Genomic DNA, 56,214 nt, shown 5'->3' on the forward strand with positions numbered 1-56,214 from the left:
CGCAGCGGCACAATCTCAATTGCAGTCGTGCCTGTGGTGCGGCGCATAGCGCGAATCAGCTCATTAATGGCAGGCAGCACTGATTGCCAAGCGTTCAGCGCCAAAAAAACAACCACGCGCTCTTGGCGATTGCCCAGCCCGCCAACCCCACACACGGCGATGCGTTTTGGATTCAGCCCTTTGATGCTGCTTGCAAGTGCTTCAAGGTCGGGCGCATGGTGCTTGTGGCCATTAACAATCACAATTTCCTTGGCTCGCCCAGTAATAACCAAGCGTCCGTTATGCAGAAAACCAAGGTCGCCGGTACGTAGCCAACCATCACAAAACGCTGCCGCCGGATCGTTGCTGCGATAATAACCGCGCATCAACTGCGGCCCTGCAACCTGAATATGGCCAACGCGATTAGCTGCAAGTGACTGATCAGCATCATCGACGATCCGCACATGGCAATCGGGAATCGGCACGCCAACATCAACCAGCTCTAAATAGTTTGTTTGATCGTTTGGATTGATTGGTTCAGCAACGATACTTGCTCGCGCTTCGTGAATCAGCAGCTGGCGATCAACCAGGTGGGTCTGCATGCCAGTGCCAAGCGGCGATAGCGTAACCCCAACGCTCGCTTCAGCCAAGCCATACACTGGTAGCAGGGCCTGCGCCGCAAAGCCTGTCGCAGCCACATGGCTAATAAACGCCCGACAACGATCGGGCACAATTGGCTCTGCGCCAACAATCAACAACCGCACACAGCTCAAATCAAGCCCAGCCAATTGTTCTTGCTTAACTCGTCGCGTCACCAAATCTAAGGCAAAGGGGGCTGCTGTCAACAACGTGGCTCGATGGCGATGGGTTTGTTCTAACCAGCTGGCTGGGCGGCGGGCAAAATAAAATTCATCAATTTTGACCTGTTTAATCCCAGCTGCTAGCGGCAACAAGTGGGCGGCAATCAGGCCCATATCGTGATAATATGGCATCCAACTGACGACGCAATCGTCGGCATCAATCGCACAGGCACTGCCCATTTGACGCAAATTGGCCAGCAGCCCAGCGTGGGTCAGTTCGATGCCCCGTGGCGCGCCAGTGCTCCCCGAGGAAAATTGGAGATACGCGAGATCGCCTGTTGCTGGTGGCTTTGCGCTAGCTGTGACGCTTGATCGCAATAGTTGAACCGTTGCGCTTGCCCATGGCCCAGCCAGCGCCTGTTGTTCGTGCTGCAATGACGAGACTTGAGCAACCAATGCCTCGCCAACAGCGGCGCTAGCAAGCAGCGCTGGTTGATCGAGTGTCTGCCAGATTGCCAGAATGCGTTCTGGTTCGGCGGCAAGCGGGGCGGGAATTAAGCCAGCGAGGATTGCGCCCCAAAAGCCAGCCAGAAAATCGGCACTTGCTTCGAGCGCAATTAACAACACTTGGCCTGCAACCAGCCCATTGCGACCAAGCTCCGCCGCGACTTGTTGCGCCGTTATATACAGTTCGCGATAGCTGATCGCCTGTTCGTGGTCAGCTGCGGTACGATGAATAATCACTTGGTCGGGCGTGGTTTCTGCGCTAGCTCGCAGCAGATCAGGCAGCGTCCGAATAGTGCGCGACAACAAATCAGCGACCATGCGTCATTCTCCAGTAGAGCCTTCCTCGAAAAGACGTTGATAACAGGATTGCCGTTCTCATGGAAATGACCAAGGTTCTGGACATGTATCAGCGTACAATGGGCGGCGCAGCGATTTTTATTTTAAGAGGATACCACAAGCTTGCTGATGAGTGGTGTCTCTGCCTTTGGAGCTGTTGCTTATTTTATTAAGGTAGCGTAATTTTGCGAATTGGCCCAGGTGCTGATTGGCGTGGCCCCACGGTCTCCCAATCGAGGAAATAATAGCTGCGACTATCCGCACTCCATGCATTGTAACAGCCTTCGGTATACGATTCATTCGGCAGATCAATCACGATTGTACCTGGCCCGCCAGTCACCGGATCGCGTTCCCAAATCTTTGCGCCACTGGCAACATAGCGCCCGTCGGGTGATGGATTCCATTGCGGAACATCAAACTGATAGGGTGTTGGTGGCAGCGGCTTGGGCAGGGTCGTGGTGTCAGTGATAATGTTATGATGAATATCATACAACCAGCGGTCTTCGACCAAGAGTACATCATCGGGATACCACGTGAGTGATAGCCGCTCATCGGGATACGCCTCAGGAGCCAGCGGAATCGTGATGGCGAGCGTGGTCGTAAGATCAAATAGCTGAATCTGTGGGTGATCGTCATTCGGCAACAGATCGGGGTTATAGGTGTGGGCAATCACATAGCGATGCGATGGCGACAGCACACATAAGTCCGCAACCACATTCGGTATGACAATTGGCGCAACCCGATCGCGCTCCGAAGTACAGCCACTAACTAACCCAAACAGCAGTATTCCAACGTAATACCAGCGCATTCTTGCTCCCTTCTTCATTCGCCTCATAGAAAATTAACGTTTCGATCAGCATCAGTATAGCGCTTCTTGGCGTAAAAAGTGCCTTATTCAAGTATGTTGTTGAACATTATGTGAAAAATCGTACAAATTACCTATTGTTATTTACTTCACAAAGGTGTAGAATCGACAACGTGCGGTAACAACAGGAGGCCGAAAATGCAAAAAGTTATTATTATTGGGGCTGGGTTTGCTGGCCTGCGGGCTGCCAAAACCTTAGCTGGCAAAAACCTCGATGTATTATTAATCGATCAACAAAATTATCATTGTTTTCAACCGTTGCTGTATCAAGTGGCGACTGCTGGCTTGGAACCAGAGCAAATTGCCTACCCCGTGCGCGGCATTATGCACAATTGGCAGGGTGTGCGCTTTTTGATGGCTCGCGTCGAGCAAATTGACCGGAGCGCCAAACAAGTACATACCACGATGGGCAGCTTTAGCTATGATTATTTAATTGTCGCTGCTGGTGGTCAAACCAACTATTTTGGCAATCGCGAGCTTGAGCAATATAGCTTTGGCCTGAAAAATTTAAACGATGCTGAACAGTTGCGCAACCATTTATTAAGTACCTTCGAACGCGCTGCCTACGAATCCGACCCCAAGGTGCGCCAAGCTTTACACACCTTCGTGGTGGTTGGCGGCGGCCCAACCGGAGTCGAATTGGCAGGGGCGATTCGCGAACTGGTTAAGCATGTGTTGGTACGCGATTTTCCGCAGCTCGAAAATCGTCAGGTACAGGTGATTTTGCTCGAAGCCACCGATAAAGTGCTGGGCATGTTTCCAAAACGCTTGCAGCAAAAAACCTTGCACCGCCTAGAGCAAATGGGTGTTGATGTGCGCTTAAATACGGCGGTTGAGGGCGCTAGTGCCGATCAGGTACAACTTAAAGGCGGTGAAGTGATTCCTACCCACACCCTGATTTGGGCGGCTGGGGTGCAAGGGGTTACGTTGGCCCAAAGCCTTGAGTTGGCCTTGGTGCGCGGCAATCGCGTTCAAGTGCAGCCCGACCTGAGCCTAGCCGATGATCCGGCGGTTTATATCGTTGGCGATTTGGCCTATATCGAACAGGCGGGCAAGCCCTTGCCGCAAGTTGCGCCTGTTGCGATTCAACAAGCGGTGACGGCAGCAAAAAACATTCTGCAACACAGCGAAGGTCGCTCAACCAGCAACTTTGTCTATCGTGATCGCGGCTCGATGGCTACGATTGGGCGTAATGCTGCGGTCGCCTATATTTTTGGTCTCCAGTTTTGGGGCTTTCCGGCTTGGGTTGTCTGGCTCTTCATTCACTTGATGAGCCTAGTTGGCTTCCGTAATCGAGTGGTCGTCTTAATAAACTGGGCCTACAATTACTTCTTCTATGATCAAGCGATTCGTTTGATTACTGCTAATCGCAAACCAGGCGCTGTTGATCTGGCCCCAGCGCTTGAGCATCGTCAAGCCACAACCAAATAATCAATCCAGTGTATCAGCGCCAACATCAATCTGTTGGCGCTGGTTTTTTAAGCTTTTCGATATATAGTCAATAATCGAACGCTGTTCAGTGAAATAAATCAGCCAAATAGCACAATTAAATGAGCTAAATCTTGGATTTGTCTGCCATTCCACGCCAAATGCTGGCTTTTGTCGATGCTCTATCAAAAATCGAACAATGATCAGCAAGTGTGCAAGCATGATTTTTTGCTCCAAGCCGAGGCATTACTAGCGCATTTGAATCCAATAAACCCAAAGTAGCCCAACCGGCAGCAGCCAGTAGATCCGTTCGCGTAGCCGCAAACTACGCCGTTTGGCGAATGAATATACGGCTAAGCAAAGCGCTACACCTAATTCAACATATTTTAGATAATGCCATTGCTGATAGAACGCCAGCTCTGAGCCAATAAGTGCTTTTGAATCGATCCCATACCAGCGTTGATCTTCGATTAATATCCAGATGATGATGCTCACAACGAATACTACGAGCGTTAACCCATCAGTTAAAAGAACCAGCCAGTTTGAGGGTTTATCAGCGTGCGGTACGTTGTACATTGCCCTTAGCTCCAATCAATTAATGACTCATGCGCTGCATAGCCAGCAGAGTATAGCAAATTTGCGGATTGAGCATGGTATTTTTATTGACAGTAACCTGTCACAATGGTAAAATATTGTCATTATGCAAGATATGAATTCACAGGCTGACGTTTTTACCAAACTCATTCTTGAGATATTTCGCTTGAACGGGGTGTTGTTGGCGGTTGGCGATCGTTTGACTGGGCCGGTTGGCTTGAGTAGCGCACGCTGGCAAGTGCTTGGGGTGGTCGAACATGGCCCGATCTCGGTGGCCCATGTGGCCCGCACAATGGGCCTGACGCGCCAAACTGTGCGCCAAACTGCCGAGGGCTTGTTCAAGGACGGCTTTATTGTCTATGCCGATAACCCACATCATCGTCGTTCGCGGCTGATGGAGCTTACGCCCAAAGGTCGGGCAGCGCTGGATGATGTGGCTCAACGCCAAGCCCAATGGGCCAGCCATGTGGTCGCAAACCAGGATCTCGCCGCACTAAACGAGACCTTTGGCAGGTTGCACCAGTTGCGCCAACTACTTGAAACGTCTGAGGAGACAAACGCTGATGAAACTCAATCATCTGAATCTGACGGTTGATGACGTGACGGCGGCTCACCAGTTTCTCCAAACCTATTTTGGCCTCCAAGACCTTGGTACCAACAAAAATATGGGCTTTCTCAGCGACGAGTCGGGCATGGTGCTTTCGTTGACGCATATGAAATTGGCGAAGGAAAGCGAAGTCCGCTATCCTGGCTCGTTCCACATTGGCTTTATTCAGCCAAGCGAAGAGCGAGTTAACGAGATTAACCAACGCCTGCGCGCTGATGGGTTCGATGTCGAAGCGCCACATAAGGCCCATGGCTCGTGGACGTTTTATTTCACGGCTCCTGGCGGCTTTGTGATTGAGGTGCTTTGCTAAATAGCCAGTTGAATTAATTGGCATACAGCATATTAGTTGCTGGCTGGAATATGGGTGGCAAACCAATACGGCGGCGAACATGGATGATCATGGGGTTGCTTCAAACGGGCCAGATAATCAGCACCCACCATGCCGCCGCCGAGGGTTACCGCCGTACCAAGCTTGGTTTGGGCATTCGTTTGCAGATCGCGGACGCTGATGCCATCAAACGTTAGCGTCGCCTTCCAAATCACGGCATAGCCTTGGGGATTGTGCGGCGATACTAAGCGCAGACAGCCATCCTGAATATTGAGCACGCCACTCGTAACTGCTGCTGGCTCTGGCCATGGCACATTTGGTTGAAGTTGCAGAAATAGCGCTGCTGGAATTGCGGTTACCAGCAATGGCGTAGCAGGAATGACGCGATCGCGCGTTTGGCAAGCACTCAGGCTCACGAGCAAGCAGCTAAAGCTCAGCCAACGCAGGTATTTATTTGACATAATTATTCTCTCGATAAATTTAAACAAACATTCAACTCAGGCGGAGCAAATGCTTGAATCGCCTTGATATAAGCTGTGCGCTCAAAGTGCCAAGTTGTATCGGTCTCTAACCAATCAATGGCATTAAGCCGCGACGCAGGCATTTCATCGAGTGTTTCATATGCTGTTTCACCAACAGCATAGCCGACTCGTTGCCAGCTCACTGTGGTGGCACTTGCGATAACTTCGACCACGATGATCGTACACGAAAAATCACAATCATCGGGGCACATCAGGAAGGGAACGATGGTTGGAGTTTCCTCTAGCGCTAGAACACGCTCCCAGACATTAACATCAAATGTGGCTCGCTGGTGTAGCGGGTTTGTGTAATGGTTCGTAGCATTAACAATACTCTTTCCAGAGCATCCAAGGGTTCGTTGTTCATCGATGGATTGCTCACCACCCTTCCGTCCCGCCTCAAGGCGGGAGACGCAGGGGGCTTTAATCCCCCTGCACCCCCTCAAGGACAATCCGCGACCAAACCGCATGCGTTGATGAACCTGCGGATGCGTGGTGCGCAGTGAAAACCGATCCATAGAAGTGGCTGGGGCGAAGGAATGCCACGATTGATAACCTAATCAACCATTACAGGTTTGATACAGTTCAGTGGTGATGTGCTGCATACTATCCTCAATCTCTGCTACCATTAATGATGGAAAGTGACTCGTGGAGCTAATTGATGCACTATACCATACCCTTGCTCAATCAAGCGAAGACTAATTAAGTATTGAGGCTTGGAGCGCTTGTGGCTGCTTGGTGGATATGCTATGCTCTGGCCTGATTGGTTGATTGAGGAGTATGGCCATGAATCTGCAACCCACTGAGCATAGCATTTTACAGGCAGCTGCCAAGCATGATGAGAGCGAACGCTTATTGCAGCTACGCCTCAATGGCTTTGTTGGCCGCACAACCGAACAAGCAGCTATTCAAGCCTTAGTTGCGCAAACCAGAATCCATGGCGGCTATGTGTTGGTGACGGGCGGCGCTGGCGTAGGCAAAAGCAGCCTCATTGCCCAATTAATTGTAAGCGCTGGGCTTGAGCAAACACCCCATCATTTTATTGCCCTAACCCCCGGGCGCAACTATCAGTTGGAATTGTTGCGGAGCGTGGTTGCCCAGCTCATGCTCAAATACCACTTAGAACAGCGCTATTTCCCTGCTGATAATTATGCGGCCTTGCGCTTGGAATTTGGCCAAATAGTTCACGAACTCTCCACGCGTGGCATCAGCGAAACCATCTATCTTGATGGCTTGGATCAGCTTCAGCCTGAAGTTGATGGAACGCGAGATATTAGCTTTCTGCCGTTGCAGCTACCGCCTGGAATTGTAATTGTGCTTGGTTCACGCCCTGATGAGCGAATCGATCGCTTGGGGCTTGAGCATGGAGTGGGCTATGCTGTGCCAGCGCTTAGTGCTGACGATGTGATTAGTCGCTTGCAGCAAGTACAGCCCACATTTGAAAGAGCAGCCTTGCAGCAGCTTGCCAATGCACTGGCGGGTAATGCTTTAATGGTCGAACTTGCTGCAAGTTTAATCATTCAATGCGACCAAACCGAATTGCGCTCGTTGATTACACAGGTTCGTCGTGAGCCAAGCAACCTTTTTCGCTTGAGCTTGGCCCGGATTGAGCGTCAAGCCCCGCCCGAATGGTCGCGCGTGATTCGCCCGCTGCTCGCTGTGTTGGTGGTGACGCAAGAACCGTTGCTACCGTCACATATTGCCATCCTCATCGAACAACCAGCCGATTTGGTTATCGAAGCGCTTGATCTCATGAACGATTGGGTGACTGCTGCCATAGATCAACGCTTGGCGCTGCGCCATTTGTTATTTCACGAGTATCTTGTGCAAGCTGAATTTACTAGCGCAGAACTGCGTGCCTGGCATCAGCGGTTTGCAACATGGTGTGGCGCTGAGCTTGATGCAATTTGGCAAGATAGCCCTGCGCCTGTGGAGCAAGCCCGCCGCTGGTACGCGCGCCATCATCTGATGACCCACTTAGCGCTCGCCGAGCAATGGTCGGCACTTTGGCAGCTGGTTGATACTGGTGATTATGGCGCGCAGAAAGTGCGTTTCGACCCAAGTACCCGACTCTATGGCCTCGATTTGGATCGCGCACGCGAAAGCGTGATTGTTGCTCACCAGCATCAATCTGTTGACGATCAGCTGGCATCCTTGCCGCGGCTCTGGCGCTATAGCCTGCTGCGTACCAGCCTTACTGCCCATGCCGATCAATGGCACGATGATATGTTTGTGATTGTCGCGGCTGGTGGGCATATCGCCGAAGCCCTCGCTCAGATTGATATTTGCTCTGACCCCGCGCGTCAAGTACGCTTATGGCAAAGTATCTTAACCTATGCTGAGCCTGCGCGCCGCTTGTCGATTATTCAGCGCATGGAGCAGGTGGCGCGTAGCCTGCGTGATGCAGATGAGCGCGATGCGGCACTTGGCAGTGTCGCGCTGGCCTATATCGAACATGGACTGTTTCCAATTGGCTACTCGATTATGCTTACGCTTGAGCAATTTCGTGGTTCGCGGCTGTATAGCATAGTGCAGAATCGACTTGAGCAGGCAGATATTCCCCAAGCCAAGCTAATTATGGCGCAGATTGAAGCGCCAAAATATCAGGTTAAAAGTGCGATCCTGATCGCCAAATGCTTAATTGCGGCAGCAGACTTTGACCAAGCCTATAGTTTGCTGATGCAGGTACGCCCACTTGCCGATGAAGCTGGCTTGGTCGAAGTTCAATGCCTGCTCGCAGATATTCATTGGCATGCGGGGCACGATACACAAGCACAGGCGCTGCTTGTTGATGCCCAAGCTGGCCTTCAACACCTATCCGAATGGGCGTATGGTGATGGGCTTGCTTCGATCATGGATACCTACTTAACTCATGGAGATCGAGCCAGTGCTCAGCGTTTAGCCCAGGCCACAAACGGTTATCGATATGTGTTTATCACCGTATATCTCAAGCATGGTGATAGCATAACAGCCAGCCAGTTTGCAGCAATGATTACCAAGGAGCACCAACGTCATTCAGCCTATACAAATACAAAATTCATCGAATGGTATTGCCAACAGGATGATCTAGAGAGCGCTCAAACCCTCCTTTCGTTAATGCTGTCCGAAGGCAGCCAGCTTGAAGCTGCCTGTATTGTGGCGCGAGCATATGCAGAGCGCCAGCAATTTGCGGCGTTTGAAGCGACCTTAACCATGGCCATCGATGCTGCACTGCACCATAATATTTATTGGCTATTAGCTGTTGCTGAACTCTATGCGAGCTATGGATTTGATGAGCAAGCCTGCGCGTTGTTGACCCGGGTCTTCCCTTTGATTGCGGAACTCTCGTTGAATCGGCAAGAAGGGCTGCCCGAATGGGTTAAATTTGCGCAAATAATTGGGCGTTATGGCTATGCTGCCTTCTATGATCAGCTTCTGAAGGTAGTTTTTATCCGCGAAGAAGAGTTTCACTATGCTACTGCGTTGACCAAAATGGCCCAATGCTATGCGACATATGGCGAGTTTGCCAAAGCTGAGCAGGTAATCGAAGCTATTCGTACCGCTAAAATAGCGGTCAAGGCATTGCATGAGTTGGCGCTGATTGCTAATGCTACCCAATTAGCAACCAACGCTACGCAGTATTTGCATGCAGCCCATTCACGCCTACGTGGCATCGAAGATAAGGTTGAACAGATTGAATTGTTGGGGATGTTGGCCACAACTGCTTGGACACTGGGATTAACCGAGCTGAACCAGTTGTTGATGGCTGAGGGCAGGCAGTTGCTAGCCCAGCTACCCCAAGAGCGTCAGGTATATGGCGCAAACGATCTGATTGAAAGTTATCAAGCTCAGCAGAATGCTCCTGAGGCGCTTGCAATCATCCAATCTATCCACGACCCAGAGCACCATCAGCGCTTGATTGAGCGCCTGATTGACCGTTTTATTGAGACCCAAGATCTCAACCAAGCCTATCATATTCTGACGCACTATCAAACCGCAGGTGATCAATATATACTCTCGCTTTCAGAGATTGCAGCTGCTGCCCGCGAACATGGCCAGATCGAGTTCGCAACCCGACCTGTGCTGAACTCATGCTTGATGATAAAATGCTTGGTCGCATCTATATCTTGAGAAAGTTAGCAATTAATCAGTTAACCTATGGCATTGATGCTAGTTTGCCTCTGTTGCTAGATAGCTTGCGTTCGGTTGATCCCCAAACAGTTGATCTGCATTCGTATGTTGCTGCACTCTGCGAGATTGCGGCGGTTTATGCGCAACAATCTAACCACGCTGCGTGTGCCGATTGGCTTGATTTTGCGCATAGCGTTGCCAAACAGGCTGTGCTCTCGACACGGGTTCGGTTGGTGAGCCTTGCCTATGAAAGGCTGGCCAAAACCTATCTTGCCTATGCTGATGATGCGGCAATTCAGGCCTTGCTTGAAGAGCAGGTTGGGGTGGCCCAAATTTGTGCCGAACGTGGTGATCAAAGCTTTGCCTTGATGGTATTAAGTAAGAGCTACGCGCGTTATGCACGCCATAAACAGCCACGCTTTCGTGCAGAGGCGTATCGGATTGCGCTCACGATTCCTGACCAGTGGGACGCTGCAAATGCTCTAACAACGGTTGCCAAGGCCTATGTGGTGGCTGGCGATCATGCAGTTGTCCAAACGATCATTACTCAGATTTTGCAACGCGAACACAATCTGAATAATGATTCCATGATTGATCAAAAAGACGTGCCGTGTAAACTTGCCTTGGTCTACATAGAACAAGCTGATTTTGTGCGTGCCTATGGACTGATCGCAGGGCTGGCACCTTCGTATGCGAAAGATGAGGTATTAAACCAGCTAATCGCTCGATGTCTCCAGACCGATCAGCTTGATCAAGCCTATGCGCTTTCGCATGAATTTTATTACATAGAAGAACGATCAGCGGTTGTCGAACAGATCATTCGCGCCTATAGCGACCAGCAGCAATGGGCGGCGCGAGTGCAGGTGCTTCAAGCGGCATGGCGCAGGTGTCGCCATACCTATGATCTCTGGACGATGGTTGCAGCGATATTGCCGTTGCTGCCCAGCGAGCGCTGGCTTGGCACGGCCTTACTCGATCCGCTACCATGGGTTGCGGCGCAACTCCAGCGTTATTCCTAAACGACAGCCTAGCCAGCTATCGCATGTTTAGGTTTGCTATGAATTGGTATGCAAGAGGAATGTCTGATGAGCAATAACGCACTTTTTGGACAGTTTCAGCAACAGCTTGCACAACAATGGTTAATTCCACGCGCGATCGATGCAGCTGCTGATGCCCTTCGTCATTGGTATGCTACCAACACTCAGACTCTGCCGCTCAACATGCTCGCGCTGTATCCGCATTCTTTGGCGCTCGATCTTGCTGATGCCAAGCAATCGTACGTTGTAACTCGTATCGATGTGGGCATACCAATGACGAAGGGTGGCCGCGCTGCTGATTCTATCGATGTAGGCACATTTTGGTTCGTAACCAATCTCGATGGTTCAGTGAACAATGAAACTCTCATGATTAATCCGACCCAAACCGTCGTTAATTATAAGTTAACTGGACATAATGATGTTGATTATCGAGCAACGGCCACAATTCCAACTTATCTCGTCAACGATCATGGATCGAGCTTGGCACGTGCAAGCTGGCATGAACCAACCATTACATCACAGATCGATCAATCGCTGGTTACGAATATTCGAGCGGTCATTATTCCGAAGCAACGAATTGATCGAGCGCTTGCTGAGGGCTATGCCCTTTTAACCAGCCTTTGCCATAAGCAACCAGCATCAAATCAACTATGGAATCCTGCCTCGATCACGCTCCAGTTTCGGCAGATCCAACTAATCTATGCTTTGGAGCAGCAGCCACTTATGGTCGAGGTAATGCTTGAGCTACGTGGGATGGGCCAAACGACGACCGAGCGGCTTGGTTCATATCACTGCTGGACGCTGCTTGATGGAACGATTGATGATAGTTATCTGAACTGGAATCATCCCTCAAAAACCCCCGCTATGAATAGCCAATTAGCAGCTGTACCAATGGATATTCTTCGTGATCTTGGGGTATTAAATTCAAAACGTCAAGCAACCTTGGGGCGTTTAATCGACGTGGTAGGGATTGATGGCTTGCAGCGGCTTATGGCTGAAGCCCGAACTCGGGTAGCTGAATTGGCATTAAGTAAGCCCGACCCTTCGACCCCCAAAAGCGTGCGCAGCATGCTTTGGCAGATGCTCGAACACGATGCGCTTGATCCGCATACGCGTACGCTGGTACTTGGCTTGACCCAGCCAAAAATCCCCGCTGATTCTCATTACTTCTTCCCCTATATCGATGTAGATTGCTAGTTGATCTGCATTTTGCTGCACCATGTAAGATTTTTAGGCTTGCTACGTTTCCTTTTATATATGCTAATCGATACATCTCGAGAAGGAGCGCCGATGGATCTTATAACGCGGGTTCGTGATGTGTTTGGTGTGGCTCATCCGCTGGCAGACCCAGCAAGTTTTGCGCTGTTCTATCAGCAAACCCATGCCGTGGTTTTTCGCTATGTGTATATGTTGCATGGCTCACCAAAAAGCGATGTCGAAGATTACACCGCCGAGGCCTTTGCGCGGGCATGGAAGCAACGCCATCGCTTCAGTGGTAACGATGAAGCAGCGCTTGGCTGGATTATTACGATTGCACGGCGGATTGTGATCGATCAACAACGACGGATTGCGAGTGCAGCAACGCGCCAACTAGATCAGGCAGATCTGCCGCCTACGCCTGAGCAACAAGCCCTGCTGCGCGAGCGGCAGCATTTGGCGCTCGAACTGCTCAACCATGTTTCCTTGACCCAACGTGATCATCTGATTATGCGCTACTTTCTTGGCTGGCGCGTGCAGACAATCGCCCAACACCTTGGCTCTTCCGAGAGTTCAGTGTCGGTAAGTATCCATCGAGCGTTGAAAATTCTTCAAACGCGCTATCCAACTTTAGCTGAGGAGCTTTTCCATGACGCATAATCCAACAAACGACCACATTCAACCAGCAGATGAACAAGCGATTAGCGCCCTGTTGCGCGACTTTGGCGTGCATCCAAGCAAGGAATTTCATGCCCGTCATGCGGATGCGCCATGGATGCACGCCAGCGCGCCGAAACACCGCCGACCCTTTGGCTGGCGTGGCATGCTGATGGCCAGCCTGACGCTCTTACTGGTATCGCTCTGGTTTGCTGCCCCAAGCGGCTTTGTCGCAGCGCTGAGCGAGTTCTTTGGCGTATATCGCGCCCCATCAGATACGGTCGAATCAGCAACAGGCCCGTTCGTTACGGCACCGACGGTTGCAACCATCACAGAGGCTGAGACAGTTGTTGGCTTTGATATTCTGACCCCAGCCCAACTTCCGCCAGAGATCCATGCCACCCGCATTAATGTTGATGGCGAGCAACCAGATATGTTTGCCCGCATCCATTATCTCGATGCAGGTGGCAATTCTCGCGTCTCCTTGACTACCAAACATGGCCCGATGTATGTTCAGATTGGTGCGACCGCCGAGGTTGAGGTCGTTCACGTGGGCAATGCCAGTGCTGAATATTTCCAAGGCGGCTTTATTGATAATGGGATGGTTGCCGAGTGGGATTCGACGTTTTCAAATAAAACGCTGCGCTGGCAGGTTGGCGACATCTCGTATATGCTTTCTTCGGTGAACCTCTCCAAACAAGAATTGCTTGATTTTGCGGCTAGTCTGCAATAACAAGCACGCTCCAACGCCCGCTGCCTTATTGCTTAGGCAGCGGGCGTTTATATAATTATTTGAAATTACAAAATAGTATGCTATACAGAATTTATTTAAACTGCTGCCAATGGCCTTCAGAAACAACCTCAATTGTCGAGCCAATTACTTTGATTGCTGTTTGATCGTCGATTGCATAGCTTGGCCCATTTATGCTGGCGGCCCATGTTGCTGCGTTTGCCAAGGTATTGCTTGGCAAGTCTGGGTGATCAAGGTGCGGAAAGATACTGAAATCTACCAAGCCCAAAGTTTTGTCATCGCCCCCATGCGGCGGAGTCCAATTGACAAAGGCTTGACCAATCGCCGGAGTCAAGACCATGCTGCCAGCGCTCAGACCCACATACAAGGTTTCATTCAATGTTGGCAATAACTCAGCCAAGCCCGATTGCTGCATCCAATAGTGTAAATACAGCGGAGCGCCACCGCCGACCAAAAGCACATCGCAGGCCTGAACCTGCGGCAGCCAATGTGCCCGATCAAGGCTGGGCAAGGCAGTCAGTTCTAAAATTCCTAGCGATTTCCAGCCCAATTCGCACATCGGCGTGCGTGGCTCGTTGCCACTGCTGAAATCCCATGCTTGGCCAAAACCACCACGATTGGCATAGCTTGCGGTTGGAATACATAATGCGTTTGAATCAGCGATTGGTTTGTTTAGCAAACTGACAAGGGCCGCATGAATACTGGGGTTGGTCATTCCCGCCGAGGTAAGCAGATACTTCATCATCAATACTCCAAATAAGCTCATCCGTTCTATTGTAAGCCTTGTTGTCAAGCCTGAATGGTCGTATTTGGAGCAAATGATGATGCTGCAAAACTGCTGGGGCATTGCTGGAATAGCTGTGGGAACATGCTAAGCTGAATCCAAATGATAATTATAAATTGACATAATTATTTAATTGAAGTGCCGCTTCCCTAATTTAAAGGAAGCGGCGCTTTCGCGGGCAATCGAAGCTGCGAACTTATTGCACGACCAAGGTCAATTGCGAGCCGCCAACGGTTGAAACGTCGTAGCTACCCGGGTTGGTCGTGGTTGGCACAACGAACGTCGTTTGGCAGCGATTGGCATAGCAGCCAAGTTGGGCGACAACCGCGCCATCGAGCATTAAGTCGAACGAGCGTGCCGATTCGTTATACAGCCCACCACTGCACCGAATATAGCCACCACTGCCAACAACTTGCACCGAGCCACCAGGCGCAACGCTGGTTGGATTCAAGCTGGCTAAGCTGGGCGGAATCAGGGTTGCGGTTTCGTTGGCAGGGCAACCACCGAGGCCGCCGACAGGTGGAATGAAGGCCTCACTAGTTGCTAAACCGTTGATCACTGCTGGTAAGAAGGTTGGGCGTTCGTCTTGCACATCGATCCGCAGCTGCGAGCCACCAACAGTCGAGACTTGGTAGTTGCCGGGATTGATCGTGGTTGGTACGACGAACGTCGTTTGGCAGCGATTGGCATAGCAACCAAGTTGGGCCACAACCGCGCCATCGAGGGTTAAGTCAAACGAGCGCGCCGATTCGTTATACAGCCCACCACTACAGTGAATATAGCCGCCAGAGCCTGTGACTTGCACCGTTTCGCCTGGCAGTGGATTGGTTGGGGTGAGCGTTAGCAAGGTTGGCTCAATTAGCTCTTCGGTCTCGCCTGGTGGGCAATTAAGCGGCGCAAATGGGCTAGCTTGGTTGGTAGCTTGGGCTATTGGCATCCGCATAAACGCTCCACCAAGGGCAACAATGGCCATCATCAGCCAGACACGAAGCCATGGACGCTTGATGAAATGAGTGCTGTGCATTGTTCTTCCTCCTAATAACAATAACATTATGGCGTTGCTGTTGGTAACGACGGCGTGCTGGTTGGCGGCGGCGTTGGCGGCAAGCTGTCGGTTGGCGTTGGCGCAACACTGGTCGGGGTTGGAGTTGAAGTCGCTGGCGGCCCTAAGGTGCCAATCGCCGTCAGTGGTGGCAGCGAAGGCTCCGTCGGCGTTGGCGAGCCTGGAATCACGGTTTCGGTTGGGCCTTGGCTTGGAACTGTGGTTGCAATCGGCGGCATGGTTGGCAAGCCTTGGGTTGCGCTTGCTGTCGGCTGCGAGCCAGTTGTAGGTACAGAGCTGCTTGGTGGCACGCGGGTTGGGCCAGTTTCCTTGGTCGGAGCAGGTGCTTCGGTTGGCACGGCGCTCAATTCGGGCATAGCGGTGGCCGATGGCAGCTGATTGGTCGCTTCCGGCGAAGGCACTGGCGCATCGGTTGGGACTGGGATGGTGGTGGCCAATGGCGGTGAGGCCACTGGAACCGTCGGCGGATTGGTTGGCATGGTTGTTGGTTGAACCTGAACGCTGGTTGGCACAACTGGGATTGGGCTTGGCAGCGGCTTGGCGACCATGGTTGGTTGGCTCGCTTGGCTTGGAGTAACCGCTGGTTGCGTGGTTGTTGCTGCAATGGGCAGCGTTGTAGCGCTTGGCGCAACGTCGCTCAAGGTTGGCGTAGCTTGCACGACTGCAACAGCGGGCGATGCACTCGCTGGGGTTGTTGGCAGCTGCGCAATCAAAGGTTGCGTAGTTTGAAGCCGATTGCGTGCTTCAATGCCGACCCATGCCACAAGCAAGGCAATTGCCGCTAGTTGGAGCAACCGCGCTGCCCGCGTTTGCCAGAAACGGGTTTGCTTGGTTTGGCCCATAATTTGGGCGTGAATTGCGGCGACCGTTGCAATTGGTGGGCGAGCGTCGCTCTGAGCAAGCAGCGCAAAGGATTGCTCGGTTTGGGCCTCTAGCTCGGTCAAGAGCGCATTGCACTGCTGGCAGGTTGCGAGATGCTGCTCAAACGCGGCGGCATCCGCTGGGGCCACATCCGTAGCCTGAGCCAACATCGTTTTAATCTCAGCACAATTCACAATTCACTCTCCCCGGTATACAAGTCGCGGAAGCGATGGCGAGCACGATGCAGGCGAACCCGCACGGTTGAGACGTTTTCACTCAGCAACTCGGCGATTTCGCTGGGGCTAAGGCCAACGCAATGCGCCATCACTAAAAGTTCTGCTTCACGCTGGTTGAGCCGAACCAAGCAATCGCGCACATCTTGAGCGGTTGCAATGGCGTGTTCATGCGAAGGTGTGCTGGTCTGAAATGGCAGCCAGCTCCAGCGGCGTTTGCGTCGCAGCATATCAATCACCAGATTGCCCGCAATGCGGCAGAGCCATGCATAGGGGTTATTTGGCAAGGCTTGGGTGCGGAGGGCAACAAGCGCCTTGGTAAAGGTTTCTTGCAGCAAATCAGCCGCCTGTTCCTCATCGCCGATCAAGCGCACGAGGTAGCGAAAGATCGCGAGGTTATATTGGTCAAACCACGCGGCCAAGCGTTCTCGCACGGCAGCCTCGGCCAGAGGCACTGAGTCAACCACCATACACAATCCTTACATCCAGATCAAAAGAATTGCCTTTAAAGACGAATAAGCATGCCTCAGCATTTCACCAATGCAAACGAATTTCAAAAATTGCTCAAAATCTGTGATTTTGCTTCGTTAAATGGGGCGTTGATGGCCGATAGTGGTGCCTCGTTAATTCAGGGGGTGAGGATGGCTTGATTGAATGCAGGTGAATCAATCAAGCCGCAGAATTGATTATTGCGATCAATTTTGAGGTTTCTGCAGGCGAGGAGCCGCTAAACCAGTCTCATTATGTTTTTGAAACCAGCTGCTCCCTGCGTACAACGTTGGATAGCGAATTCCAAGGATTAATACATCCAAGGCATCATCGACTATCCGCCCATAGTAGAGCATATTCAGGGGAGTGATGCTATAGATGCCACCATCTGCGTCCATGAGGATGCCCGACTGATAGTCATCGCCACCAATTGGGCAGAGGCTAATCTGGAAGTGCTGTTCATAAAATGCCATATTTTTTCGATCATATTCCTCAGCTTCAGGCTGAAATATGCTTGCAATCGGCGTATACCTGCGCGCTTCAATCAACTGCGGATAAACGGTTAATCCGCCAAAAGCCCGCATGAATGTATCAACGATCGGTGACCATTGATAGTTATACTGTTCACAATTAGCCCGCCAGTGATCAACATCAATATGACGTTTAGGAAACCAGCCTGCATCGATACATGCTTGGCGCGTTTGTGGATGCTTAAGCCATTGTTCAATCATAATGCGACCCAAATCCTAAAATTCATCGATCTTTCGTTGCTGCATAACCTACCTATGCTTATGATACACTTAAGTTTGTATATCCGAAGAGTAGCGAGGAAGCAGCAATGGGAATGAGACAGATTAAGGTTAATCGGAATATTGTATTTTATACCTTGATGATTCGGACATGGACGCTTTCAGACCCGCAACTCAATCGCTCACTCTATCTTGATGATCGCGAGAATCAAGAGCTGTTTATCCGTCATTTTATCCAAGCCGAATTTGCGCCCGCCACGAATCCTGCGGAGGTTCGCGCCCAATATCACATGAAAGAATCGCTGCGTTATTGTCTCAATGTCTATGATGATCGCATGGATTATGATTTCAGTAAGGTCTGGAGTCAACTCATTGAATTTACGCTTTCGCCGACTGATCGCTATGGCTTTTTATGCCATGCGTGGGAGCTGCTTTTTCCTGACGAGCCGTGGCAGATGGATGCATTAACCATGAGCTGGTATGTTGAGGTTACCCAATAAACAAAACCTGCCATGTGCTAAACAATGGCAGGTCAAATTGATCTGTTTTACAGAGCTGATAGTTTAGGCTTGCGGTGGCTGTTCAACGATAATCGCATCGTTGCCAAACGAGCGCACCTGCTCAACTGGTAGCAGGCTGCGACCGCGCAAATCTTGAAAGAAGCCTTGTTTAATTTGGTAGCCAAGGATTGTGCCGCGCTCATCAATTGATAAATCGGCAACGGTGCCAATCTGGGTTCCATCAACCGTGATGATGGTTGTGCCAGTAATTTGATGCGCTTGTTTAATCAGCGCAGCCAATTCAGGATCTTCTTTGATTGTTGTATAGAGCGGATCGCCACTCACCAACGCAACATCACCAAGGCTAATCACCTGTTCCCAGCGAATGACCCGGGCGCTCGATAACAAGCCACCAATATCGATCAGTAGGGCGACAACCCGTGTTGGTGGTTGATCGAGCACAACATCTTGCACGCTGGCGATGCGCTCGCCGGTTGCTTGAGCGATGACTGGTTTGCCAAACAAGCTATTGACCGTGTACATACACAAAACTCCTTGTAGCTAGGTTGATTGTTCTGAAGCAACTGCAAAGCACATCCCATTCCAAGGACAAGCGTTGGGATGCGACTCCATTGACAGCGCTGCTGTACCTGCCTATCATTCTTGTGCGCATCATGTTCGATCGAGCTAGATTGAATGCTGCTCAGCGTTGCGGCTGCTTAATCCGCTGCATTTTTCTGGCCTATTCGCATCGCCATATGCCTATGGCGATCAGCGAGAAAGTATTGGCATGACCTTCGTCTTCTTCGCGCTCGTCTTCGTGCTGTATGGCAGTATCAACCTGTATATTGGTCGGCGGACATGGCAATGGCTGCATGCCATAGCTCCCCAGCAGATTCCGCGCTGGCTTTTTTGGACAAGCTTTTGGCTCTTGGCCAGCACCCCATTTCTGAGCCGCTTCATCGCTGGCCGCGTACCTACTAGCCTCATGGCGCTGCTTACGCCCATCGGTGGCTATTGGATGAGTATTTTTGTCTATGCAGGTATGGTGCTGGGCATCGTTGATCTGATGCGCTTGATTTTGCGCTTAACTGGGAGCGCTTCCAATAACGTAGGCTATTCGCGGCGCACCATGCTTGCGACTGGTGCGACCGTCATTGTGCTGCTGCTGGGCATCATTGGCTATGGCACATGGCGCGCCCGCACGCCTGTGGTGGCCGAATATACGCTCACTGTGCCCAAACAGGCAGGGCCGAACCGTGAATTAAGCATCGTTTTGGTGTCGGATACCCACCTTGGCTATAGCAATGGCGCAAGTCGGGTGCAAGCAATGGTAACCATGGTCAATCAGCTCAAGCCCGATCTTGTGCTGATTGCTGGCGATATTATTGATGACGATTTGCAACCATTTAATGATCAAGCGATGGCTAGCGAGCTAAGCAAGCTTGAGGCGCGGCTGGGCATTTACGCAATTATGGGCAATCACGATGTGCGCGCCGATGAACTGGCCTTCTTTCGTGCAGAGCTAGCTGAGGCTGGCATTCAGATGTTGGTTGATGAGTGGGTCACGATCGATAATAGTTTGCTGTTGGTTGGCCGCGATGATATTGGCGGGCCACGAACCTCGGGCGCTGTGGTTGGCGTGCCTTTAACCGAAATTCTGCAAGGCGCTGACCGCTCGTTACCGCTGCTGATTATGGATCACAATCCAAACCGCTTTGATGATTCGGTTGCTGCTGAAGCAGATCTGCAAGTGTCGGGGCATACCCACGCTGGGCAATTATTTCCCTTCACCTTGATTACGGGCCTCAGCTATGAGCAACAATGGGGCCAATTGAGCAAAGGCCCAAGCAACTTGGTGGTTTCATCGGGCTTTGGCACGTGGGGGCCGCCAATTCGGGTTGGCACGGTTCCCGAAGTTGTGCATATTAAGCTACGTTTTGAGCCATAGACCAAGCGATAACTTGAGGTAGGTTTGAGTCCTAAACCCAGGTTTTTTACATCCAGCCGTAATGCCATTAAAGACCATTAACCATTGAAGCCAGAAGCTCGCAATGGTTAATGGTCTTTGATCGCTCCGGAACAAAGGCTCATAGCTCATTTGAGCACCGCATGGATGCCATGGTGGCATGAGAACCCCACACCATCCCAAGCTGTCCGGATCAACGATGTTAACGGGTCTCTGGTGGGAGGCCATAGATCGTCAGCCAATCAAGAATCTGGCGAATACTGCCAATCGCAACTGCAATACAGCTATCGGCAGCCCCATAATAGACATGTAAGGTGTCGCCATCCGGCAGGACGGTCACGCCACAGGGGAAAATCACATTGGGGACATCACCATGGCGTTCATACTCCGTGTCGGGACTCAAGACCCATGGTTCGCCACGCCACAGACAACGCTCAGGATGGTCGGTATCGAACAGGGCTACGCCAATTCGATAGAGACAGCCACCAGGCGTTATCCGAACCCCATGATAGATCATCAACCAGCCTTCCTCGGTGGCGATCGGTGGTGGTGATAAACCAATTTTGTTGGCATCCCACCATGCGCCTTTGCGGGCCTCAAGCAGGCAGTAATGTTGCCCCCAATGGCGTAAATCTGGTGAGAGTGACATCCAAATATGCGACCCTTGTGCGCCAATCGGGCGATGAATCATCGCCCATAATCCGTTAATCCGCACCGGAAAGAGTGCAGCATCTTTATTTTCGGGCTGCATCACCACTCCATAGCGGGTAAAGGTCTTGAAATCGGTTGTTGTTGCCAAAGAAACGCCCGGGCCACCAGTCGCATACGAGGTATAGACCACCGCATAGGCCGCTAATTCCTCAAGATAGGTAATGCGCGGATCTTCAATGCCCCACTGTTCTTCAGGATACCGCTGCGGATCAGGCGCAAAGGTTGGGTGGGCATCAATTTGCCAGGTATCAAGCCCATTGGCTGAGCGCGCTGCACAGAAATGCGAATGCCCACGCCGATCTTCAACCCTGCATAATAACAAGGTTGTTCCATCGGCAAGGATGGTTGCGCCTGGGTTAAACACACTATTAATCGGGTATGGCCAATCGCTGGCTTGTAAAATCGGGTTGGCTGGATGGCGGGTGAAAAGATCAAGTCGATTCTGCTGGATCATCATTTATTCCAAACTGTCTCGCCATGAGACACTACAATGGTCTTGATAAACGAAGATCCCGAGGTGGAATCAGATTCATACCAATCCGCGTTGGGGGAACGACGCTGGCTTCAGTGCTCGTCGTCGTTCCATGACTGATTGGTAGCGTCAGCGTTTGAATCGTCAATCGGCTGATTAAAAAGGCGAGGGTTGATTCAGCACCCTGATTTTGATTAATCCGATCAATTTCCAGCCCATCAGCACACCCACCGGTGCGTGGATCATAGAGGGCTACGCCTGCATCATTGTGGCCGAGAAACCAATAAAAGGCATGCTGCGCTTCATCGTACCACCATGAATCACCGGTATTTTCAAAGGCTGCACATGCTGCCAGCACGGTTGCCTGCGCTTCAATTGGCTGTTGATCGTAGTGCGCTGGCGCTTGGCCACGCTGGAAAAACCCATGCGAGCCAATCGGTTTGAAATGGTCAGCCTCAGGCCGCTGAATTGTACAGAGCCATGTCAAGGCCGTTAATCCAGCCGCAACCATATCTGGGCGCTGAAGGGTTTGACCACTGACGATTAATGCATGCGGCAAAACCGCATTATCATAGGTCAGATGATCATCAAACCATTCCCAATCCGGCCCACGGGCTGCTTGAAAGCGGGCCAATAATTGTTCAGCGAGGTGCAATTGGCTCGCCATAACTGTGCGATCGCCAGGAAACCGTTGACGATAGGCGGCGAGCCCCAACAATGCTAAGGCCCATGGCCGTGGGTGGGTCAGCTGGGTTACCGCTGGAAGTGCGAAACGAAGGAGCCGTTGCGCAACGCCGCACAAGCCCGGATCATGGCTCTGGGCGAGCACCGTGCCAAGTGCCCAGATACTGCGCGCATGCGCATCCTCCGAGCCTGTCGCTTCTAACCATTGCCGATTTGCCCCCATAAAGTTGCGAAAGCGTTGGGTCTCTGGATTAAAGGCATACCAGAGAAACGCTAAATAGCGCATTGCTAGGCGCTGAGCCTGTGGTTCTTGGATGGGGTCGAGCAGCATCGTGGCAATCAAGGCCCGCGCATTATCATCGGTCGCATAGCCTTCGTGATGATTGGGAATCGTTAAGATCGCATGTTGGATCAAGCCCATATCGTCGGTCATGGCGATCAGATGATCAAGACACAACGGCGGAATAATCGGCGAAGCGGGCATAATTGGCTGATTGGCGAGCACGAGCACTGGCTGGAGACGATGCGTCTGTGCCTGCATAAAACTGCGCATATAGTGCGTAGCAACAACCGACCAAAGCATCGTGCGTCCGCGCTGATAGGCATGTTGGCGGATGGTTTGACGCAGCTGGGGTTCGGCTAAAAGCGTGTTAACCTGCTCAGCGAGCATTGCTGGATCATGAAATGGAACCAGCATGCCACCACCATGGGCCAAGAGTTCGGTTGCATACCAATAGGGTGTCGAGACAATCGCCTTCCCTGCCCCAATCGCATAGGCTAACGTCCCCGATACGCTTTGTTCTTGGGTATGATAGGGCGTGATATAAATATCAGCTGCACCCATATACATAGCTAAGTCGCTCGGACTGACAAAGTGATCGTGAAACCGCACATGCGCTTGAATCCCAAGCTGCTCAACGACTGCTTGCAGCATCTCGCGATAGGCCTCGCCAAAGGTTTGACGAACCGTTGGATGGGTTGTTCCAACAATTACATACAGCACCTGTGGATGCTGTTTGATCAGGGACGGCAACGCATGTAAAACATCTTCAATTCCTTTATTTGGCGAAAGCAAGCCGAAGGTAAGCAGAACCTGCTTGCCAGTCAGATTCGCGTGTTGTTTATCCTCATCGCCATCACGAAATGGCAAATCAGGAATGCCATGGGGAATACAATCAATCTGCGCTAATGGAATACCGTAGATTGTCTGCATCAAATCGACCGCATGCGAACTCATCACGATAATTCGTTGTGAGCGCTGCGCAAGCTCCCACAGAATCGTATGTTGATCGGTGGTTGGTTCACGTAACACCGTATGCAAGGTAGTTACGATCGGAATCGTGATGGCACGAATAAGCACGAGCAGATTACGCCCTGATGCCGCACCAAAAATCCCATATTCGTGCTGAATACACACAAGGTCATACGAACTCAAACGAATAAAATCGGCAGCTTGGGCATAACTATAGGGGTCATCCTGATCAATCGTAAAGACGACTGAATCGGGGTAGTCATAGCCGGCAGCAGTATCGTTCATCGCCATGACATCGATCGTGCTCTGCGGATAGGCCTCGAGCAAGGCCATGCGTAAATCGGTGGTATAGGTTGCAATGCCACACTGGCGCGGGGCATAATTGCCAATGATTAAGATTGAGCGCATCGATGAATACTGTGGTGTAGCCATGCCACACCTCCTCTACTAACGTGAAGCAATCACCCTGCGAGCGCAGCGTATTGGTAGTGACGCAATTGTTCAATCCGTGGCAAAAGGTTATCAAGCTGATGTTCCCAGCCCACATCCCAAGCCCGAATCGCGGCAATCACCTGCACCGGTGGCGTACATGTTTGAGCAGTCGGATGCCAAGCCTGATAGCGAATAGTCGGCGGGAGCAGCACCCATTGGCTAAAGTAGCCTAACAGGTAGCGCAAGGCCATAAAGCCTGTCCAGCCTGCGATCGCATTCCCCTGCATCTGAGGGCTCATCCAGCGCTGCGTGAAGGTTCCAAAATGATTCGGCTCAGCAAAGATCAGGGGATGGATCACCAGTGGATGATCCTGCTGACTAAACCCAAACAGCAGACAGCGTAGGTCATCGGTAACTGGAACGGGATGTGGATAGGAATCAATCCCAACCTGAAAATAGTGCTGATGATCGGGTGTAAACCAATGACTATCCATCGATAGCCCCTTTCTTGAATGATCGGGAGCACCATAGGCATTTAGGGCATGCGCAGATCAGCAAGCGGGAAAACCTGCAAAATACGGGTGGCAGGAATCCCCGCAGCGATGAGGCGTTCAGGAATTCCATGGATCGTGTGATCACAATGAATCCAAACGCGCTCATCGTAATAGGCGATATGCACCAGACACTGATGAATCCGATGGTGACCATGCCAACCAGCAATCACCAGCATGTACTGATGTTGCTGGCGATCAAACACGGTTTGTACGGTACACGCGCCCAGCGTATCAGGACATGGCATTGCCATCAGGACGGTTTCGATGAGCGTGGTGGGCGAAAAGGCCACCATAACGAACCCCCTTCCGTAACAGTCGTTGGGTTAGCGAATGCTCGGTTTCGATGGCAGCGGATCGTTTGGCCATTGATTCAAATGGGTGGGTGGGTGGTTGTAGAGTGTGCGATACTCATGATATTGCCAAGCAATGAACCGCAGCGCGAACCCACTCAGCATGATAAGCACGATTGCCATGATCATATGCCACAGGGGAATGTTCAGCTCACCAATCGTCACGTGTGGTTGTGGGCTTGCAGTACCCAACAGCATCAGCCCACCAAGCAGGCTCAGCCAGAGCAAAACATAACGTTTTTTCATAGGGTGCTCCCGTGAATACCAGCAATGCTGGGAGAGTTCACCAGCATTGCTGAAAGATGTTCCGGTAGGCGGGTTGGCCGAACACTACAGGGAAACTGGATGGTGATCGTTGTTCCATGATCAACCGTGCTGGCAATCGTGATACTCCCCTCGTGTTGCTGGATGAGTGCTTGAACAATTGCCAAGCCAAGTCCTTGGCCAATCCTTGCCGCCCCATGGGGATCAGCTGTGTCAAAAAATGGCCGAACAATCTGCACAAGGTTATCGGCGGAGATTCCTACCCCATAATCCTGAATGGTGATCTGCCCATCAGCAGCGAGGGTGATGCTAATTTCACTATGCATACCACTATAGTGCAGGGCATTCAGCAAGAGATTCTGAAAAACTTGGACTAAGCGCCCATAATCACCCTCAATCCATACGGCGACATCGGGCACCCGTAACATCAACAAATGCGCAGCTCGCATGCCTTGCATGGCTCCAACGACTGTTCGTAGCACAGCGCTCAGTTCAAGCGAACGCCGTTGAATCGGCCCTAGATCGTGGGTCATCAGCGTGCTATCAAGGAGCGTCGGTACGAGCTGACCGACATGAATCGCTTGCATTCGCATCGTATTAATCATCTGCCGTTCGCGCAGGGGTATGCCACCCCATGTAGCAACGCGTCGCGCAAATAAGTCGATATAGCCGAGCAAAATACTCATGGGCGTTTGGAGTTCATGGATCGCAATTGCCAAGTGATGTTCAATCTGATGGGTTGTATCAAGCGCCACTGCCAGCGTCCTGGTGAGCGTTTGGACATGATCTTCTGCCGCTAATTGCGCCACACGGGTACGGCTATAGTCGAGTGTTCGCTGAAAAAGTGCTGGGGTAAGTTCATCATCGAACAGCGTGGCATGAACCCCGCCATGCAGTCCAGCGCTCAGGCTGTGATCATCGGCGTTTGGGGCCGAGAGAATCAGCGGATAGGTTGATGCATAATCAGACAGCGTTTGGATGATCATGCGGTCATTATCCGTCAGTGGCAGCCGCAGCAGAATAACATCGATCCGCCGAGTTGCCAGCATACTCAGGCCATGGTGGAGGTCGGCTACCGTAATCAAGCGATACTGGACGCTTCGAATTGCCGTAATGGTCGCTGCAATCAGGGGTATGCTCTGCCCATCATGGTCAATTAATAAGATCTGCATCTCATTTGGCTTCATCGAAATGTCCTCTCTCGCGGCGCAGCCAGCGGATTGATGGAACATGCATACAGCAACAGAGGTGCATACAACAACAATTAATTCCAAGCCCTCGCTGATGGAAGACTCGGCTCATGATGACGTATCCGTTAAGCCCATGCCGATGCGCCTGCGCATCACCATGCGGGATACTTGCTGGTGGATCGCACCAAGCATTGCAAGCGAGCAAGCAACCATTAGCCTATGGTAGCGTTTTCGCCAGCAATAACGATGGTGTTCAACACACCGACAATCATTAACATGGATCTGATAGTGAAAAAACTCGGAATGATAGGATAACCAAAATAGTTATCGAGTGGGGGATATGGCCGAGTTAAGAGGGAAGGATGTGAAGCACATGTGCTGTTCTCCACCTACCTAGTATAACACCATCGCATGATAAACACAACGACAGGAGGCCAATCAATCAGCACTTTGGCATAATGCCGATGAAAAACTAGCTCACCATGCAGCCATGCACATTGTGCATTAATCGTGCAGCATTCGAATCGTTCGTGCTGAATGCGACACATCTGTGCGTTCTTTTATCCACCTGTTATGCATGAATCCATGCAATGAACTATTCGGCAATATTGCACGAAGAAGAGCGCCTCGATGATTGAAATGAGTTGGTTGACGGCTGCTGCTCAAGCGAGCGAGCGGCTTGTATATTATCGAAAGCGTGCTATAGTGACTAGTGAGTTCGCTTGTGTATCACTTCAAGCGAATCGCACTCCTCAACTCGGCCATTTCCCCATCGATAACCGTTGGTTATCCTATCACACCGAGTTCCCCTTTTTTATCTATGGTGATAACCCACATCTATGGGTTGCGTGTCTCCAGCATTACTGCTGCATGACACCACCTGCCACCTATTCAGGAACTGCTTCTGAATAGATCTGCTATTGCCGTGGAATTCCTGCGTTGTGAGAATGCGTGGATCGCTATCTAGCGCTCCTGTATGCAAGACAGCTCAACCATCGGCTAAGGAGTCTCCTCATGAAAGCCATTCTTGGCATTGTTACTGGAATCTTAATCGTGCTCTTTGCTGCAATTGGTATCCAAAATTCAACGGCGATTTCGCTTCACCTCTTTGATTGGCAAACACCCGCACTGCCTTTGTGGATGCTCTTACTGGTTGCCTTGGCCAGTGGGATGATGGTGGTTGGCTTGTTTGCTTTTCCCCGCCAGATCGAAACCTACTATCGGAACCTTCGCCAGCGTGGGCAGGCCGCTCCTGTTCAACGACCGTTGATTCCCATTGATGCTGCGATGCCCCCACCAAGTAGCATGCCTCTCGCCGTCGAGGCTGGGCCACAACACTATAATCCTCAAACGGGCGAGCGCATCGAGCCATGGATTGATGATCTGCCAAAGCGCACGGTATGAGCACCTATGCGCGCATAACCGTGGTTGCCTGTCCTGTCTGTCGTGCCAAACAAGGTCTCTCTGGAGTCTTGCATTGTGGCAGTGTCGTGATCTGTGCGACGTGTCATTCGTCGCTGCTGGTAACCACCCTGCGACCAATCCGGTTGCGGCTGGTTGATCCAGCATCCACCCGCACCGCCGAGAGTCAACCGGAGTCGTATGCCTAATCCATCCCGCTTGTGTTGGGCTAGCTCAATGCAAGCGGAAACCATGATCGGCTGCGGGATTTTCGCATCGATCACAATGCGCAGACGATTGCTGCCTGCGCTAGTCCATCATAAAGGAGCATCCTATGGTGCCCCAAACAATTGCTGTCGTCAATAATGATTTAGTGTTATTGGATTTGTTACAGGAACTCTTGATCGAAGCGGGCTATGCTACCACAACCTATCTGACCACCGACCAGACGTATCAACAGTTACGGGATAGCCAACCAAGCTTAATTATTCTCGATGTGGGCCTCCAAGCATCTGCCCCAGGCTGGCCGCTGCTCAAATTACTCCATTTCGACCCAAATACGATGCAAATACCTGTGCTCGTTACAACCGTTGATCATACCTTTATTCAAGGCAAACAAACCTTTTTGCAAGCAGCTGGCTGTGATGTGCTCGAACTCCCGGCTAGTTTTACTGACCTCGTTGCCAAAGTTGAAGCATTAATTGGTGCACCGCTTGCGCGAAGCCTCCCTGCAATTAAGCCAGGATAGGCTCAGAATTCGTTTGCGTCCCTGTGGTGGTTGGGTCAATTGAGTCCATTCCGTGGCGGATTGACCCTGTGAAGAACCGATACACCATTCCAGATAACCCCTATTATGCTCCAGCAACAGAATACCTACGATCAACCAGATCGTAGGTATTCTGTTGCTTAAAAAATCATTGTAACGCGGGTGTAACATCGCTGCGCTATGCTAGCCACATCAGAGAATGGTGCTTATGCGGAGCTGTGCAGATGGCGATAATTGTTAAAATCCATATTCATGCTCCTTTCGCGGCGCTGTGGGAAGCAACCCAACAGCCGAATATGCATCAGCGCTGGGATCTACGCTTCTCGACGATTGACTATTGCCCACGCGCCGACCTTGCTCAACCCCAAACATTTATCTATACCACGCGCATTGGCTTTGGCCTCCAGATTACCGGTCGTGGCGAAACGAGCACCAAGCAACTCGCCGATGGGCGCTTGATCTCAGCCTTGAAATTTTGGTCGGACCATCCGCTATCGTTGATTCACTCTGGAGCGGGCTATTGGTTGTATACGCCGACCAGCGATGGGATTGATTTTTCGACCAGCTACGACTATCAGACGCGCTTTGGGCTTGTTGGGCGGTTGATCGATCGCCTGCTTTTTCGCCCGCTGATGGCGTGGGCCACGGCATGGAGTTTTGATCGCCTTCGTTTATGGATTGAGCAACAGATCGATCCAGCGCTTGCCTTGCGCATGTGGCTTAACCAACGCATTGCTGTGCTTGGTGCACTTGGTCTGCTGTTGAGTTTCTTCATCGTCGTTGCTTGGCAGGTTGGTTTGCTGCTTGGCTGGTGGTTGGTGGTTGGCATGCGCTGGCAACGCAAAGCTCATTCAACCCTCATTCCTTCGGCAGGGCATTGTTTTTGGAGCTACAAGGAGCGCTAAGATGCAAACTCAATCAATTTATCAACAGGCTTTAGGTCGCGATTTTGACCGCCTGCATCCCCAAATTCAGCGGCGCTTTGGGCTGGCAAGCAGCAGCGGAATGGCGGCGATTGGTCAAGGCCAGATGAGCATGATTTGGAATGGTGGCCTGCCACTGCGTCCATTGTTGCACGCTGGTCAAGCACGCCACATTATGTTTGCTGAATGGGGCGCACAGATTCCGTTTACGATTGAAAATTATGCCTATCGCGATGCAGCAGGGCGCGAGACCGTCACATGGCTACGCACATTTCAGGTCAATCCGCAGACCAAGCGCCGCTTCGATGCCTACATGGTCTATAGCGATCAGCGGGCCTGTATTGTCGATTATCTTGGAACGCATCAGCATTTTGCTGTTGATTTAGCCATGTGGGTTGATCAGCGTGGCGGCATGTGTTTGCGCTCAGGCGCACAACGTTTTTACGAAGGCTGGTTGGGCTTTAAATTCCCGCGAATTCTCTCTGGCACTGCCGAGGTTTGCGAATGGTACGACGAAGCAACTGCCCAATTTCGCATTAGCGTGGTGGTGACGAATCCAGTGTGGGGGCCGGTTTTTGGGTATCAGGGCGCATTTACGGTCGAGTGGCGGCCAATGTGTGCCACAATGCTGCCAGCCAAGGCTTTTCCGCAGCGGCTTGAACGTCGAGCCTAGTGCTGCTCAACCAGCGGCAACCGCATATTCGCCCATAATATCGCCATAGTGGTTGGCATAGAGCTGCTGGTGGAAGCTCACCATGCGCGTGATAATGCCCACTGGAATGCTATAGAGTGGCGTTTGGCTCAGCTGCTGGCTGGCCGTCTCGAAGTGGCGCAGGATGATTTGATAGTGTTGGGCAATCGTTTGGGTGTTGACAATTAATTGCTCGATTACGCTTGGGATCGGTTGCTCAGCAGTAATTGCTGCAAACAGCAAATTAAACTCGCGGAAGGCAACATCTTTATGCAAACGAAAAAAGTGCGGCACACGATCAGCGGCGCGTACAAACCATGTGATCCAATCTTCATCGTCATGAGCTGGCACGCTTTGGTATAAACGCTGGTAATGCTGGGCAATCGTTGGCGCATCGGCGCTGAGCAGCAACGGGCCACAATCATTGAGGCAACGCACCAAGCTATTGGCATCGTTAATCAACATCCGCAGCTTTGGATCGGTCGCAATCCGATGTTGGGCAGTGTAATCATCAAGATAGATCTGGCTCCACAGATTGACACAATATTCTAAGGTGGGAATGACCAGCATCGTTGCAGTTTGTAAGGCAAGCAATTCCTGAATGCTGCGTACGCCAGGGCTACACAGCGTGTTCATGGCGTAATAGCGTGCGATTAGGGTTTGGCGAATGCGCGTATTGGCTGCTGGATGCAGAATTTGGCTCAGTACATCACGGCAGGCAACAATATTGGCCGAAAGCGCAACCCATGCTTCAAGGTCGGCATCGGGACGGAAGGCCTGCACAATGGCTCGATAGTGATCGGCAGCGAGGTGCTGCTCAAGCCATGGAATCGCGGCAACAATCTGTTGCAAGCGTGGAAGAGCAATCGGGGCGGTATCGGTCAGTACATCAATAAGCATGCTATTAAAGGTTGTAACGACCTCGCCGTGAGCAGCGCTGGTTAAGGCCAAGCCCATAGCAAGGTTATCTGAAACAACTTCATAGCGTTGGTAGAGCAGCAACGAGCTAAATTCAGCACATAGATGATCCCAACGATCAGTATCATTGGTGGCTGGCCCGTAGAGATAGGTAAAAAGTGAGCACATTTGGGTGAGGCTACTGAGGTGGAGAAATTCAGTTAGGAGCGGATTAGTAGGTTGCAAAACCCAGCGACAAAAGTCGGTGTATTGACTTGGGGGCAAACGCTGGAGAAACGTACGATAAGAAACCAGACAGGTTTGCAACATCGTCATCGATGGGTCCATGGAATCCTCACGATCGGCTAAAACGAATGGCTAAAATGGTGAATTGGCCACCATGGGATTGCTCTCGTGAGGGTAGTATAGCGGTTGAATGTGGCCCAATGCAACTAAAATTAGCTAATTGTTAGGCAGAATTTGACCATTGCTGGGTGGTTAAATTGTTAAGCAAGACAGGTATAGAGCCGTATGCCCAATGCCTGTCTTGTGTTGATAGATTGATTAATTTATAGCAACTTATGGTGTGCCAGCCCACGAAATGCGATAAATAACCCCATTCATGTCGTCACTGACAAAGAGCGAGCCATAGGGCGCGATTGTAATCCCAGCAACCCGCCCAAATTGGGCATATTGGCCATTTTGGGCGAGCAAAAAGCCAGTCAAAAAGTCGTCAACCGCCACCGGCCAACCATTTTGAAAGCGTACCCGCACCACTTTATAGCCACTTGGTGGGTTGCGATTCCACGAACCACGCATGGCTACAAAGGCATCACCATGATACTCAGCAGGAAACTGGGTTTGATCATAAAAAGCCATGCCAATCGGGGCGCTATGGGCGGTGTAGGTCAAAATCGGCGCTTGGGTTTTGGCGCAAAACTCGGCCTTGGATTGATCTTTTGGGGCATTTGGAATATACGGATCAATTTGTTGGTTGGCAAAACACCATGGCCAGCCATAATTACCGCCTTGCTGGAGCAAATTCAACTCTTCTGGTGGCTGATCATTGCCACGCCAATCCGAGCCATGGTCGAAGCTCCAGAGATGTTGGCTGCCAGGATGCCAATCGAAGCCTATGGTATTGCGCAGCCCGCTGGCATAAATTTGGCGCTTGCTGCCGTCGAGTTCGGCAACGAGGATCGTCGCGCTTTCAGGATTTGGCTCGTCGCAGGCATTGCATGTGCTGCCAACTGTAATATAAAGCTTCCCATCGGGGCCAACCGCCAGCGTTCGATTGGGGTGTTGGCCTGCATCAGGCAAATCATCAATTAACACGTTCCATTCGCCAAGCGAGCCATCAGCGCGCAATGCTGCTCGTTGCACGATTTTATCAGTGGCAACATACAACCAGCCGTCATAAATCGTTAGCCCATGAGCAAGTGGCAAGTTGCTTGCGACCGGCCAAATGCGGTCTGCTTGGCCATTCTGGTCGCTATCCTCAAGTGCCAAAATATCGCCTTGTTCGCGGCGAGTCACGTAAAGAATGCCATTCGGAGCCATGGCCAGCATGCGGGCATTACCAACATCCTTGGCCCAGACATCAATCCAAAATCCAGCTGGCAAGCGTAGTTGCTGCACGAGTACTGGGTCAAAGGGCAGTTTGGTCGGCTCCACAATTTCGCCATTCGGGGGTGGTGGGGCATTTTCGGCAAAAACGTGGCCTTGCATACTTAGCAGCAGTGCAATACTGGCGATGCCAAGCAATCGTCCAACGCGGCGGTGTGCCATTGCGCTTCCTCCTATGTGGTTATAACCGAATTCTCTTGCATGGTTACTGGCACATTCCGTACCAACCAAGGCTGGCAAGCAATAGCCAGCTTTGGCAAAACGCGCTATGCTTTGCGCATATCCTTAACCCAAACGCTGTTGTTTGGGCGTTGACGCAAAGGAAGATCGCAATGGACGCATGGTCTGAGATTGTCCGCGAGCTTACGCTCAAGCTCGTAGGTTGGCCGAGTGTCACCAATACCTTGGGTGAGTGCCAGTGGTCACAACAGTTGGCAGAATGGTTGGGCCAACAGCCTTATTTTGCCGCCCATCCGAGCCAGCTCCGCCTCGAGCGCACCGTCGACGATGGCTATGAGCGCTCGAATCTGTATGCACTCGTGCGCGGCACAGGCCCAACTACCGTGGTTTTGGCCGGCCACTACGATATGGTGAGTATCGAGAATTATGGCAGTTTAGCCGAGTGGGCGACTGATCCAGAGGCGTTGTTGCCGCGCTTGATTGCGAGCTTGGAGCATGGCTCAAGCCCAACCGACCAGCTGGCGCTTGACGATTTGCGTTCTGGCGATTTTCTGCCTGGGCGTGGCGCTTTAGATATGAAGAGCGGCTTGGCGGTTGGCTTAGCCGTGCTATTACACTTTGCTGCCCAACCAGAGTGCCGTGGGAATTTGCTGTTTATTGCCACCCCCGATGAAGAGGAAGCCTCGCATGGTGCGCGCTCGGCGGCTATTCAATTGCATGAGCTGGCCAAGGAGTGGGGCCTTGATCTGGCGGCAGCAATTAATCTTGATGCTACCAGCGATCAAGCTGCTGGCGAGCAGGGTCAAGCGGTGTTTTTGGGCACGGTGGGGAAGTTTCTGCCATTAATCTATTTGGTTGGACGCGAAACCCACGCTGGCTATCCATTCGATGGAATTAATGTTAATCGCATGGCGGCAGCAGTAACCCAAGCAATCGAGTGTAATATTGATCTCTGCGATGAGGCCGAGGGCGAGCTTGCACCACCACCAATTAGCCTCAAACAGAGTGACCTCAAAGCGTTCTACGATGTGACAACCCCGAGCACTGCGTGGTGCTATTTTAACTATTTGACCCATGGCCGCCCAGCAAACATGGTTCTCGAGCAATTTATGGCTGCGACTCATGAAGCTCTCGACGCGGTGCTAACAACTCAGTTTGCGCAGGCACAACGCTATGCAACTTTGGTTGGTTCGGCAGCTCCAGTGCGTTGGCAAGCGCAGGTGCTGAGCTATGCTGAACTTGTGCTGCTTGCTCAGCAGCATGGCGGCCCTGCATTTGCGAGCAATTTGGCAGAATTCACGGCGCAATTGCTGGCCGATCGTACCCTCGATGCCCCAAACTTCAGCCGTCAATTGGTTGCCTATCTCTGGCGTTGCGCTGGAATGAGTGGCCCGGCAGCGGTGGTCTGCTTTGGCTCGTTGCATTATCCTCATAGTTTGGTTGCTGGGCATAACGAGCGCGAACGCCGCCTACGAGCTGCCTGTGAACGCCATGCCCAATCGCTGGCAGCTGAACATGCCACCACGATTAAGCTACGGCCATTTTTTGCTGGAATTTCGGATATGAGCTTTTATGGCAGTGCAATGGAACACGATGATCAAACGATTGTTGCTGCCAATACGCCGCTGTGGGGTTCACGCCTGAAATTCGATTACAACCTTGTGCGCACGCTCAATCTGCCTACAATCAATATTGGGCCTTGGGGTCGCGATTACCATCAGCGGTTGGAGCGGGTCTACATGCCCTATTTGCTCAACACCCTGCCCGAGCTAATTTGGCGGGTGGCGTGCGATGTGTTGGAGTTCGATAAATAGTGTTGATGAAAGGTGAAAGCATGATTCCTGCAAGTGTTCGGTTTAAGCTTGGCGATTTTACCTGCACCGTGCTCTGCGATGGGACTAGTCAAATCGCCGAGGAAGCACTTCGTTCGATATTTTTAAGCCATAGTGATGAGTTGATTAGTGCATTTCGGGCGCTATCCAGCCCACTTTCGATCAGTCGCAATGTCTTATTGGTGGAAAATGCTGGCAAGTATGTGCTGATTGATACTGGCCAAGGCTCTATTGATCCCGCTGAGCCTGGCCACCTGAGCGAGTTGCTGGCCAAGCTCGCAGTCCCAGCAGCGGCAATTGAGACAATTATCATCTCGCATTATCACGGCGATCATCTTGGCGGATTATTCGATGCTGACAATAACCCCTGCTTTCCGAATGCCCGTTTGGTTGTGCCCAAGCGTGAACATGAAGCGGCCATGAGCGAGGAATCGCTGGCACGCATGAATCCGCGCAATGCAAACTTTTTGCGCCAAACCTTTGAGTTCTATACTCAGCGCTTGGAATTGCTTGATGCCAATCAGGAAATTGTGCCAGGCATCAGCTACGTAGATCTGCCCGGGCATACCCTTGGCCATAGCGGCGTTCTGCTTGAATCACAAGGCGCACGCTTGTTGCACGTGGTCGATGCAATCCATGTGCCGCTCCAACTGAATGTGGTTGATGCGATCCTTAAGTATGATGCTGATGCTGCTACGGCAGTTGCAACACGGCGAACGATTGCCCAACCAAGCGACAGCGCTACCATGTTGATGGCCTATCATTTCCCATTTCCTGGGGTTGGCCGAATTGTTTCCAAGGCAGACCAACTCGAATGGCAGCCTGCTGAATTTGCCTCCACAATCCCAGCCTAAACAATAACCTTCATTCAGCGACGACAAACAACTCCCGTAGGAGTTGTTTGTCGTTTTAGGCCTAGCGGCCCAATCAATAACAGCGTGCTGAAAATATAATTTTTTATTGACATAATAATTATATTAATTAACCTTAAATTAGTGATTGACGTAGCGCGATTTTCTTGCTATGGTCTGGCTAGTACGCTTGATCGTTGCACAGAAAGGAATTCATATGCCAATGCTTGAAACCCTCATGCAGGCGGGGATGACAGTTCAGGAGGCGTATCGAGCAGTTCGCAACCAGATTACCCCCGCCATGATCGAGAATCTGCGTTGGATGCAGCAGCATCGGCCAGACCAGTTGGCGCGCTATGCCGCCGAATGGGAACGAGCTGGCTGCACGCCGCCATGGGCCGATTTGCTCGATGGTTGGTCAGGCCCTAGTACGAATGCTGATGACAGCACATAAGTGCATTAATCTCAATCACTGCTGGCTGATCGCCGCGCGGTTTGGGTGCGCAGATGCAGCAAATAGCCTTCTTCTATGGCTGGCTCGACTTCGACACTGCCCAGCGCTGGCTCACCAAGTACACGCAGGGTCGCGGTTGAGCCATGCTGGGTCATGCTGCTGAACACACTACAACCTGCCTGCACAAGCTTGGCGGGCGGCCCGCTAAACAGCAATTTGCTGCGTCGAAGCACCGCAACGCCACTACAACTGGCTTCAATATCGGCCACAATATGGGTCGATAACACCACTGTGCGCTGGCCGGCAATGCGGGCTAACACATTGCGAAAGCGAATCCGTTCTTCTGGGTCTAGCCCCACCGTTGGCTCGTCAACAACCAGTAATTGGTGATTGCCAAGCATGGATTGGGCAATGCCAAGCCGTTGTTTCATGCCGCTCGAATAGCCGCCAAGTTTGCGTTTGGCCTCGCTGGTCAAATTCACCTCGTGCAAAACCCGTTCAATTTCTTGGGCACGTTGGGCGCAAGGAATATTTTTCATGGCCGCAATGTAATCGAGCATCGCGAATGCACTTAGGCTCTGATAAAAGCCAAACTCCTGCGGCAGATAGCCAAGCTGCTGGCGAATTGCGCTTGGTTCGCGCTCAACGTCCACCCCGCCAACCACAACCTCGCCCGAGGTCGGCACAAGTTGGGTGGTCAAAATGCGCATGAATGTGGTTTTGCCAGCGCCATTTGGCCCCAACAAACCAAACATTCCCGCCCCAATCGAGAGTGAACTATCATCCAATGCGCGATAGCTACCGTATTGTTTAACCAGATGTCTAATCTGAATATCCATCGTTTGCTCCCCATGAATCTGCCGATATTATTTAAGACGAGATAGCCCAAACGAGGGTTCAATCGATGTGTCATCGCAGCTATAATTGGCTTCTATCCTACTTGGTGAGGAGCAAACGACTCTATGACGCAACCATCCAATGGTTTCTGGTTTCGATTTTTCTGGATTCCCTATCGCGCTGGCGGCCATTCAGGTCCGCCAATTTTCCATGGACGAACTGAGGTCTATATCCTTAACGAATTGCATCAACAAGATAAAGCCGATTATGGGCGCGATATTCGTTGGGAAGCGATTCGCTACGACCCTAGCATTCAGGGTGGAGTGGCATATGCCGCATTTGCAGATACCATGCCTGAGGATTACTTTTACCCAAGCCGCCGGATCATGATTCGTACAGGGCCATGTGTGTTATGTATAGGAATCGTGATTGAACCACCAAGCGAATAGCCATAGCTAGTGAATACAACAAAGGAGAACTATGGGCGAAGCAATTACTGTGCATGTGGTATGGCTACCACACGAGTTTGGTGGTAGCGACGAGCTTCCACAGCCACTACTTGAAACCGATATTTACTGGCAAAGCGATCTATTTTTGCAACGGCTGCCAATCACCAGCATTCACTGGACGCATATTGACTACGATCCAATAACCAGAGCTGGCATCGCCCATGGCATGCTCAACGATCATCGTCAGTTTCCTCAAAGTTATTGGGAAGCTCGTGGTCGTGACGCATCATGGCGGCAGCGTCGAATTGCCCTCGTGGCTGGCCCAAGTTTGTTGGCGCTTGGGGTCGTACTTAAGGATGACGAATCCGACCTAATCCCACCACACGCTAATGAGCTTTAACTGTTTGATTACGAGCACCTGTGCGCATAGATTCGTTGGGTTAATGCGCAAACTAGTGCTAGCATTAGGGGTAGGTTCTCTGCTGAAAGGATAGATCATGACCGTAAGCGATCTCGACCAGTGTGCAACCGAACCCATTCATATTCCAGGTATGATTCAGGCTCATGGCTTGTTGCTGGTGCTCAGTGAGCCGGATTTTCAGATTCTGCAAATTAGTGCCAACAGTCTGGATTTTACTGGCTACACGCCTGAACACTTGTTAAATCAATCGTTAGAACTGCTGATTACCAGCGATCAACTTGAGTATTTGCGCTCGGTTGTCGCCCATGAACAGCTCGATCAAAATCCGCTCTATCTCTGGACGGTGCCATTACAAACTACGCAGCAGGTGTGTGACGGGATTTTACACCGCCATCAGGGGAAGCTTATTCTTGAATTCGAGCCTGCGCTCACCAGCGGAACAGGGCCACACGATGCCTATCGGATGGTGCGTAGCATCGTTGCCCGTTTGCAACAGATTCCTGAGTTTCAGCCATTTTGCGCTGAAACTGTGCGGGCGGTGCGCCAACTTACGGGCTTTGATCGGGTGATGATCTATCAATTCGATGCAGATGGCCATGGGACAGTGATTGCTGAGGCCGTTGATCCGAGCCAAGAATCGTTTCTCGGCTTGCATTATCCAGCCTCGGATATTCCGCCCCAAGCGCGGGTCTTATATCTGCGCAATTGGCTGCGGCTGATTCCCGATGCGCGCTATACGCCAGTTGCGATTGTGACCCAAGCAACAAATTCCGAGCCGCTTGATCTCAGTTATAGCGTTTTGCGCAGTGTCTCACCAGTGCATCGCGAATATCTCGCCAACATGGGCGTGCGGGCCTCGATGTCGGTTTCATTGGTCTATGAAGGCCAGTTATGGGGCTTGATTGCCTGTCATCATGCCGAACCGCACTATCTTTCGTGCACCCTGCGTTCTGCATGCGAAGTCTTGGGCCAGTCGGTATCGTTGGCGCTAACCAGTAAAGTTCACCACCACGATCATGCAGCCACCCAGCAGCTCGCGGCGATTCAAACCAGCTTGCTTCAGCAGATGACCAGCGCCCAGCGCTGGATGGATGGCCTCGTTGAAGGCCAACATACGCTGCTCGATTTAATTGCTGCTGGTGGCGTGGCGATTCATACCAACGATGAACTCGTAGTGCTTGGCCATACTCCCAGCACCCAACATATTCGGGCCATTATTAGCTGGATTCGTTCTCAGCCAGCTACGATCGATGATGGCTATCACACAACATCACTGGCGACCAAGCATCCGCCATTTGCGGCCTTTGCTGCGGTGGCAAGTGGCGTACTGGCATTGCCATTGGTTGGCGCAACCGATCAATATTTACTCTGGTTTCGCCCAGAAGAGCTGCAAACCATTACGTGGGCTGGCGAACCAACCAAGGCTGTCACTATCACCGATGATGGCATTCGGATTAGCCCGCGCCAATCGTTTGCCCAATGGAAAGAGCAACGCGCCTTGCATAGTATTACTTGGACAGACGCAGAGCTGTCTGTAGCACGAACCATGCGTGATACCATTCGCACGCTACTTTTACAACAGGCGACCGCGCTAACCACGCTTAATCGCGCTTTGGAGCAAAGTAATGCAGAGCTTGATGCGTTTGCCTATAGCGCCTCGCACGATTTAAAAGAACCGTTGCGCGGCATTCACACCTATGCTCATTTTCTGCTTGAAGACTATGCAGATAAAGTTGATGCTGCTGGCCAAGCCAAACTTCAAACGATGCTGCGCTTGACCCAACGCATGGATGCTTTGCTCGATTCGCTGTTGCATCATTCGCGGCTTGGGCGGGTTGAATTACAATTTCAGCCAGTTAATTTGGCCAGCCTAATCAATGATGTGGCTGAAACCTTATTAATTCAGCCAGAAATGCTTGAAATTCGGATTCCTCGCCCATTGCCGATGCTGTTTGCCGATCCGCTGCATCTAAGCGAGGTGATGCAAAATCTGCTGAGCAATGCGCTCAAATATTCGCAAGCAGCGCATAAATGGGTCGAAATTACGGCCACCGCGCTACCATTAGATGCAGAGCAGCAGCCGTGGTATCGAATTGCGGTCGAAGATAATGGGATTGGCATTGCCGAAGCGCATTATGAAACGATCTTTCGGCTGTTTAAGCGGCTCCATGGCCGCGATCACTTTGGCGGCGGCACGGGCGTTGGCCTGACTATTGCAAAGAAAATCATCGAGCGCCATGGTGGTATAGTAGCGGTGCAATCAACGCTCGGGAAGGGAACAACCTTTACCTTTACCCTCCGTGGGGCCTAGTATGTATCAAGCATTACGCAAACGCCAACTCTTAGTTATTGATGATAGTGATGAAGACTGTGCTCTCATTGAGCGCAGTTTTTCGCGCTTTAATTCTGCGCTGGAGATTGTGCGTTGTCACGATGGCGATCAAGCACTGCATTTCTTGCACGAAACATCGGTGGCGCTGCCGCGCGGCTCGCTGCCCGACCTGATTCTTTTGGATTTGAATTTGCCAGCAATGGATGGATTTACGGTTTTAGCTCAGATCAAAACATCGCCAGTGTTGCGCCAAATTCCAGTCGTTATTCTCACCACATCGTCAAATCCTGATGCGATCACGCGTTGCTATCAGGATGGGGCTAATAGCTATTTGGTTAAATCGCTTAATGTCGCAGGCTTTCAACAGACGATGCATGTCCTCTATCGGTATTGGTTTGAGGTCGTGTGTCATCCTTATGGACGGTAACGAATGCTCGATTCACATGCTTGGACTATTTTGATTCTTGATGATCAGGAGGCTGATCGTTATCGCTATCGGCGGCTGATTCAGCGCGATCAGGCCGCGACGTATCGGGTGCTCGAAGCTGAAACTGCTGACCAAGCGCGGCAGATTTGGCAGACAACTGCATTGGATGTGCTGATTCTTGATTATTCGCTGCCGCCTACCGACGGCCTGCAAGTGTTAATCGAGATGCTTGCCTATCCTCACGACCATGAAGTGGCCTGCATTATGCTGACCGGTGTTGGCAATGAACAGGTGGCGGTTGAGGCCATGAAGCATGGAGCCTACGACTATGTTGTGAAATCGACGGCGCTTGATCAGACATTTGTGATTACGTTGCAGAAAACAATCGAGCGGGTGCAGTTGCGCCGGCAAATTGTGGCCCAACAAGCAGCTTTACAGCAAACCAACCAACAATTGCGCGAAGCATTGATTATTCAAGCTCGCACTGAAGCCCAAGCCACCTGTTTGGCCGAAATTGGCATGCTCCTGTATCGGCTGCAAACCGACCCAGCCAGCATTACTGGCGTGCTAGAACGGATTATTCAGACGCTTGGCCACGGCTGGATTTGTTTGGTTGCCCTGCTTGATCGTGATGAGCAATGGTTGCCTGAACTTGCGCTGGCAAGCGCGCCCGATTGTGCAGTGGTTGGCAAGCAAATTATGCATATCTATGCCACCGATCCGCATGTTCAGGGCTGTTTATCACGCATTATTCAGGCCGCCGATAGTCTAGAATTTGCCCAACTGGTGAGTACAACCAAGCTCTTTCCGATTGATGGTGTAAGCCAACTGTTGGCCTTGCAATCAGCCCATCACTGCTATGGAATTTTTGGCATTTATCAGCCAGTGCCGAGCGAGCAGGTTGCGATTGATCCGCAGTTTCTGCAGGAGATTTGCTTGCGCCTAACCAATGCATTCGAACATGCATCGCTTTATCGCGATGCCCAAACCGCGATTGCCGATCGCGAAGCCTTTTTATCGATCGCTTCGCACGAACTGAAAAATCCTTTGGCTGGGTTACTTGGTCGTACTCAATTATTACAACGGCGTATGGCACGTTCAGCGCCACTCGCCCAGATGCAGGCCGATCTGACGATGATTCTCGAACAAGGCAATCGGCTCAATACCTTGCTGAGCGAATTGCTTGATATTTCGCGCCTGACGGAAGGCCAACTCGAAATTCAGCGCCAGCCAGTCGATCTTGGTTCGTTGCTTGATGATGTGCTGATTGCGATGCAAGCAATGACCACGCGCCATCACATTGTTCAAGTCTCGGAGCCTGGCTCAATGATGGTCGATGGCGATGCGCGGCGCTTAGAGCAGGTATTGGTTAATTTATTGCAAAATGCAGTTAAATATAGCCCCAATGGTGGCACAATTACCGTCCAAGCAACAATGAACGCTCATGAGGTCAGCATCCAAATTCACGATCAGGGAATTGGGATTCCCAAAACAGCCATGCCGCATGTGTTTAAACGCTTTTATCGTGTGCCATCAGAACGAATGAATATGATTTCTGGCTCGGGGATTGGCTTGTATGTGGTGAAGGAAATTGTAGCGGCTCACGGCGGCAACATTGAAGTCGATTCACAAGAGGGCATCGGTAGTTGCTTTACGATTCGGATTCCAACCATGAGTTCTGATCGACCAATAGCCTAACCAAATCAAGCAAGCAACGCACTGCTCACTTAATCATATGAGCAGTGCGTTTTTGATTAAGTGCTTATTTCGATTCGATTGGCACGCCGCCGAAATTGGTTTTGAACATAACGCCATCGAATGCGCCACCGACAAATTGCAGCGTCTTTGGACTACTCGCTGGAATCAGGGCAACATTATTCTTTACATCGTATAGATTCCCTTGATCGGTACGGATAGCTGTAACTCCATCAGGTACAATCATTGCTACATTGACCAACCCAGAAGCATCGGTTTCACCAAGATAGATGCCCGAAGTGGCCAGTCGAGCCGATTTCTCACATGTTCCGGAAGCCATAAGTTGCTCCCCTGACCCAGATGTAGATAAAAGGCATAGCTCATCGTTGATTGCTGGGGCTATATAATAGTGGCGCTCAGCATCTGCTATCGCCAGCCGTACCCGCGACACATCTTGAATCCGATCATTGACTGGGAGTTGCTGAAAACCCTCAGGAAGTTTATCGAGATTGGTCATAGAGCGTTGCAAAATAGCTATATGAGGCTGTGGCAGTTCTTTACCCGAAGTTGCAGAACTACCATTTGTTGGGATTAGCGCAAAGACACCTATAATTCCAATCACAACGATAGAAAGGCTAAAAATGCTAATAATTTGAATGCTTTCGCGTTTGCGTGAACGTAACATAAACCCATCCTTTTATCGAGTTTCGGCATCAAAATAATCACATTTCGCGGTTATAGAATTTGAACTTGTATTCCAGCAGGCAGCTTTCAATGTTCCTGGCGAAATTATCTTGAAGGCATAACTGGAACCATAGGTTGTGTACAAATTATTATTGTTGCTATCCTTAAAGTATATTGCAACCGAAGAACCATTTCCTTCGTAGATTTCGTTGTACTTTTTATACGAAAAGCCTGTAAAAATCGCGTTATTCGCCAAGATAACATCGCAGTGATAACGAAATCGGGGAGTGAAAACCCCTGAACATGCAGCCATAGCCGAAGATGGCGCAGTTATCATGCTTGTTGCAACGAGTATGATAATCAGCAGCAAACGCCAATGATGGGCAGAAGTATGCTTGAATGCTAAAAATTTAAATAGTTGAAACACCGTAAAACCTCCCCTTAATCAAAGATAAAGCGCTTGATTTGAGAAAGTGGAGGATGTAAGGCTGGGGTCTCTCAAAAATATACTACCAGCATGATTATATTTTTGTCAATACAATAATTGAAAAATCTTGATCTGAAATAGGAGTATTTTCCCATGCGTGATCTAGTGCTGCTTGTGGTTTTTAGCGTGGTATTGATACTGCAACTGCGCTATCCTAAGCTATTTTTTCAACTGACTTTTTTTCGCGATCCTAGCGAAGCAACTCCAGCCGATTATGCATTGCTACGGGGCATTACTTTGTTCAGTCTTGTTCTTGTACTGATAATGCTTAGTTGTTTAATTCTGTTATTTATCTGAGCACAATTGAGGGATTTGGTGAATGAAATTTGAATAATTTTCAGCTCTCACTCTGCATGGTTAAGTTAGATAGACACTGGTACTGCAAATCGGGCAGATTCCTTGCTTGAGGTTACAGTAGAGTTGCGTGCCACAGGTACGGCAGATTGCGAATTGACAAAACCCATAATCAAAGCCAACCCATGCTGGATCGACCTGTGTGCTATATGTTTCGTTATACGTGGCGAAATCAGGATAGGCAATCGCGTGGATTTCCCATGGCTCCCAAGCAAGGGTTCCATCGGGCATTTGCTCATAGAGCCGGGTCGCGCTTCCTAGGAAAAAATGCGATTGAACAATCGGAACTTCGGTGCCGGTTAAGGTTCGATCGGCAAAAACTCGTTGCAGGATTGCTAGTAATACTTCATCAGGAGCCGATCGCAGGGTTTCAATCAGCGCATAGTGATCGGGTGTTAGGGTATCCATAAGGCTTTCTCTTGCTCCAATTCTATTATTAATGCACTTTAGCAGAGCACAAAGGATTGAATATCCGTCGTTTGTTGTAGTGCAGGAAACCAAAGGCTCCTCGTCTATGACGAAGAGCCTTTGGTGTATGGGCTTTTGCGAATTACCGTTTAGGCGACATCAATGCTCCATGTCACCCCAAACTGGTCGGTCAGCATGCCAAAGAGCTGCGCCCAAGGCGATTGGGCGATTGGCTCGATGATCGTTGCCTCAACTGCCAGTTGCTCCCATAATTGTAATACTTCGTTGGGCTGCGTGCCACGCAAGGCAATAAAGAATGGTGCTTGGGTAATTGTCATGCCATGTTCGCGGTAGGTGGTCGGCTGCGCTGCTGGAGCCGACGCTGGAGTTGGCACATCGTAGGCCATCAACTGAAAGCCGCTATCGGCAAGTACTTGGCCCCACACAACCTGATTGGCAAGTGGTGTTTCCTGAGGTGCACCAAAATCGCCGTAGGTTCGCACGGTCAGCGTGCCACCAAACACGGCGTGATAAAATTCGAGCGCTTGGCGAGCATTGCCATGAAAGTTCAAATGGGTAATTGCGGTAATCGACATAGAATGGCTCCTTGATGATTGCTGAAATGAGCAGCGACAGCACAACAACTGCTATCTACCAATGAGTATAGAGTATGATTAGGTCAGAATCAGTCCTAATTAGCGAAAGATAGTTGTATGTATAGCCCAACCACCCGTCTTTTGACGATCCTCGAATTATTGCAATCGCATCGCCAACTGAGCGGTTCGCAGTTGGCCAGCCGCCTCGAAATTAGCCCGCGCTCAATCCGCCGCTATATTGTGATGTTGCAGGATATGGGGATTCCAATCGAAGCCGAGCGCGGCCCAGATGGAGCCTATTATCTCGGGCGTGGGGTTAAACTGCCGCCGCTGATGATCACCAATCAAGAAGCCAGCGCGTTGGTGCTGGGCTTACTTGTATTGCAGGCCTTTCACTTTCCAGTCGAGCTGGTAGCAATCGAGGGGTCGCTAGCCAAGCTTGAGCGGGTTATGCCAGCAGCGCTTTTAGAGCAGGTGCGGGCCTTGCAAGCAGCGCTGAGTTTTAATGTTGTGGCTACACCAACCGCATTACAGCCGAGCATTATTGCGCGCTTGAGTCTAGCAGTGCATAAATCCCAGTCGCTCAACATGCGCTATATTGCACTCAACGGAACTGAATCAACCAGGCTGTTTGACCCGTATGGAATTGTCTATTATCAGGGTTTTTGGTATGCGGTGGGGTACTGTCATACGCGCCGCGATCTGCGCACCTTTCGGCTCGATCGGATCAGCGAGCTGCAAGCAACTGAGCAATCATTTGTCCAGCCTGTGGGTTTTGATCCTGTCCAGCATGTGCATAATGCCTTTGCCACCATGCCAGGCCAATATCCTATTGAGATTGTGCTTGAGACCAGTATGATCAACGTGCAGCAAGCCTTGCCACCTGCAGCAGGCAGCTTCGAAGCAACAGATGCAGGCATTATCTGGCGGCGTGAGGTCGCTGATTTATGGCCAACGGCCTTATTGCTGCTCAAGTTCGATTTTCCGGTGAGCATTCGTCAGCCACCAGAGCTGCGCGCGATTATGCAGCAACTTGCAGCCAAAGCTCTTCATTTATCCAAAGAATAGTCTGTATTACAGTTTAATAATATTATATTTTATCACCAAGCATAGGATTATTTCCAAGTTATAGAATATTGAAGTGAGGAAACAGAATGCGTCGATGGCTAATTGTAGGAATCGGCTTGCTTGCGCTGGTTGGGATGGGATGGTTTGCATTTACTGAATTTGAGGCGGCGGAACCGCGACGCGCGGTGTATCGCGGCTCAGCGGCAAATATTGCGCTGTGGGGCGATGCATTTACTCAGGCAGGCGTGACCGTGCAATCAACGAGCGATCCGCTACCAACCGATCCATTGAGCATCCTCTATCTTGATGCAGAAGCACTCAACTTGATTGATCTGGAGTGGCTGCGGACGCGCTATGGACGTGAAACCATGATTGTTGGGGTTGACGTGCAAGCAATTGTCTTGCGTACAAGCCTAAACAGTCCGTTGACGGCGGACAATTTGGAATTGCGTGAAGATGCGATTATTACATCGACTGCCCTGAAAATAAACGGAATGTTTAAGAATGGTGAAAGCTTGGGCGTAAGCTATTCGCCCGACATTAGCCGCTTGATTAGCGAAACCCAAGCTGAATATCGCAGCAGTACTGAGTGATGGTTGGCTAGCAGTTAGACCACAACAGCACGTCAAAATCCTATACAAACATCCTAGAATCAACTACTATGAAGCGGAGATGCTTTTGGTTGTTCAAGGAGAATTTGGATGCCACGTTTAACGCAAGAACAAAAGCCAATTCCTGCAATTATCAACTTAACTGATCGCCATTTTAAGGCTGACCCATTTGAAATCTATGCCCGTTTGCGCCGCGATCATCCAGTAGCGAAAGCCAAGCTTGGCCCTATGCAAACCTGGATTGTGACGCGCTACGATGATGTGGTTGAGATTCTGAAAAATGATCGGCTCTTCGTCAAAAACTATAAAAACGCTCAATCGCTGGAGCAGCAACGCAAACGGCCATGGATGCCCAAAGCCTTTCGGGCGCTTGAATCGAATATGCTTGATCAAGATAGCCCTGACCATGGCCGCTTGCGCTCGTTAGTGCATAAAGCTTTCACTCCTCAACGGGTCGAGGAAATGCGCCCACGGATTCAACAGATTGCCGAGGCTTTGTTAATTAGCACCCAACAGCGTGGTCGAGGCGATTTAATTGCCGATTTTGCCTTGCCATTGCCACTGACGGTGATCGTCGAATTATTGGGCATTCCAAGCGAAGATCGCCAGAAATTTCATCGTTGGTCAAAATATGTCTTGAGCACACCCACGATTGGCAATGTGCTATTGGCAATTCCGGCGATTCTGGCGCAGATGAAGTATCTTAAACAGATTTTTGCCAAACGCCGCACCGAGCCGCAAGCTGATTTGCTGACCGCCTTGGTGCAGGCCGAGGCCGATGGCGATCGTTTTAGCGAAGACGAATTGGTGGCGATGGTCTTTTTGTTGATGCTGGCTGGCCATGAAACAACCGTCAATTTACTTTCATCGGGTACGTTGGCATTGTTGCAAAACCCAGAGCAATTGGCCTTATTACGTCGTTCGCCAGAATTGATCAAATCGGCAGTTGAGGAGTTAGTGCGCTTTACGGCCCCGGTTGAAACCGCCACCGAGCGCTATGCAGCAGAAGATGTCATCGTTGCTGATACCAAGATTGCCAAGGGTGATATGCTGTTGGTTGCTTTGGCCTCGGCCAATCGTGATCCGCAGCAATTTGCCAACCCTGATCAACTGGACATAACGCGTGAAAAGAATCGTCATGTTGGCTTTGGGCTAGGCATTCACTATTGTTTGGGCGCACCATTGGCGCGGATGGAAGCGCAAATTGGGCTGCAATTGCTCTTTGATCTGCGGCCAGATTTGCGCTTGGCTGTGCCTGCTGAGCAATTGCGCTGGCGCTCGACCGCAGTTGTGCGTGGCTTACAAAGCTTGCCCGTTGTATGGTAATGGTTTGCACGAAGCAATTCTAAAACGCGAATCGGGGCCAGCAAATCACTGTTTGCTGGCCCCGATTCATTTGCAAAAGCTGAGCGTTGATGTACCAAATGCTTACTTGTGGGTTTGTAAAAAAGCAAGCAAGTCGCTGGTAACTTGGTTTTTATGGCTGGCTAAAAGGCCGTGCGGCGCATCATCGTACTCATGAACTTGGGCGTTGGGCAGGGCTGCGGCAACAGCGCGAGCGGTTGGCTCAATTGGCACAATCGCATCGCCAGTGCCATGAATAACCAAGGTCGGCACGCTGATTGTCGCCAGATCAGGCCGAAAATCGGTTTGCGAAAAAGCCGTAATGCAGTCGAGGGTTGCTTTAAGCCCTGCCTGCATGGCCAATTGTTGCGACCATGCAATCACCTCTGGGCTGACAGGCCGACTAATTACGCCGACTCCATAAAAATCTTTGAAGAAGGTGGCATAAAAGGCTGCCCGATCTTTGGTTATTTGGGCTTGCATCGTTTCAAACACGCTTGCTGCAACGCCATCGGGGTTATCGTCGGTGCGTAACAGATAGGGCACAACCGAGCCTATCAGGGCAGCTTGGGCGACATGCGCACCTTTATGGCGCTGAAAATAGCGGGCAACTTCACCCCCGCCCATCGAAAACCCAACCAGCGTTGCTTGGGTTGCATTCGTCGCCGCAATCACATCGGCAAGATCATCGGCAAAGGTATCGTAGTCATAGCCAGTCCATGGTTGCTCAGAGCGACCAAAGCCCCGTCGATCGTAGGCAATAACTTCAAATCCCGCTGCGGCAATTGGCAATGCCACATCATCCCATGTATCAGCGGTGAGGGGCCAGCCATGAATCAAGATGACTGGACGGCCTGAACCCCAGCGTTTGGCATAAAGCTGAACACCATCACGAGTTGTAATCTGCATAAACACACTCCTTGTTCTTTCATCATATGCTGGTTATGCATAGTGCTGCTGCCCTTCAAGCACAATATATACCAATAGCTGCTAGAAGCCCTGATAAGCAGCGGCAATTGGTTGAATCGCAAAGCCATACTGTGCCAACGCCGCCGCAATGCCATCCTGGAGATGGGCACTGATGTGAACATGCGAAAGCTGAACGCCTAATTGGGTCAGCGTTTGAGCCATTGCGCCATCAATCCCCACCAAAAGCACAGATGCTCCTAGCAGGGTAACTGCTTTGGTCATTTGCACAATTTGGTTAACGCTGGTTGGGTCAATTTCAGGCACGCCCGTCAGATCGATAATGACCTGTTCTGCTTGCCAATCCACAATTGCAGTCAATAAATCTTCGGTTAATTCTTGGGCGCGAATCGTATCCATCTGGCCAATTACTGGGACGACGAGAATCCCATCGTAAACTGGCATAATCGGCATCGAGCGTTCGCGTAAAAGCGCCACGAGTCGTTCGTGGTCGGCCAAACTTGCGCGCAATGCTTGCTCACGCTCGGTAGCATAGACCACAAAACATGCAGTGCTATCGCGTAACACCAGATCGTGCACGGCGGCTTGAATTGCAGGATACTCGGGATCTGCAATTGGATAGCTGCTGTTGACCATGCTGATAAGTGCGGTTGCGATAATTTGAATAATCACCGCAATCGATTCAGGCGTATAGTCTGGGTCATGAACGCGAAGCCTGGTCATGCGCTCAGCAAACATTTCAATCGGTTGGGTTCCCGCAAAGTGGGCAATAACATTCTCGGCGATTACCCCTGCCAAGCGCGCGCAATCGGTTGCGCTCATTGCTGCATAGATTGTGCCCTCGGCGGCGGCAATGCCAGCGGTAAGCAAGCTACAAAATTTGGCTTGTTCAGTGGTTAACGTGGTGGCTAAGCGCTGGTTGATCACAAAAACTCCCTTGTTGTGAAGTGATGTGAGGGGCATAAAGCAAGCTCAATACCAAGCCTAGAGCGCTCGTTGCATCCATTCGAGGGATAGCGTGCGGCAAGTATATTGACATACACATACTCGCCGCCAATGAGTTCCGCAGTTACGCGTTGATTTAACGCAGAATTGCACCCAAGATTGCGCCAGCAGCAATGCCTTTGATCCAGCCGCCAGCGAGCCAGCCAAGCGCCAGTTTCTGGGGAATTGGCATATGAATATAGGTTCCACCGCCAGAGCCAATGCCAAGCGCCAACCCAAGCAGCGCACCAAAGCCAATCCCAGTTGCCAACGACTTTGGATTAATCAGCAGCCAATAGGTTGCGACAAAGATGCTAATTAAGATCAAGGTTACTGCGGTGATTAATGGCGTATTGAGCCGATCAAATGGTCGCCAGAGGGTCGGATTTTCGTCATACAGCGGACGCAGAAAGAGCCGATGCATAATCATGTCGAGCACCGTCCAAGCAACGAGGATAGCGAAGCCAGCCAACACAAGGCGAAGGTTCATGTGATGCTCCTTGCTCTGAAGTAGTCTCTGTGATAATTATCACATTAGCGGAGCCACGTCAAGCACGGGAACATTTTCGCCAAAGCTGGCGTTATTTTAGCCATACACAGATTTATATTATGTAGGAGGTATTTGTATGCGTCACATACTTTATATATTAATTGCGAGCATCTTAATTGTTGGCTGTGGAACCAGCAGTAGCCCAACAGCCCAACCAACCACAGCCCCAACAACCAATCCTGATTCCAACCAAGCAACGTTAATTGGCTCGCGCTGGAACGTGTTAACAATTAATGGTCAACCCTTGGTTGGGCAAAAAGCCTTGCCATTCACAATTGAATCGGCCAGCACTGTATCAGGGCATAGCGGCTGTAATTCATACGGTGGGCCGATTAGCATTGATGGCTCAAATATCCAAATTGGGCCGCTTGTTTCGACATTAATGGCCTGTGCTGAAAACGACATTCAAACCCAAGAAACGAACTTACTGCGTGCCTTTGAGCAAGTTCGCAGCTATCAACAAACCGACACAAGCTTAAGTTTGCTTGATGAGCAGGGAAGCGTCGTGGTGACGCTCGCACAACAACCCTAATCAAACGAATATTTTATTTTGTTGATATAATGAATTATTCGCTTCAATTGCTTCGTGCTGGTAGAAGCTAGAATTGGCCAATGCAGTGTTGAAAATCAACAACACTGCATTGGCTTTCGTATAGGTATTATTTGCGTTTGTAAACCCGCATCGCAAACCCATAGGCCACCAACATAATGCCCACACACCAGGCGAGCGCAACCCATCCTGTATTTCCGAGCGACTGGCCCAACAACAGCGCCCGAATGGATTCGACAATCGGGGTCACAGGCTGATAGTCGGCAAAGAAGCGCACTGGTCGTGGCATCGATGCGGTCGGCACAAACGCCGAACTCACAAACGGCAAGAGGTGAATCGCAAAGGCAAACGCACCAGCACTATCGAGCGATTTGGCAGATAAGCCAGCAATGACGGCTATCCAGGTTAATGCCAAGGTAAACATTCCAAGGATGCCGCCAACTGCCAGCCAGCCCACAATTCCTGCCGCTGGCCGAAAGCCCATTACGAGTGCAACCACAATGATGACCCCAACCGACAGCGTATTTGATACCAGTAATGGAGCCGATCGCGCAATTGGCATCGTGTGAAAGCGCTCGAAAATACCCCGTTGCTGATCCAGAAACAAGCGATATGAGACATAGCCAATCCCGTTTGCAATGGTCATCAGCATAATGCCAGGAATCAGATAATTGATATATGGCACCGTGGTATCGATCTGAATCGCGCCGCCAAACACATAGACAAACAACAGCATAATCGCCATTGGCGACAGACAGACCGTCATAATGGTATCCAAACTGCGGAACACATGGCGCATGGAGCGGCCAAACATGACGCTCATATCAGCCAAAAAGTAACTCTTTGTCGCATGCATTATGATCTCTCCTTTGTGCCAATCATGCTAAGAAATATTTCCTCGAGTGAGCGTTGTTTTTCGACATACTCCACTTCTGCTGGTGGAAAGCGTTTTTTTAGCTCGGCGAGCGTGTCGTTGGCGATAATTGTTCCCTCATGCAGAATCGCAATCCGATCGGCGAGCTGTTCTGCCTCCTCCAAATATTGGGTCGTCAAGAAGACTGTTACCCCATCGGCAGCAAGCGTTTTGATCATCGTCCAAACTGCAATCCGCGCCTCGGGATCAAGCCCGGTGGTTGGTTCATCGAGAAACAGAACGGGCACGTTGCCTACCAAACTCATTGCAATGTCGAGTCGACGACGCATGCCACCAGAATAGGTGGAGACGCGACGGTCAGCAGCATCGGTCAGCCCGAAACGCTGGAGCAGGTCATCGGCGACTTGACGTGGCTGGGCCAGATGGCGCAGGCGGGCGATCATGCGCAGATTTTCCCTGCCCGTTAACATGTCGTCCACGGCAGCGAATTGGCCAGTTAAGCTAATCGACTCGCGAACACGATTGGGCATTGCTGCAACATCAAATCCGTTGACGCTGGCAAAACCAGCATCCTGCTGCAAGAGTGTGGTGAGAATTTTAATGATCGTCGTCTTGCCCGCACCATTCGAGCCGAGCAGCGCAAAAATACTGCCTGTTTCAACATCAAAATCAACGCCTTTGAGCACCTGAAGTTGGTTGTACGCCATGTGCAACCCTTGCACATGCACAGCGATCGATGACATATGGTTCACTCCTTACTCCCATGCGCCGCCCTATGCTACAATAGATTAAACTTGAATATTTAGTGAACAGCGCATAAAATAACTTATCAATGAAGATATATTATTACAATTATCTTGAAAGTCAAGTTAAATTTTTATGGAGGTTACTCAATTGGCACAACATGGACTCACACCATCCTCTGAGCTGCTTCAAGCGCTTATCAACGAACTGCGGCAGAGCTATCGCGTCGGTCCGGCCTTTTTTCGCGCCGCAGCAACCCGACTTGGAATGACCGATATTGACATTCAAGTGCTTGATCTTTTGGAGAGCACCGGAGATACGACTGCTGGTCAGCTTGCACAGCTCCTGGGACTGACAACTGGCACGTTTACGGCGATTCTTAATCGTTTGGAGAAAACCGGCCTTGTGCGGCGGGAGCGCGACCCCAACGATGGGCGGCGGGTGATTGTGCGCCGTGCAACTGACGCGCACGACCAGAACGGCAACAGCGCGCTTTTCGCTGCCCTTGAGCAGGCATGGCACGACCTTGTTGTACACTACGACGATAATCAGAAAGCGCTGCTGCTCGAATTCCTTCAACGCAGCAATGCGCTGGTGGGCGATGATAGCTTGCGTGAAGGATCTACCGTCGACGAGGGCGTATTTTCTGCGCCGCTGGCTGAGCTGAAACAGGCCCAACTGCTCTTCCCATCTGGAGGTGTTCAACTAAGCGTGCGTAGCGGAAATTTGGATGGCGCACTCTATCAGGCTCGTTTTGTGGGGCCACTCCCCGATGTGAAACTCGCTGATGGAGTGTTGACGATCCGCTATCCACGGCGTTTATGGGTGCCTGATACGGAGAAGCGCTCCGCCGAGGTTATCCTCAGCACAGCCATCGCTTGGTCGATTGGAATTCAGAGCGCAGGTTCGGATGTGACAGCAGATTTGGACAATCTTGATCTGCTCGATCTCGATCTGAATGGAGCGGGCAGTGTGTTCCGCATTGGATTGCCCGCACCAACGCGGGTTGTGCCGATTCGGCTGCGTGGTGGCGGCTCTGAATTCAGCGTTCGGCGGCCAGCAGGTGTTGCTGCGCGCCTCCAGCGCAAAGGTTGGGGTTCGGGCGTAATCTTCGATGATCAACCAGTTAGCGATGGCCGCATACAAAGCCTAAACTATGATAGTGCGGTCGTGCGCTACGATCTTGAAGCATCGGGCAATGGCAGTATGTTCACCATTACCACTGATTAAGTTTTTGTTGTGCTTGTTATCACCGCCATGTATTCCTGACATGCTCCACGAGGTTTTGCATGCGAGGATTGGATGGCGGTTTACCCCGCAAAGGGAATAGCAAGAAACCAGAGGAACGCCATGCCGAGCGTCAACGCGATTCCCAAGACCAATCCCCCTCCATACGTCCAGCGTGGTACCAGCGGCATCCCGTGCGTCAGGTAGTACCAATCACTGGCGATCAGTCCGATAATCAAGGGCATGAGCGCCTGTTCAATCAGCAACAGCATGGGTCGATACGTAGACCCATGATACGGGGCATCGTACCAAAACCGAACTGGTGCCAAACGCAGCTCAACGATATGGCGAGCAGCATCAAACCGAAACGCAATGATAATCCCCAGCGCGGGCAACCCACAGCAAAAAAGCAGCACTAGACTGCGGATGATGACCTGTTTCCAAGGCTTCTGTTCCGCTGGCACCTGATACGATGGCGACATGGATACCTCCCTTCAACCATAAACAGTCGGTGAAGGCAAGTATCCCATCGTCTGCGGCACGACACATGTATCCAAAGCACCACCACGCGGATCACACAACGATAAATGGGCTGAAATCATACCCATTGAGGGGTAGGGCAACGATTCGATTAGCCACGGGCCACAGAACATAATGGAGACCAAAAGACAGCGCATATCATCGCTTCGGAACCGAGCAGCGGCTATTTTTTTACTACACAGAACATCTCTTCTGTGTAGCATTTCCAGCAATCTTCTGCTATAGTTACCCACAACCGTGCGGCCTCGCCGCATCAATAACGCACGCTATTCACTTCACAGAAGGTTTCTCGCGATGACGATCCTCACCATCCCGGATTCAGATAGCTGTACCCAGTGGTGTGCCTATTATCTCGGCATGGTTGTGCGCCCCCTCCGATCAACGGCCAGTACCACCAAGCTGACCCTCCACCTCGAACGCTTCCAGCACTTCTTGCTCACAAGTTATGGCCATGATCGCTTGTCCCGGTGTGGGCAACGCGATGTCATTGCGTGGCAACAGTCGCTCAAAGCAGCGGGGCTGGCGGCCACGACGATTAATAATCATCTCGCATCCCTCTCCACCTTCACGACCTGGGTTCATGCCGGGTATCCGCAGATCTTTCCGCTCGGCGATCCGGCCAAAGGGATTCGTGCGCTTGCCCTTCCACCTCTTGAACCACGAACCCTTGATGCTGACCAGGTGCGTTCATTGAAGAATCTCTGTGATCGGCTCCCGATCTATCATCAGCGACACGATGGACAACCCTATGCTACCGCACGTCCGCTCCGTGATCGCGCGATCATTTTTGTCCTCTTGTCCACGGGCCTGCGGCGCGAAGAGTTGGTCAATCTTGATCTCGATCAGGTCGAGCCACCCGATCCAACCCTCTTGCGGCTTGCTCGGAAGGCACGCCTTGTCCGCGTCAAGGGGAAAGGGCAGACCGAACGATCGGTGTTTCTGTCAGCAGATGCTCGCCACGCGCTGGCTGCGTATCTCACCACCGAACGACCGCGCGATGCCCAAGCGCCGACTCGTGCCCTGTTTCTGAGCGCGGTCGAACTGGCTGCGCGTGGGATCGATGGTCGGCTCTCACCACGGGCAATTAACTTGATTCTTGAACAAATTGGGCGCTGGCACGATGCCGATGTGATGAATCCGCAGCGCCGGATTATGCCACTCAGGCCGCATGACTTGCGGCATACCTTTGCCTTTCAACTCGCCCAAACGACGGGTGCTGATGCCTATGAACTTGAACGACGGCTTGGCCATCGCTCTCAACGCTATATTCAGCGCTATACGAACCCTCCCGATGCGATTGCTGCGGGCTATGTCGAAACATTCTAATGGCGAAGGATGGGTGATTGCCTATCCGAATGGGATGCGGCGACCGGAGGCGACTCGTGCCTGGATATCGGTGCTTCGATCACACCTGAATCACCATGTAGACGAGGATTGGATCAATGACGGCGATTCATGACACAGCCTATCCCCGACTCCGAAGCTCCCATTCGCTCCAAGAGTTAACCGATCTGTATACCCCGACGCATGATGATCAGACGATTATGCGCCGTGTTGCTCGTGGTTCCGGTCCATCACTCGGATTGCTGGTCATGCTCAAGACCTTTCAGCGGCTTGGCTATTTTGTCCCGCTGGCGGATGTCCCCACCGATATTGTTCACCACATCGCACAATGGATGCGACTTCCCGTCACGGCTGCTGATTTAGCTGGCTATGATGCGTCAGGAACATGTCGCCGCCACCGCCGTGGAATTCGGAAGGCGTTACGGGTTCAACCCTATGGGGCGGCGGCCCGCCATTGCATTGTCCAAACGATGGCCACTGCCGTCCAAACCAAAGAGGCTCCCGCCGATTTAATCAATAGTGCGATCGAGGAATTAATCCGTCAGCACTATGAACTTCCCGTCTTTGAGACCCTCAAACGGGCGGCGCGGCGCGTGCGGGCGATCATCCATCGCAGCTTTTTTCAGCAGGTAACAGCCGTGCTTGGAAGCGAGGCTGCTGGGATCATGGATACCCTCTTTGTGGTCACGCCTCCCGCAGGACGAACCCCATGGGATCAGTTAAAAGATGAACCCAAAAGCCCAACGCTCAAACACCTCCGCGAATGGCTTGATCGGCTTGATTGGCTTCGGCAATGGCATCAGGGTGCGGCGGTCATCCCCATCCTTCCCGCTGTCAAAATCCATCAGTTTGCCGCCGAAGCCAAAACC

At 51.2% G+C, this 56,214-nt stretch carries 61 protein-coding genes (2 of these 61 only partly in view); 30 read left to right on the plus strand and 31 right to left on the minus strand.

Annotated elements, in window-relative coordinates; genetic code table 11:
* A protein-coding gene (locus C5S61_RS07720; RefSeq protein ID WP_110514487.1) for a non-ribosomal peptide synthetase/type I polyketide synthase crosses the window boundary here: on the minus strand, window positions 1-1,604 show its 5' portion. It extends 10,660 nt beyond the left edge of the window; the window shows 1,604 of its 12,264 coding nt (coding positions 1-1,604); the start codon lies at window positions 1,602-1,604; the stop codon falls past the left edge of the window.
* Between the two features lie 187 nt (window positions 1,605-1,791).
* The gene (locus C5S61_RS07725) at window positions 1,792-2,430 is read right to left on the minus strand and encodes a hypothetical protein (RefSeq protein ID WP_110514488.1); all 639 of its coding nucleotides are present in this window, start codon (window positions 2,428-2,430) and stop codon (window positions 1,792-1,794) included.
* Between the two features lie 195 nt (window positions 2,431-2,625).
* Between C5S61_RS07725 and C5S61_RS07730 the strand changes: the two genes are divergently transcribed.
* A complete protein-coding gene (locus tag C5S61_RS07730) occupies window positions 2,626-3,918 on the plus strand; it encodes an NAD(P)/FAD-dependent oxidoreductase (RefSeq protein WP_110514489.1) in 1,293 nt (430 codons plus the stop codon).
* Here C5S61_RS07730 and C5S61_RS07735 read toward each other — a convergent pair whose 3' ends face one another.
* Window positions 3,919-4,137, minus strand: a complete 219-nt coding sequence (locus tag C5S61_RS07735) for a hypothetical protein (RefSeq protein ID WP_110514490.1) — start codon at window positions 4,135-4,137, stop codon at window positions 3,919-3,921. It abuts the gene before it with no gap.
* Between the two features lie 27 nt (window positions 4,138-4,164).
* Entirely contained in the window at window positions 4,165-4,491 is a 327-nt protein-coding gene (locus C5S61_RS07740) for a hypothetical protein (protein WP_110514491.1), read from the minus strand.
* Between the two features lie 133 nt (window positions 4,492-4,624).
* On the opposite strand from C5S61_RS07740, the gene C5S61_RS07745 reads away from it, so the two are divergent.
* Window positions 4,625-5,104, plus strand: coding sequence for a MarR family winged helix-turn-helix transcriptional regulator (locus C5S61_RS07745; protein WP_205701374.1), 480 nt, complete (start codon window positions 4,625-4,627; stop codon window positions 5,102-5,104).
* Entirely contained in the window at window positions 5,073-5,426 is a 354-nt protein-coding gene (locus C5S61_RS07750; protein WP_110514493.1) for a VOC family protein, read from the plus strand. The genes C5S61_RS07745 and C5S61_RS07750 overlap by 32 nt, the downstream gene beginning before the upstream one ends.
* Window positions 5,427-5,458: 32 nt before the next feature.
* Here the strand turns inward: C5S61_RS07750 and C5S61_RS07755 are convergent, their stop codons facing one another.
* The gene (locus tag C5S61_RS07755) at window positions 5,459-5,905 is read right to left on the minus strand and encodes a hypothetical protein (protein ID WP_110514494.1); all 447 of its coding nucleotides are present in this window, start codon (window positions 5,903-5,905) and stop codon (window positions 5,459-5,461) included.
* Window positions 5,906-5,907: 2 nt separating this feature from the next.
* On the minus strand, window positions 5,908-6,480 hold the full coding sequence (locus C5S61_RS26585; protein WP_124033404.1) for a hypothetical protein: 573 nt from the start codon (window positions 6,478-6,480) through the stop codon (window positions 5,908-5,910).
* A gap of 268 nt (window positions 6,481-6,748) precedes the next feature.
* Here C5S61_RS26585 and C5S61_RS07765 point away from each other — a divergent pair, with 268 nt between their 5' ends.
* From C5S61_RS07765 to C5S61_RS07785, 5 genes are all read left to right on the plus strand, one after another.
* A complete protein-coding gene (locus C5S61_RS07765; RefSeq protein WP_110514496.1) occupies window positions 6,749-10,072 on the plus strand; it encodes an ATP-binding protein in 3,324 nt (1,107 codons plus the stop codon).
* The gene (locus tag C5S61_RS07770; RefSeq protein WP_110514497.1) at window positions 10,033-11,091 is read left to right on the plus strand and encodes a hypothetical protein; all 1,059 of its coding nucleotides are present in this window, start codon (window positions 10,033-10,035) and stop codon (window positions 11,089-11,091) included. The genes C5S61_RS07765 and C5S61_RS07770 overlap by 40 nt, the downstream gene beginning before the upstream one ends.
* 66 nt (window positions 11,092-11,157) lie before the next feature.
* Window positions 11,158-12,306, plus strand: a complete 1,149-nt coding sequence (locus C5S61_RS07775) for a hypothetical protein (RefSeq protein ID WP_110514498.1) — start codon at window positions 11,158-11,160, stop codon at window positions 12,304-12,306.
* A gap of 93 nt (window positions 12,307-12,399) precedes the next feature.
* Window positions 12,400-12,966: an RNA polymerase sigma factor gene (locus C5S61_RS07780; protein WP_164689283.1), complete on the plus strand. Its 567-nt coding sequence runs from the start codon at window positions 12,400-12,402 to the stop codon at window positions 12,964-12,966.
* On the plus strand, window positions 12,956-13,696 hold the full coding sequence (locus C5S61_RS07785) for a hypothetical protein (RefSeq protein ID WP_110514500.1): 741 nt from the start codon (window positions 12,956-12,958) through the stop codon (window positions 13,694-13,696). Before C5S61_RS07780 ends, C5S61_RS07785 begins: the two co-directional genes overlap by 11 nt.
* A 91-nt stretch (window positions 13,697-13,787) precedes the next feature.
* Here C5S61_RS07785 and C5S61_RS07790 read toward each other — a convergent pair whose 3' ends face one another.
* From C5S61_RS07790 to C5S61_RS07810, 5 genes are all read right to left on the minus strand, one after another.
* Complete coding sequence (locus tag C5S61_RS07790) at window positions 13,788-14,456, minus strand: Type 1 glutamine amidotransferase-like domain-containing protein (RefSeq protein WP_110514501.1); 669 nt, start codon at window positions 14,454-14,456, stop codon at window positions 13,788-13,790.
* Between the two features lie 238 nt (window positions 14,457-14,694).
* A complete protein-coding gene (locus C5S61_RS07795; RefSeq protein WP_124033405.1) occupies window positions 14,695-15,441 on the minus strand; it encodes a hypothetical protein in 747 nt (248 codons plus the stop codon).
* Between the two features lie 107 nt (window positions 15,442-15,548).
* A complete protein-coding gene (locus tag C5S61_RS07800; RefSeq protein ID WP_110514503.1) occupies window positions 15,549-16,616 on the minus strand; it encodes an anti-sigma factor family protein in 1,068 nt (355 codons plus the stop codon).
* Entirely contained in the window at window positions 16,613-17,125 is a 513-nt protein-coding gene (locus C5S61_RS07805; RefSeq protein ID WP_110514504.1) for an RNA polymerase sigma factor, read from the minus strand. The genes C5S61_RS07800 and C5S61_RS07805 overlap by 4 nt, the downstream gene beginning before the upstream one ends.
* A gap of 225 nt (window positions 17,126-17,350) precedes the next feature.
* Complete coding sequence (locus C5S61_RS07810) at window positions 17,351-17,875, minus strand: SUKH-3 domain-containing protein (RefSeq protein WP_110514505.1); 525 nt, start codon at window positions 17,873-17,875, stop codon at window positions 17,351-17,353.
* Window positions 17,876-17,988: 113 nt separating this feature from the next.
* On the opposite strand from C5S61_RS07810, the gene C5S61_RS07815 reads away from it, so the two are divergent.
* Entirely contained in the window at window positions 17,989-18,393 is a 405-nt protein-coding gene (locus tag C5S61_RS07815; protein WP_110514506.1) for a hypothetical protein, read from the plus strand.
* 63 nt (window positions 18,394-18,456) lie between these two features.
* On the opposite strand, the gene C5S61_RS07820 is transcribed toward C5S61_RS07815, so the two are convergent.
* On the minus strand, window positions 18,457-18,936 hold the full coding sequence (locus C5S61_RS07820) for a PRC-barrel domain-containing protein (RefSeq protein ID WP_110514507.1): 480 nt from the start codon (window positions 18,934-18,936) through the stop codon (window positions 18,457-18,459).
* A gap of 166 nt (window positions 18,937-19,102) precedes the next feature.
* Here C5S61_RS07820 and C5S61_RS07825 point away from each other — a divergent pair, with 166 nt between their 5' ends.
* A complete protein-coding gene (locus tag C5S61_RS07825; protein WP_240614464.1) occupies window positions 19,103-20,344 on the plus strand; it encodes a metallophosphoesterase in 1,242 nt (413 codons plus the stop codon).
* Between the two features lie 220 nt (window positions 20,345-20,564).
* On the opposite strand, the gene C5S61_RS07830 is transcribed toward C5S61_RS07825, so the two are convergent.
* The 6 genes from C5S61_RS07830 to C5S61_RS07855 are packed head-to-tail and all read right to left on the minus strand — an operon-like array spanning window position 20,565 to window position 26,268.
* Window positions 20,565-21,530, minus strand: coding sequence for a glycoside hydrolase family 130 protein (locus tag C5S61_RS07830; RefSeq protein ID WP_110514508.1), 966 nt, complete (start codon window positions 21,528-21,530; stop codon window positions 20,565-20,567).
* A 28-nt stretch (window positions 21,531-21,558) separates the two neighbouring features.
* Window positions 21,559-23,913, minus strand: coding sequence for a glycosyltransferase family 4 protein (locus tag C5S61_RS07835; protein ID WP_110514509.1), 2,355 nt, complete (start codon window positions 23,911-23,913; stop codon window positions 21,559-21,561).
* A gap of 29 nt (window positions 23,914-23,942) precedes the next feature.
* On the minus strand, window positions 23,943-24,407 hold the full coding sequence (locus tag C5S61_RS07840) for a hypothetical protein (protein WP_110514510.1): 465 nt from the start codon (window positions 24,405-24,407) through the stop codon (window positions 23,943-23,945).
* Window positions 24,408-24,448: 41 nt separating this feature from the next.
* The gene (locus C5S61_RS07845; RefSeq protein ID WP_110514511.1) at window positions 24,449-24,760 is read right to left on the minus strand and encodes an element excision factor XisI family protein; all 312 of its coding nucleotides are present in this window, start codon (window positions 24,758-24,760) and stop codon (window positions 24,449-24,451) included.
* A gap of 30 nt (window positions 24,761-24,790) precedes the next feature.
* Window positions 24,791-25,063, minus strand: coding sequence for a hypothetical protein (locus C5S61_RS07850; protein ID WP_110514512.1), 273 nt, complete (start codon window positions 25,061-25,063; stop codon window positions 24,791-24,793).
* Window positions 25,060-26,268 (minus strand): sensor histidine kinase, encoded by a 1,209-nt coding sequence (locus C5S61_RS07855; protein WP_110514513.1) that lies wholly within the window; start codon window positions 26,266-26,268, stop codon window positions 25,060-25,062. Before C5S61_RS07855 ends, C5S61_RS07850 begins: the two co-directional genes overlap by 4 nt.
* 1,017 nt (window positions 26,269-27,285) lie before the next feature.
* Between C5S61_RS07855 and C5S61_RS07860 the strand changes: the two genes are divergently transcribed.
* The 5 genes from C5S61_RS07860 to C5S61_RS07875 all read left to right on the plus strand — a co-directional run bounded on the left by C5S61_RS07860 (window position 27,286) and on the right by C5S61_RS07875 (window position 30,034).
* Window positions 27,286-27,675, plus strand: a complete 390-nt coding sequence (locus C5S61_RS07860) for a lipopolysaccharide assembly protein LapA domain-containing protein (protein ID WP_110514514.1) — start codon at window positions 27,286-27,288, stop codon at window positions 27,673-27,675.
* On the plus strand, window positions 27,672-27,881 hold the full coding sequence (locus tag C5S61_RS26590) for a hypothetical protein (protein ID WP_124033406.1): 210 nt from the start codon (window positions 27,672-27,674) through the stop codon (window positions 27,879-27,881). The genes C5S61_RS07860 and C5S61_RS26590 overlap by 4 nt, the downstream gene beginning before the upstream one ends.
* Window positions 27,882-28,006: 125 nt before the next feature.
* A complete protein-coding gene (locus C5S61_RS07865) occupies window positions 28,007-28,420 on the plus strand; it encodes a response regulator (RefSeq protein ID WP_110514515.1) in 414 nt (137 codons plus the stop codon).
* A gap of 242 nt (window positions 28,421-28,662) precedes the next feature.
* Complete coding sequence (locus C5S61_RS07870; RefSeq protein ID WP_110514516.1) at window positions 28,663-29,343, plus strand: hypothetical protein; 681 nt, start codon at window positions 28,663-28,665, stop codon at window positions 29,341-29,343.
* Between the two features lies 1 nt (window position 29,344).
* Window positions 29,345-30,034 (plus strand): DUF4166 domain-containing protein, encoded by a 690-nt coding sequence (locus tag C5S61_RS07875; protein ID WP_110514517.1) that lies wholly within the window; start codon window positions 29,345-29,347, stop codon window positions 30,032-30,034.
* Between the two features lie 6 nt (window positions 30,035-30,040).
* Here C5S61_RS07875 and C5S61_RS07880 read toward each other — a convergent pair whose 3' ends face one another.
* Complete coding sequence (locus C5S61_RS07880) at window positions 30,041-31,285, minus strand: hypothetical protein (protein WP_124033407.1); 1,245 nt, start codon at window positions 31,283-31,285, stop codon at window positions 30,041-30,043.
* A 243-nt stretch (window positions 31,286-31,528) separates the two neighbouring features.
* The gene (locus C5S61_RS07885; protein WP_110514519.1) at window positions 31,529-32,737 is read right to left on the minus strand and encodes a PQQ-dependent sugar dehydrogenase; all 1,209 of its coding nucleotides are present in this window, start codon (window positions 32,735-32,737) and stop codon (window positions 31,529-31,531) included.
* A 170-nt stretch (window positions 32,738-32,907) separates the two neighbouring features.
* Between C5S61_RS07885 and C5S61_RS07890 the strand changes: the two genes are divergently transcribed.
* The 3 genes from C5S61_RS07890 (at window position 32,908) to C5S61_RS07900 (ending at window position 35,892) form a co-directional block, all read left to right on the plus strand.
* Window positions 32,908-34,569 (plus strand): M20/M25/M40 family metallo-hydrolase, encoded by a 1,662-nt coding sequence (locus C5S61_RS07890; protein ID WP_110514520.1) that lies wholly within the window; start codon window positions 32,908-32,910, stop codon window positions 34,567-34,569.
* A gap of 20 nt (window positions 34,570-34,589) precedes the next feature.
* A complete protein-coding gene (locus tag C5S61_RS07895) occupies window positions 34,590-35,441 on the plus strand; it encodes an MBL fold metallo-hydrolase (RefSeq protein ID WP_164689284.1) in 852 nt (283 codons plus the stop codon).
* Window positions 35,442-35,655: 214 nt separating this feature from the next.
* A complete protein-coding gene (locus C5S61_RS07900; protein WP_110514522.1) occupies window positions 35,656-35,892 on the plus strand; it encodes a hypothetical protein in 237 nt (78 codons plus the stop codon).
* An 11-nt stretch (window positions 35,893-35,903) separates the two neighbouring features.
* Here the strand turns inward: C5S61_RS07900 and C5S61_RS07905 are convergent, their stop codons facing one another.
* The gene (locus C5S61_RS07905; RefSeq protein WP_110514523.1) at window positions 35,904-36,731 is read right to left on the minus strand and encodes an ATP-binding cassette domain-containing protein; all 828 of its coding nucleotides are present in this window, start codon (window positions 36,729-36,731) and stop codon (window positions 35,904-35,906) included.
* A 123-nt stretch (window positions 36,732-36,854) separates the two neighbouring features.
* Between C5S61_RS07905 and C5S61_RS07910 the strand changes: the two genes are divergently transcribed.
* The 5 genes from C5S61_RS07910 (at window position 36,855) to C5S61_RS07930 (ending at window position 42,056) form a co-directional block, all read left to right on the plus strand.
* A complete protein-coding gene (locus C5S61_RS07910; RefSeq protein WP_110514524.1) occupies window positions 36,855-37,178 on the plus strand; it encodes a hypothetical protein in 324 nt (107 codons plus the stop codon).
* A gap of 31 nt (window positions 37,179-37,209) precedes the next feature.
* A complete protein-coding gene (locus C5S61_RS07915) occupies window positions 37,210-37,578 on the plus strand; it encodes a hypothetical protein (RefSeq protein ID WP_110514525.1) in 369 nt (122 codons plus the stop codon).
* Between the two features lie 97 nt (window positions 37,579-37,675).
* Window positions 37,676-39,910 (plus strand): ATP-binding protein, encoded by a 2,235-nt coding sequence (locus C5S61_RS07920; RefSeq protein ID WP_110514526.1) that lies wholly within the window; start codon window positions 37,676-37,678, stop codon window positions 39,908-39,910.
* Window position 39,911: 1 nt separating this feature from the next.
* Window positions 39,912-40,358 carry a response regulator gene (locus C5S61_RS07925; RefSeq protein ID WP_110514527.1) on the plus strand — a complete coding sequence of 149 codons (447 nt, stop codon included), beginning with the start codon at window positions 39,912-39,914 and terminating at the stop codon, window positions 40,356-40,358.
* A gap of 3 nt (window positions 40,359-40,361) precedes the next feature.
* Window positions 40,362-42,056: an ATP-binding response regulator gene (locus C5S61_RS07930; RefSeq protein WP_110514528.1), complete on the plus strand. Its 1,695-nt coding sequence runs from the start codon at window positions 40,362-40,364 to the stop codon at window positions 42,054-42,056.
* Window positions 42,057-42,120: 64 nt separating this feature from the next.
* Here the strand turns inward: C5S61_RS07930 and C5S61_RS07935 are convergent, their stop codons facing one another.
* The 4 genes from C5S61_RS07935 to C5S61_RS07950 all read right to left on the minus strand — a co-directional run bounded on the left by C5S61_RS07935 (window position 42,121) and on the right by C5S61_RS07950 (window position 44,582).
* Window positions 42,121-42,738: a hypothetical protein gene (locus C5S61_RS07935; protein ID WP_110514529.1), complete on the minus strand. Its 618-nt coding sequence runs from the start codon at window positions 42,736-42,738 to the stop codon at window positions 42,121-42,123.
* Window positions 42,739-42,750: 12 nt separating this feature from the next.
* Window positions 42,751-43,164 (minus strand): hypothetical protein, encoded by a 414-nt coding sequence (locus tag C5S61_RS26595; protein ID WP_124033408.1) that lies wholly within the window; start codon window positions 43,162-43,164, stop codon window positions 42,751-42,753.
* Between the two features lie 417 nt (window positions 43,165-43,581).
* Entirely contained in the window at window positions 43,582-43,986 is a 405-nt protein-coding gene (locus tag C5S61_RS07945) for a hypothetical protein (protein WP_110514531.1), read from the minus strand.
* Between the two features lie 149 nt (window positions 43,987-44,135).
* On the minus strand, window positions 44,136-44,582 hold the full coding sequence (locus tag C5S61_RS07950) for a VOC family protein (RefSeq protein ID WP_110514532.1): 447 nt from the start codon (window positions 44,580-44,582) through the stop codon (window positions 44,136-44,138).
* Window positions 44,583-44,699: 117 nt separating this feature from the next.
* Between C5S61_RS07950 and C5S61_RS07955 the strand changes: the two genes are divergently transcribed.
* The 3 genes from C5S61_RS07955 (at window position 44,700) to C5S61_RS07965 (ending at window position 47,587) form a co-directional block, all read left to right on the plus strand.
* Window positions 44,700-45,650, plus strand: coding sequence for a helix-turn-helix transcriptional regulator (locus C5S61_RS07955; protein ID WP_110514533.1), 951 nt, complete (start codon window positions 44,700-44,702; stop codon window positions 45,648-45,650).
* An 86-nt stretch (window positions 45,651-45,736) separates the two neighbouring features.
* Window positions 45,737-46,243 (plus strand): hypothetical protein, encoded by a 507-nt coding sequence (locus C5S61_RS07960; protein WP_110514534.1) that lies wholly within the window; start codon window positions 45,737-45,739, stop codon window positions 46,241-46,243.
* A 108-nt stretch (window positions 46,244-46,351) separates the two neighbouring features.
* A complete protein-coding gene (locus C5S61_RS07965) occupies window positions 46,352-47,587 on the plus strand; it encodes a cytochrome P450 family protein (protein ID WP_110514535.1) in 1,236 nt (411 codons plus the stop codon).
* Window positions 47,588-47,689: 102 nt separating this feature from the next.
* Here the strand turns inward: C5S61_RS07965 and C5S61_RS07970 are convergent, their stop codons facing one another.
* From C5S61_RS07970 to C5S61_RS07980, 3 genes are all read right to left on the minus strand, one after another.
* The gene (locus tag C5S61_RS07970; RefSeq protein ID WP_110514536.1) at window positions 47,690-48,514 is read right to left on the minus strand and encodes an alpha/beta fold hydrolase; all 825 of its coding nucleotides are present in this window, start codon (window positions 48,512-48,514) and stop codon (window positions 47,690-47,692) included.
* Between the two features lie 81 nt (window positions 48,515-48,595).
* Window positions 48,596-49,459 (minus strand): STAS domain-containing protein, encoded by an 864-nt coding sequence (locus C5S61_RS07975; protein ID WP_164689285.1) that lies wholly within the window; start codon window positions 49,457-49,459, stop codon window positions 48,596-48,598.
* Between the two features lie 154 nt (window positions 49,460-49,613).
* Entirely contained in the window at window positions 49,614-50,006 is a 393-nt protein-coding gene (locus C5S61_RS07980; RefSeq protein ID WP_110514538.1) for a hypothetical protein, read from the minus strand.
* A 136-nt stretch (window positions 50,007-50,142) separates the two neighbouring features.
* On the opposite strand from C5S61_RS07980, the gene C5S61_RS07985 reads away from it, so the two are divergent.
* Complete coding sequence (locus tag C5S61_RS07985; protein ID WP_110514539.1) at window positions 50,143-50,598, plus strand: META domain-containing protein; 456 nt, start codon at window positions 50,143-50,145, stop codon at window positions 50,596-50,598.
* 127 nt (window positions 50,599-50,725) lie between these two features.
* Here the strand turns inward: C5S61_RS07985 and C5S61_RS07990 are convergent, their stop codons facing one another.
* Window positions 50,726-51,472, minus strand: coding sequence for an ABC transporter permease (locus tag C5S61_RS07990; RefSeq protein WP_110514540.1), 747 nt, complete (start codon window positions 51,470-51,472; stop codon window positions 50,726-50,728).
* Complete coding sequence (locus tag C5S61_RS07995) at window positions 51,472-52,233, minus strand: ABC transporter ATP-binding protein (RefSeq protein ID WP_110514541.1); 762 nt, start codon at window positions 52,231-52,233, stop codon at window positions 51,472-51,474. The genes C5S61_RS07990 and C5S61_RS07995 overlap by 1 nt, the downstream gene beginning before the upstream one ends.
* A 151-nt stretch (window positions 52,234-52,384) precedes the next feature.
* Here C5S61_RS07995 and C5S61_RS08000 point away from each other — a divergent pair, with 151 nt between their 5' ends.
* Complete coding sequence (locus C5S61_RS08000; RefSeq protein WP_205701375.1) at window positions 52,385-53,464, plus strand: MarR family winged helix-turn-helix transcriptional regulator; 1,080 nt, start codon at window positions 52,385-52,387, stop codon at window positions 53,462-53,464.
* A gap of 80 nt (window positions 53,465-53,544) precedes the next feature.
* Here C5S61_RS08000 and C5S61_RS08005 read toward each other — a convergent pair whose 3' ends face one another.
* The gene (locus C5S61_RS08005) at window positions 53,545-53,943 is read right to left on the minus strand and encodes a hypothetical protein (protein WP_110514543.1); all 399 of its coding nucleotides are present in this window, start codon (window positions 53,941-53,943) and stop codon (window positions 53,545-53,547) included.
* Window positions 53,944-54,358: 415 nt separating this feature from the next.
* Here C5S61_RS08005 and C5S61_RS27235 point away from each other — a divergent pair, with 415 nt between their 5' ends.
* Together C5S61_RS27235 and C5S61_RS08015 are read left to right on the plus strand one after the other, a co-directional pair.
* Window positions 54,359-55,327: a tyrosine-type recombinase/integrase gene (locus C5S61_RS27235; RefSeq protein ID WP_276309100.1), complete on the plus strand. Its 969-nt coding sequence runs from the start codon at window positions 54,359-54,361 to the stop codon at window positions 55,325-55,327.
* A 116-nt stretch (window positions 55,328-55,443) separates the two neighbouring features.
* Window positions 55,444-56,214 carry the start of a Tn3 family transposase gene (locus C5S61_RS08015; RefSeq protein WP_110514545.1) on the plus strand. 2,274 nt of this gene lie beyond the right edge of the window, so the window shows 771 of its 3,045 coding nt (coding positions 1-771); it begins with the start codon at window positions 55,444-55,446; its stop codon lies beyond the right edge, outside the window.

Source organism: Herpetosiphon llansteffanensis (genome assembly GCF_003205875.1).
Lineage (GTDB): Bacteria > Chloroflexota > Chloroflexia > Chloroflexales > Herpetosiphonaceae > Herpetosiphon > Herpetosiphon llansteffanensis.

Coding starts and splice junctions, on each gene's coding strand:
- C5S61_RS07725 (WP_110514488.1), bottom strand. CDS start 2,430: ATGCGCTGGTATTACGTTGGAATACTGCTGTTTGGGTTAGTTAGTGGC.
- C5S61_RS07730 (WP_110514489.1), top strand. CDS start 2,626: ATGCAAAAAGTTATTATTATTGGGGCTGGGTTTGCTGGCCTGCGGGCT.
- C5S61_RS07735 (WP_110514490.1), bottom strand. CDS start 4,137: ATGCTTGCACACTTGCTGATCATTGTTCGATTTTTGATAGAGCATCGA.
- C5S61_RS07740 (WP_110514491.1), bottom strand. CDS start 4,491: ATGTACAACGTACCGCACGCTGATAAACCCTCAAACTGGCTGGTTCTT.
- C5S61_RS07745 (WP_205701374.1), top strand. CDS start 4,625: ATGAATTCACAGGCTGACGTTTTTACCAAACTCATTCTTGAGATATTT.
- C5S61_RS07750 (WP_110514493.1), top strand. CDS start 5,073: ATGAAACTCAATCATCTGAATCTGACGGTTGATGACGTGACGGCGGCT.
- C5S61_RS07755 (WP_110514494.1), bottom strand. CDS start 5,905: ATGTCAAATAAATACCTGCGTTGGCTGAGCTTTAGCTGCTTGCTCGTG.
- C5S61_RS26585 (WP_124033404.1), bottom strand. CDS start 6,480: ATGGATCGGTTTTCACTGCGCACCACGCATCCGCAGGTTCATCAACGC.
- C5S61_RS07765 (WP_110514496.1), top strand. CDS start 6,749: ATGAATCTGCAACCCACTGAGCATAGCATTTTACAGGCAGCTGCCAAG.
- C5S61_RS07770 (WP_110514497.1), top strand. CDS start 10,033: ATGCTTGATGATAAAATGCTTGGTCGCATCTATATCTTGAGAAAGTTA.
- C5S61_RS07775 (WP_110514498.1), top strand. CDS start 11,158: ATGAGCAATAACGCACTTTTTGGACAGTTTCAGCAACAGCTTGCACAA.
- C5S61_RS07780 (WP_164689283.1), top strand. CDS start 12,400: ATGGATCTTATAACGCGGGTTCGTGATGTGTTTGGTGTGGCTCATCCG.
- C5S61_RS07785 (WP_110514500.1), top strand. CDS start 12,956: ATGACGCATAATCCAACAAACGACCACATTCAACCAGCAGATGAACAA.
- C5S61_RS07790 (WP_110514501.1), bottom strand. CDS start 14,456: ATGAAGTATCTGCTTACCTCGGCGGGAATGACCAACCCCAGTATTCAT.
- C5S61_RS07795 (WP_124033405.1), bottom strand. CDS start 15,441: ATGCGGATGCCAATAGCCCAAGCTACCAACCAAGCTAGCCCATTTGCG.
- C5S61_RS07805 (WP_110514504.1), bottom strand. CDS start 17,125: ATGGTGGTTGACTCAGTGCCTCTGGCCGAGGCTGCCGTGCGAGAACGC.
- C5S61_RS07810 (WP_110514505.1), bottom strand. CDS start 17,875: ATGATTGAACAATGGCTTAAGCATCCACAAACGCGCCAAGCATGTATC.
- C5S61_RS07815 (WP_110514506.1), top strand. CDS start 17,989: ATGAGACAGATTAAGGTTAATCGGAATATTGTATTTTATACCTTGATG.
- C5S61_RS07820 (WP_110514507.1), bottom strand. CDS start 18,936: ATGTACACGGTCAATAGCTTGTTTGGCAAACCAGTCATCGCTCAAGCA.
- C5S61_RS07830 (WP_110514508.1), bottom strand. CDS start 21,530: ATGATGATCCAGCAGAATCGACTTGATCTTTTCACCCGCCATCCAGCC.
- C5S61_RS07835 (WP_110514509.1), bottom strand. CDS start 23,913: ATGGCTACACCACAGTATTCATCGATGCGCTCAATCTTAATCATTGGC.
- C5S61_RS07840 (WP_110514510.1), bottom strand. CDS start 24,407: ATGGATAGTCATTGGTTTACACCCGATCATCAGCACTATTTTCAGGTT.
- C5S61_RS07845 (WP_110514511.1), bottom strand. CDS start 24,760: ATGGTGGCCTTTTCGCCCACCACGCTCATCGAAACCGTCCTGATGGCA.
- C5S61_RS07850 (WP_110514512.1), bottom strand. CDS start 25,063: ATGAAAAAACGTTATGTTTTGCTCTGGCTGAGCCTGCTTGGTGGGCTG.
- C5S61_RS07855 (WP_110514513.1), bottom strand. CDS start 26,268: ATGAAGCCAAATGAGATGCAGATCTTATTAATTGACCATGATGGGCAG.
- C5S61_RS07860 (WP_110514514.1), top strand. CDS start 27,286: ATGAAAGCCATTCTTGGCATTGTTACTGGAATCTTAATCGTGCTCTTT.
- C5S61_RS26590 (WP_124033406.1), top strand. CDS start 27,672: ATGAGCACCTATGCGCGCATAACCGTGGTTGCCTGTCCTGTCTGTCGT.
- C5S61_RS07865 (WP_110514515.1), top strand. CDS start 28,007: ATGGTGCCCCAAACAATTGCTGTCGTCAATAATGATTTAGTGTTATTG.
- C5S61_RS07870 (WP_110514516.1), top strand. CDS start 28,663: ATGGCGATAATTGTTAAAATCCATATTCATGCTCCTTTCGCGGCGCTG.
- C5S61_RS07875 (WP_110514517.1), top strand. CDS start 29,345: ATGCAAACTCAATCAATTTATCAACAGGCTTTAGGTCGCGATTTTGAC.
- C5S61_RS07880 (WP_124033407.1), bottom strand. CDS start 31,285: ATGACGATGTTGCAAACCTGTCTGGTTTCTTATCGTACGTTTCTCCAG.
- C5S61_RS07885 (WP_110514519.1), bottom strand. CDS start 32,737: ATGGCACACCGCCGCGTTGGACGATTGCTTGGCATCGCCAGTATTGCA.
- C5S61_RS07890 (WP_110514520.1), top strand. CDS start 32,908: ATGGACGCATGGTCTGAGATTGTCCGCGAGCTTACGCTCAAGCTCGTA.
- C5S61_RS07895 (WP_164689284.1), top strand. CDS start 34,590: ATGATTCCTGCAAGTGTTCGGTTTAAGCTTGGCGATTTTACCTGCACC.
- C5S61_RS07900 (WP_110514522.1), top strand. CDS start 35,656: ATGCCAATGCTTGAAACCCTCATGCAGGCGGGGATGACAGTTCAGGAG.
- C5S61_RS07905 (WP_110514523.1), bottom strand. CDS start 36,731: ATGGATATTCAGATTAGACATCTGGTTAAACAATACGGTAGCTATCGC.
- C5S61_RS07910 (WP_110514524.1), top strand. CDS start 36,855: ATGACGCAACCATCCAATGGTTTCTGGTTTCGATTTTTCTGGATTCCC.
- C5S61_RS07915 (WP_110514525.1), top strand. CDS start 37,210: ATGGGCGAAGCAATTACTGTGCATGTGGTATGGCTACCACACGAGTTT.
- C5S61_RS07920 (WP_110514526.1), top strand. CDS start 37,676: ATGACCGTAAGCGATCTCGACCAGTGTGCAACCGAACCCATTCATATT.
- C5S61_RS07925 (WP_110514527.1), top strand. CDS start 39,912: ATGTATCAAGCATTACGCAAACGCCAACTCTTAGTTATTGATGATAGT.
- C5S61_RS07930 (WP_110514528.1), top strand. CDS start 40,362: ATGCTCGATTCACATGCTTGGACTATTTTGATTCTTGATGATCAGGAG.
- C5S61_RS07935 (WP_110514529.1), bottom strand. CDS start 42,738: ATGTTACGTTCACGCAAACGCGAAAGCATTCAAATTATTAGCATTTTT.
- C5S61_RS07945 (WP_110514531.1), bottom strand. CDS start 43,986: ATGGATACCCTAACACCCGATCACTATGCGCTGATTGAAACCCTGCGA.
- C5S61_RS07950 (WP_110514532.1), bottom strand. CDS start 44,582: ATGTCGATTACCGCAATTACCCATTTGAACTTTCATGGCAATGCTCGC.
- C5S61_RS07955 (WP_110514533.1), top strand. CDS start 44,700: ATGTATAGCCCAACCACCCGTCTTTTGACGATCCTCGAATTATTGCAA.
- C5S61_RS07960 (WP_110514534.1), top strand. CDS start 45,737: ATGCGTCGATGGCTAATTGTAGGAATCGGCTTGCTTGCGCTGGTTGGG.
- C5S61_RS07965 (WP_110514535.1), top strand. CDS start 46,352: ATGCCACGTTTAACGCAAGAACAAAAGCCAATTCCTGCAATTATCAAC.
- C5S61_RS07970 (WP_110514536.1), bottom strand. CDS start 48,514: ATGCAGATTACAACTCGTGATGGTGTTCAGCTTTATGCCAAACGCTGG.
- C5S61_RS07980 (WP_110514538.1), bottom strand. CDS start 50,006: ATGAACCTTCGCCTTGTGTTGGCTGGCTTCGCTATCCTCGTTGCTTGG.
- C5S61_RS07985 (WP_110514539.1), top strand. CDS start 50,143: ATGCGTCACATACTTTATATATTAATTGCGAGCATCTTAATTGTTGGC.
- C5S61_RS07990 (WP_110514540.1), bottom strand. CDS start 51,472: ATGCATGCGACAAAGAGTTACTTTTTGGCTGATATGAGCGTCATGTTT.
- C5S61_RS07995 (WP_110514541.1), bottom strand. CDS start 52,233: ATGTCATCGATCGCTGTGCATGTGCAAGGGTTGCACATGGCGTACAAC.
- C5S61_RS08005 (WP_110514543.1), bottom strand. CDS start 53,943: ATGTCGCCATCGTATCAGGTGCCAGCGGAACAGAAGCCTTGGAAACAG.
- C5S61_RS27235 (WP_276309100.1), top strand. CDS start 54,359: ATGGTTGTGCGCCCCCTCCGATCAACGGCCAGTACCACCAAGCTGACC.